The organism is Veillonella orientalis, assembly GCF_018406505.1.
Classification (GTDB): Bacteria; Bacillota; Negativicutes; order Veillonellales; family Veillonellaceae; genus Veillonella; species Veillonella nakazawae.
This window is the reverse complement of the sequence record NZ_AP022322.1, coordinates 1,214,558-1,272,228: the sequence shown is the minus strand read 5'-3', so window position 1 is coordinate 1,272,228 and position 57,671 is coordinate 1,214,558. Positions and strand designations below refer to the sequence as shown.

Annotated in this window: 47 protein-coding genes and 3 pseudogenes (1 of these 50 cut by a window edge); 46 read left to right on the top strand and 4 right to left on the bottom strand. The window is 38.2% G+C overall.

The window, feature by feature from the left end; genetic code table 11:
- The first annotated feature begins 21 nt into the window (after nt 1-21).
- The 4 genes from VEIS1202513_RS05760 to VEIS1202513_RS05745 all read left to right on the top strand — a co-directional run bounded on the left by VEIS1202513_RS05760 (nt 22) and on the right by VEIS1202513_RS05745 (nt 5,096).
- A complete protein-coding gene (locus VEIS1202513_RS05760; RefSeq protein WP_213466965.1) occupies nt 22-825 on the top strand; it encodes a tyrosine-protein phosphatase in 804 nt (267 codons plus the stop codon).
- A gap of 244 nt (nt 826-1,069) precedes the next feature.
- Nucleotides 1,070-3,220, top strand: a complete 2,151-nt coding sequence (nrdD, locus tag VEIS1202513_RS05755; protein WP_119209257.1) for an anaerobic ribonucleoside-triphosphate reductase — start codon at nt 1,070-1,072, stop codon at nt 3,218-3,220.
- Nucleotides 3,221-3,357: 137 nt separating this feature from the next.
- The gene (nrdG, locus tag VEIS1202513_RS05750) at nt 3,358-3,855 is read left to right on the top strand and encodes an anaerobic ribonucleoside-triphosphate reductase activating protein (RefSeq protein ID WP_178885189.1); all 498 of its coding nucleotides are present in this window, start codon (nt 3,358-3,360) and stop codon (nt 3,853-3,855) included.
- Nucleotides 3,856-3,857: 2 nt separating this feature from the next.
- Nucleotides 3,858-5,096 carry a chloride channel protein gene (locus VEIS1202513_RS05745; RefSeq protein WP_213466963.1) on the top strand — a complete coding sequence of 413 codons (1,239 nt, stop codon included), beginning with the start codon at nt 3,858-3,860 and terminating at the stop codon, nt 5,094-5,096.
- Here the strand turns inward: VEIS1202513_RS05745 and VEIS1202513_RS05740 are convergent.
- Nucleotides 5,069-5,215: pseudogene (locus VEIS1202513_RS05740) on the bottom strand (IS3 family transposase); the annotation flags it as partial. The gene VEIS1202513_RS05745 and the pseudogene VEIS1202513_RS05740 sit on opposite strands and share 28 nt — an antisense overlap.
- Nucleotides 5,216-5,488: 273 nt before the next feature.
- Between VEIS1202513_RS05740 and VEIS1202513_RS05735 the strand changes: the two are divergent.
- Together VEIS1202513_RS05735 and VEIS1202513_RS05730 are read left to right on the top strand one after the other, a co-directional pair.
- Entirely contained in the window at nt 5,489-10,144 is a 4,656-nt protein-coding gene (locus tag VEIS1202513_RS05735; protein ID WP_213466962.1) for an ESPR-type extended signal peptide-containing protein, read from the top strand.
- Between the two features lie 87 nt (nt 10,145-10,231).
- A pseudogene (locus VEIS1202513_RS05730) lies at nt 10,232-10,879 on the top strand (hypothetical protein).
- A 153-nt stretch (nt 10,880-11,032) separates the two neighbouring features.
- Here the strand turns inward: VEIS1202513_RS05730 and VEIS1202513_RS05725 are convergent.
- Together VEIS1202513_RS05725 and VEIS1202513_RS05720 are read right to left on the bottom strand one after the other, a co-directional pair.
- Nucleotides 11,033-11,581 carry a gamma carbonic anhydrase family protein gene (locus VEIS1202513_RS05725; protein ID WP_156719554.1) on the bottom strand — a complete coding sequence of 183 codons (549 nt, stop codon included), beginning with the start codon at nt 11,579-11,581 and terminating at the stop codon, nt 11,033-11,035.
- A gap of 17 nt (nt 11,582-11,598) precedes the next feature.
- Complete coding sequence (locus VEIS1202513_RS05720; protein ID WP_213466960.1) at nt 11,599-12,552, bottom strand: nitronate monooxygenase; 954 nt, start codon at nt 12,550-12,552, stop codon at nt 11,599-11,601.
- A gap of 529 nt (nt 12,553-13,081) precedes the next feature.
- On the opposite strand from VEIS1202513_RS05720, the gene VEIS1202513_RS05715 reads away from it, so the two are divergent.
- From VEIS1202513_RS05715 to uvrC, 20 genes are all read left to right on the top strand, one after another.
- Nucleotides 13,082-13,216, top strand: a complete 135-nt coding sequence (locus VEIS1202513_RS05715) for a rubredoxin (protein WP_004693422.1) — start codon at nt 13,082-13,084, stop codon at nt 13,214-13,216.
- Between the two features lie 101 nt (nt 13,217-13,317).
- On the top strand, nt 13,318-13,830 hold the full coding sequence (locus VEIS1202513_RS05710; protein WP_156719552.1) for a YceD family protein: 513 nt from the start codon (nt 13,318-13,320) through the stop codon (nt 13,828-13,830).
- A gap of 25 nt (nt 13,831-13,855) precedes the next feature.
- Complete coding sequence (rpmF, locus tag VEIS1202513_RS05705) at nt 13,856-14,032, top strand: 50S ribosomal protein L32 (RefSeq protein ID WP_004693428.1); 177 nt, start codon at nt 13,856-13,858, stop codon at nt 14,030-14,032.
- A 303-nt stretch (nt 14,033-14,335) separates the two neighbouring features.
- The gene (fapR, locus tag VEIS1202513_RS05700) at nt 14,336-14,896 is read left to right on the top strand and encodes a transcription factor FapR (RefSeq protein ID WP_105085443.1); all 561 of its coding nucleotides are present in this window, start codon (nt 14,336-14,338) and stop codon (nt 14,894-14,896) included.
- Nucleotides 14,897-14,899: 3 nt separating this feature from the next.
- Entirely contained in the window at nt 14,900-15,928 is a 1,029-nt protein-coding gene (gene plsX, locus VEIS1202513_RS05695) for a phosphate acyltransferase PlsX (protein ID WP_156719551.1), read from the top strand.
- Complete coding sequence (locus VEIS1202513_RS05690; RefSeq protein WP_060924752.1) at nt 15,912-16,907, top strand: beta-ketoacyl-ACP synthase III; 996 nt, start codon at nt 15,912-15,914, stop codon at nt 16,905-16,907. The genes plsX and VEIS1202513_RS05690 overlap by 17 nt, the downstream gene beginning before the upstream one ends.
- Nucleotides 16,908-16,922: 15 nt before the next feature.
- Complete coding sequence (gene fabK / locus VEIS1202513_RS05685; protein ID WP_105094461.1) at nt 16,923-17,867, top strand: enoyl-[acyl-carrier-protein] reductase FabK; 945 nt, start codon at nt 16,923-16,925, stop codon at nt 17,865-17,867.
- Nucleotides 17,868-17,877: 10 nt separating this feature from the next.
- Nucleotides 17,878-18,819, top strand: coding sequence for an ACP S-malonyltransferase (gene fabD / locus VEIS1202513_RS05680; protein WP_039969254.1), 942 nt, complete (start codon nt 17,878-17,880; stop codon nt 18,817-18,819).
- A gap of 1 nt (nt 18,820) precedes the next feature.
- On the top strand, nt 18,821-19,564 hold the full coding sequence (fabG, locus tag VEIS1202513_RS05675) for a 3-oxoacyl-[acyl-carrier-protein] reductase (protein ID WP_105085447.1): 744 nt from the start codon (nt 18,821-18,823) through the stop codon (nt 19,562-19,564).
- A 51-nt stretch (nt 19,565-19,615) separates the two neighbouring features.
- Entirely contained in the window at nt 19,616-19,846 is a 231-nt protein-coding gene (locus VEIS1202513_RS05670) for an acyl carrier protein (RefSeq protein ID WP_004693441.1), read from the top strand.
- Between the two features lie 77 nt (nt 19,847-19,923).
- On the top strand, nt 19,924-20,880 hold the full coding sequence (locus tag VEIS1202513_RS05665; protein ID WP_005386972.1) for an NAD(P)H-dependent flavin oxidoreductase: 957 nt from the start codon (nt 19,924-19,926) through the stop codon (nt 20,878-20,880).
- Between the two features lie 36 nt (nt 20,881-20,916).
- Nucleotides 20,917-22,161: a beta-ketoacyl-ACP synthase II gene (gene fabF, locus VEIS1202513_RS05660; RefSeq protein ID WP_005386970.1), complete on the top strand. Its 1,245-nt coding sequence runs from the start codon at nt 20,917-20,919 to the stop codon at nt 22,159-22,161.
- Complete coding sequence (rnc, locus tag VEIS1202513_RS05655) at nt 22,161-22,898, top strand: ribonuclease III (protein WP_119206841.1); 738 nt, start codon at nt 22,161-22,163, stop codon at nt 22,896-22,898. The genes fabF and rnc overlap by 1 nt, the downstream gene beginning before the upstream one ends.
- Before the next feature lie 195 nt (nt 22,899-23,093).
- On the top strand, nt 23,094-24,236 hold the full coding sequence (locus VEIS1202513_RS05650) for an elongator complex protein 3 (RefSeq protein ID WP_213466958.1): 1,143 nt from the start codon (nt 23,094-23,096) through the stop codon (nt 24,234-24,236).
- A 45-nt stretch (nt 24,237-24,281) separates the two neighbouring features.
- Nucleotides 24,282-27,836, top strand: a complete 3,555-nt coding sequence (gene smc / locus VEIS1202513_RS05645; protein WP_213466957.1) for a chromosome segregation protein SMC — start codon at nt 24,282-24,284, stop codon at nt 27,834-27,836.
- A complete protein-coding gene (gene ftsY, locus VEIS1202513_RS05640) occupies nt 27,836-28,771 on the top strand; it encodes a signal recognition particle-docking protein FtsY (protein WP_213466956.1) in 936 nt (311 codons plus the stop codon). The genes smc and ftsY overlap by 1 nt, the downstream gene beginning before the upstream one ends.
- A gap of 76 nt (nt 28,772-28,847) precedes the next feature.
- On the top strand, nt 28,848-29,144 hold the full coding sequence (locus tag VEIS1202513_RS05635; protein WP_233542569.1) for a hypothetical protein: 297 nt from the start codon (nt 28,848-28,850) through the stop codon (nt 29,142-29,144).
- On the top strand, nt 29,144-31,321 hold the full coding sequence (gene uvrB, locus VEIS1202513_RS05630) for an excinuclease ABC subunit UvrB (RefSeq protein WP_213466955.1): 2,178 nt from the start codon (nt 29,144-29,146) through the stop codon (nt 31,319-31,321). The genes VEIS1202513_RS05635 and uvrB overlap by 1 nt, the downstream gene beginning before the upstream one ends.
- Before the next feature lie 185 nt (nt 31,322-31,506).
- The gene (gene uvrA, locus VEIS1202513_RS05625; protein WP_213466953.1) at nt 31,507-34,356 is read left to right on the top strand and encodes an excinuclease ABC subunit UvrA; all 2,850 of its coding nucleotides are present in this window, start codon (nt 31,507-31,509) and stop codon (nt 34,354-34,356) included.
- 133 nt (nt 34,357-34,489) lie between these two features.
- Complete coding sequence (gene uvrC / locus VEIS1202513_RS05620; RefSeq protein WP_213466952.1) at nt 34,490-36,316, top strand: excinuclease ABC subunit UvrC; 1,827 nt, start codon at nt 34,490-34,492, stop codon at nt 36,314-36,316.
- Nucleotides 36,317-36,364: 48 nt separating this feature from the next.
- On the opposite strand, the gene VEIS1202513_RS05615 is transcribed toward uvrC, so the two are convergent.
- Nucleotides 36,365-37,708: an MATE family efflux transporter gene (locus tag VEIS1202513_RS05615; RefSeq protein ID WP_213466951.1), complete on the bottom strand. Its 1,344-nt coding sequence runs from the start codon at nt 37,706-37,708 to the stop codon at nt 36,365-36,367.
- 290 nt (nt 37,709-37,998) lie between these two features.
- On the opposite strand from VEIS1202513_RS05615, the gene VEIS1202513_RS05610 reads away from it, so the two are divergent.
- From VEIS1202513_RS05610 to VEIS1202513_RS05515, 20 genes and pseudogenes are all read left to right on the top strand, one after another.
- Entirely contained in the window at nt 37,999-38,658 is a 660-nt protein-coding gene (locus tag VEIS1202513_RS05610; RefSeq protein WP_129822919.1) for a TerC family protein, read from the top strand.
- 145 nt (nt 38,659-38,803) lie between these two features.
- Nucleotides 38,804-39,472, top strand: a complete 669-nt coding sequence (locus VEIS1202513_RS05605; RefSeq protein WP_005386950.1) for a TerC family protein — start codon at nt 38,804-38,806, stop codon at nt 39,470-39,472.
- Nucleotides 39,472-40,956, top strand: a complete 1,485-nt coding sequence (gene rlmD / locus VEIS1202513_RS05600) for a 23S rRNA (uracil(1939)-C(5))-methyltransferase RlmD (protein WP_213466949.1) — start codon at nt 39,472-39,474, stop codon at nt 40,954-40,956. The genes VEIS1202513_RS05605 and rlmD (VEIS1202513_RS05600) overlap by 1 nt, the downstream gene beginning before the upstream one ends.
- A gap of 156 nt (nt 40,957-41,112) precedes the next feature.
- Nucleotides 41,113-41,886 carry a PhzF family phenazine biosynthesis protein gene (locus VEIS1202513_RS05595; RefSeq protein WP_105094471.1) on the top strand — a complete coding sequence of 258 codons (774 nt, stop codon included), beginning with the start codon at nt 41,113-41,115 and terminating at the stop codon, nt 41,884-41,886.
- Between the two features lie 99 nt (nt 41,887-41,985).
- Nucleotides 41,986-42,627: pseudogene (gene rlmD / locus VEIS1202513_RS05590) on the top strand (23S rRNA (uracil(1939)-C(5))-methyltransferase RlmD); the annotation flags it as partial.
- A 124-nt stretch (nt 42,628-42,751) separates the two neighbouring features.
- Complete coding sequence (locus VEIS1202513_RS05585) at nt 42,752-43,459, top strand: hypothetical protein (protein ID WP_213466947.1); 708 nt, start codon at nt 42,752-42,754, stop codon at nt 43,457-43,459.
- Between the two features lie 182 nt (nt 43,460-43,641).
- Entirely contained in the window at nt 43,642-44,136 is a 495-nt protein-coding gene (locus tag VEIS1202513_RS05580) for a YadA-like family protein (RefSeq protein ID WP_241567147.1), read from the top strand.
- Nucleotides 44,137-44,514: 378 nt separating this feature from the next.
- On the top strand, nt 44,515-46,806 hold the full coding sequence (locus tag VEIS1202513_RS05575) for an AAA family ATPase (RefSeq protein ID WP_105094473.1): 2,292 nt from the start codon (nt 44,515-44,517) through the stop codon (nt 46,804-46,806).
- Nucleotides 46,807-46,820: 14 nt separating this feature from the next.
- Nucleotides 46,821-48,260, top strand: a complete 1,440-nt coding sequence (locus VEIS1202513_RS05570) for an LlaJI family restriction endonuclease (RefSeq protein WP_213466945.1) — start codon at nt 46,821-46,823, stop codon at nt 48,258-48,260.
- 227 nt (nt 48,261-48,487) lie between these two features.
- The gene (locus VEIS1202513_RS05565; RefSeq protein ID WP_256439982.1) at nt 48,488-49,189 is read left to right on the top strand and encodes an ADP-ribosylglycohydrolase family protein; all 702 of its coding nucleotides are present in this window, start codon (nt 48,488-48,490) and stop codon (nt 49,187-49,189) included.
- 98 nt (nt 49,190-49,287) lie between these two features.
- A complete protein-coding gene (locus tag VEIS1202513_RS05560) occupies nt 49,288-50,349 on the top strand; it encodes an ankyrin repeat domain-containing protein (protein WP_105094475.1) in 1,062 nt (353 codons plus the stop codon).
- Nucleotides 50,350-50,377: 28 nt separating this feature from the next.
- A complete protein-coding gene (locus VEIS1202513_RS05555) occupies nt 50,378-50,797 on the top strand; it encodes a bacteriocin (RefSeq protein WP_105094476.1) in 420 nt (139 codons plus the stop codon).
- Nucleotides 50,790-51,149 (top strand): hypothetical protein, encoded by a 360-nt coding sequence (locus VEIS1202513_RS05550; RefSeq protein ID WP_105094477.1) that lies wholly within the window; start codon nt 50,790-50,792, stop codon nt 51,147-51,149. The genes VEIS1202513_RS05555 and VEIS1202513_RS05550 overlap by 8 nt, the downstream gene beginning before the upstream one ends.
- A gap of 47 nt (nt 51,150-51,196) precedes the next feature.
- The gene (locus VEIS1202513_RS05545; protein ID WP_105094478.1) at nt 51,197-51,655 is read left to right on the top strand and encodes a glycosyl transferase family 4; all 459 of its coding nucleotides are present in this window, start codon (nt 51,197-51,199) and stop codon (nt 51,653-51,655) included.
- A 42-nt stretch (nt 51,656-51,697) separates the two neighbouring features.
- Nucleotides 51,698-53,212, top strand: a complete 1,515-nt coding sequence (locus tag VEIS1202513_RS05540; RefSeq protein WP_105094479.1) for an SMI1/KNR4 family protein — start codon at nt 51,698-51,700, stop codon at nt 53,210-53,212.
- Nucleotides 53,213-53,666: 454 nt separating this feature from the next.
- A complete protein-coding gene (locus VEIS1202513_RS05535) occupies nt 53,667-54,245 on the top strand; it encodes a hypothetical protein (RefSeq protein WP_213466943.1) in 579 nt (192 codons plus the stop codon).
- Between the two features lie 124 nt (nt 54,246-54,369).
- Nucleotides 54,370-55,386 carry a DMP19 family protein gene (locus VEIS1202513_RS05530; protein ID WP_105089060.1) on the top strand — a complete coding sequence of 339 codons (1,017 nt, stop codon included), beginning with the start codon at nt 54,370-54,372 and terminating at the stop codon, nt 55,384-55,386.
- A gap of 64 nt (nt 55,387-55,450) precedes the next feature.
- A complete protein-coding gene (locus VEIS1202513_RS05525; RefSeq protein ID WP_105089061.1) occupies nt 55,451-55,936 on the top strand; it encodes a prolyl-tRNA synthetase associated domain-containing protein in 486 nt (161 codons plus the stop codon).
- Between the two features lie 129 nt (nt 55,937-56,065).
- Nucleotides 56,066-57,406 carry a B12-binding domain-containing radical SAM protein gene (locus VEIS1202513_RS05520; RefSeq protein ID WP_105089062.1) on the top strand — a complete coding sequence of 447 codons (1,341 nt, stop codon included), beginning with the start codon at nt 56,066-56,068 and terminating at the stop codon, nt 57,404-57,406.
- A 10-nt stretch (nt 57,407-57,416) separates the two neighbouring features.
- Nucleotides 57,417-57,671, top strand: the 5' end (the start) of a protein-coding gene (locus VEIS1202513_RS05515; RefSeq protein ID WP_039969244.1) for an antibiotic biosynthesis monooxygenase. Its footprint extends 513 nt past the window's final position; only the first 255 of its 768 coding nucleotides appear in the window; the start codon lies at nt 57,417-57,419; its stop codon lies off the right edge, out of view.

The window sequence follows — 57,671 nt, the reverse complement described above, 5'->3', positions numbered from 1 at the left end:
CGTAAGTAGAAGGGAAAGAATATGAATCGCGTGGTTGACTTACATGGTTGCATTTTGCCAGCTGTGTTAGGGCCTCAAGGGCCACAAACAATGGCAGAATCAGTAAAAATGATAAAATCTTTGGCTGAACAAGGAATTACAGATATTTTCAGTACTCCTGATGTGACAGTATCTATGGATATGAATACTTGGGATGAAATGGAAACAACATTGAATGATGTAAAACTTGCAGTAGGTGAGCAACAAGTAGATGTTACTATTCACAGTGGTGCTCGTGTTTTACTTTGTGATGAAATGGTTGAATATATTGCTTCTCATCGCAATCAGTATTTGTTGGGTAATAGCCATTTTATGTTAGTAGCATTACCTGCAAATAGTAAGGTTCACCATATTAATGCATGGTTGCTAAGCTTACTAGATATGGGCATTGTTCCTATCATTAGTGAAGTAGAAACGCATCGCCAATTATTTACAAAACCAGAACAGTTATTGGAATGGGTAGATAAAGGGATTTTAATTCAATGTAACATGGCTTCCTTTAATCATAGTAATGCTAATTATCATAGAGCGATCGAACTATATCGTAATGGATTAATTCACTTCTTTGGCACTGGTTATTGTAGTGAAAGTGATGTACAAGCGCATCAAGGGTATGTAGAAGCTATTTCTAAATTAGACAGTACATACAAAAAAGATTTGTTGCCAAATATTCATCTCAATGAGCGCGATCTTTTAGCTGATCGCACATTCTATCCTACTGTTCCTTCTAGTTGGGTAGGTCAAAAATCTAACTTCTTGACTCGTCTATTTGGGTTTACATTATAATTTAAATAGGTTCTTTTATTCATGCTGTATTGGCATGGCTAAAAGAGCCTATTTTTACTTTATATTGTATTTGTTCTTGAAAACAACCACCATATATAGTATACTGAGTTAGCGGTAAAAAATAGAGAGTTTAGTCATAATTCTTTACATTTTTACATATAAATTTATAAAAAGTATGGTTTTCCATACTTTTTTCTATGTCTTAACATATATTCAGCGGTAACAAAATGGGGAGGTTGCCAATATGTTGCAGGTCATTAAACGGGATGGTACAAAGGTACCATTTGATAAGAATAAGATTGCTTTGGCTATAGAAAAAGCTGAGCATAGTAGTACAGGGTTGTACGAAGAGGGGTTGGCACAGCGTATTGCTGATGAAATTGAAGAATATGCTACAAAGCTCCAAAAAGACATGACAATTTATGCTATTGAAGATCAAGTGTATTATAAGTTGATTGAGTATCATAATCCTGCAACGGCACGTGCCTATGAAGGTTACAAAGCTGTTCAAGCTTTTAAACGTCGTCAAAATACCACTGATGATGATGTAATCGGTTTATTAGATCGCAGTAATGTCAGCGTTCTCGATGAAAATTCTAATAAGGATGCTGCCATTGTATCTACACAACGTGATTTAATCGCTGGTGAAGTATCTAAGGATATCGCTCGCCGTAAATTAATTCCTACAGATATTTTAGAAGCCCATGATAGTGGTGCTATCCATTTCCATGATATGGATTACATTATCCAACCTATGTTTAACTGTTGCTTGATCAATTTGGAAGATATGCTAACAAATGGTACGGTTATCAATGGTAAGAAAATTGATACACCTAAATCCTTCCAAGTTGCATGTACAGTAACAACGCAAATTATTGCCCAAGTTGCATCTGGTCAATACGGCGGTCAAAGTATTAATGGTATCGATCGCATCTTGGCGCCATTCGTACGTAAATCTTACGAAAAAATCCTTAACAATGTTATTGAAGAACAAGTTGAGATTTACGGGATGGAACCAAATATGGAAAAGGCTCGTGAAATTGCGTGGAAACGTACGCGTAAAGAGGTTAAGGATGGCATCCAAACTATCCAATATCAAATCAATACATTGATGACTACAAATGGTCAATCTCCATTTGTTACGTTGTTCATGTATTTTAAACCTGATTATGAATACGCTAAAGAGGCTGCTCTCATTACAGAAGAGATTTTACGACAACGCATTAAGGGTGTAAAAAATGAAGCTGATGTATATATTACGCCAGCATTTCCTAAATTGATTTATGTTCTTGATGAACATAATGTAACGCCTGATAGTCCATATTACTATTTAACTGAACTTGCTGCACAATGTACGGCTAAACGCATGTATCCAGATTACATTTCCGCTAAGAAGATGAAGGAAAACTATGAAGGTAATGTATTTAGCCCAATGGGATGTCGTTCTTTCTTATCTCCTTGGAAGGATGAAAAGGGGAACTATAAGTTTGATGGTCGTTTTAATATGGGCGTTGTAAGTTTGAACTTACCTCAAATTGGTATCTTAGCTCGCGGTAGTGAAGAAAGATTCTTTGAAATTTTAGATAAACGTCTTGAATTAGCGGAAAAAGCATTACTATTACGTTACAACTTATTAAAGGATGTAGTAAGTGATGTATCGCCAATTCATTGGCAACACGGTGCTATTGCGCGCCTAAAAAAAGGAGAGAAAATCGCTCGCTTCCTTACTGGTGGTTATGCAACAATTTCTCTTGGCTACATCGGTATTTATGAAGCAACTCGATTGATTACTGGTCAGTCTAACACAGGTGAAAAAGGGCGTGTATTCGCCATGAAAATTATGGATCGTTTAAATGATGCCATCAATCTATGGCATGATAAACATAATCTTGGCTTTGGTTTATATGGTACACCTGCTGAAAGCTTAACAAATCGATTCTCTTCTCTCGATCGTGCTCGCTTTGGTGTAATTGAAGATATTACTGATAAAGGGTATTACACTAATAGTTATCACGTTAATGTTCGTGAAGAAATCAATGTATTTGATAAGTTTAATTTTGAATCTGAATTCCAAAAGAAATCGACCGGCGGTTGTATTTCCTATGCGGAAATTCCGAATATGACTAACAATATCCCAGCTGTTTTGACTATGATTCAATATATTTATGATCATATTTCTTATGCTGAGTTTAATACCAAGTCCGACTACTGTCACGAATGTGGTTTTGATGGTGAAATTAAGGTCAATGAACATAATGAATGGGAATGTCCTCGTTGCCACAACACAAACCGCGATAAATTAACTGTAATTCGTCGTACTTGTGGTTATTTAGGTGAAAACTTCTGGAACGAAGGTCGTACGAAAGAAATCAAAGATCGTGTAATGCACATTTAAAATTATTAGAATTATAGTTACTATAAATACATGGTAAAAGCTGTGCCTAGCGCACAGCTTTTACTATACATGTGAAAAATTGAAATATATCTATATAGTGTTGATCAAAGTTGATATGCACTACTATGGAGGTAATTATGAGATATGGGCAAATAAGACAATATGATATTGCCAATGGAGAAGGAATTCGTACATCTATCTTTGTGACTGGATGTACGCATTGTTGTTATAACTGCTTTAACGAAGAATACCAAGATTTTAATGCCGGTAAAGTATGGACACAAGCTGAAACAGATCTAGTTGTTTCTTATGTTAAGAATCCTAACTGCTCAGGTTTAACTTTATTGGGTGGAGAGCCTTTCCAAAATGTACAAGGTTTATTACCTGTAGTAAGAGCTGTACGAGGGGCTGCACCAGAAAAGAAAATTTGGGCCTATTCCGGGTATGAAATAGATGATATTTTAGAGGATGAGTTGCGAAGTGCTTTATTACAAGAAATTGATATCCTCGTAGATGGTCGATTTGTAGATGAACTTAAAGATCCAGCATTACGATTTAGAGGTTCATCTAATCAACGTATTATAGATGTTAAGAAAACATTAGAAACTGGTGAAGTTGTGTTAGCAATGGAGTAAGTATGGCATTTGATAAACGTTTAATAGGCCTCATAATTATCGTTGGATTTATAGCTGGATTAGTAGGGGCTTCTTATACACATTTAATGCATAGTATTCAGCATTTTGTATATCATTATTCTTCTGCAGATCATATGAGTTTTGGTGCTGCTGTAGCGCGAGTATCTCCAGTAGAACGATTGATACCACTTATTATTTGTGGTCTCATAGGTGGTGTGGGTTGGTTTCTTATTCACCGATATGGTAAAGGTGTTGTAGATATTAAAACTGCGGTTTCCGGTAAGATGGATATGAATCCTATCACTACTGTTTTACATGCAACCTTACAAATTATTACGGTAGCTATAGGTTCACCTTTAGGGCGAGAAGTAGCCCCTCGTGAAGCAAGTGCGGGGATTACAACTTTTTTAGTTAAGCACTTTGATATAAAACAAGAAGATCGCCAATTATTGATTGCTTGTGCAGCAGGTGCTGGCTTGGCAGCGGTTTATAATTCACCGTTATCGGCAGCGATTTTTACGTTGGAAACATTGCTTCTTACATGGAATATACGCGCAATGAGTGCTGCTCTTATATGCTGTGGATTAGCAACTTTTGTAACTCGACAAGCTGGTGTAGGGGATGTCATTCAATATACAATGGCTCAACCTAGCTTGGGCAGTCACTATGTAGAATTCTCTATCGCCTTGGGCGCTATTGTTGCTTTAGGTGTAGTTTTATTTAATATTACTCAAGGTAAGTTACCTTCTATTCATCGTAGCAGTCCTATTATGATCCCAATATCTATCGTTGCGTTTACAATTATTGGTGCATTAGCTATGTATTTCCCTGAAATTTTAGGGAATGGTAAGGCCGGGAACGAATTAACCTTTACCAATGATATTACATGGACTTATGCATTAGGATTATTTGGTTCTAAGTGGGCAGCAGTATTACTCGCATTAGCAGCAGGTGCGTATGGTGGTCGTATTACTCCATCTATGATGTTGGGCAGTACGTTAGCCATAGTATTTGGTACTTTTTGGTCTATTGCCGTGGCTCCTATATCATTGGGGATGGCTGCCTTTATCGGTGCCGTAGCATTTTTAGGACTTGCACAAAAAATGCCTATGACCTCATGTGTATTTATGCTTGAGCTTTCAAGATTTTCTGTAGAAATGTTGTTCCCTATAGCGTTAACTATGGGTACAGCGCTTATGGTAGAGCAGATTATTCAGTCAAAACTAAAGAGTGATAAATAGTAATCTAAACACATGGATGCTTCCCTGTATTTTACAGGGGGCATCCATTTTGTTTTTTTGATCCTTTTGTTGTTGTAATAGTTAATATATTCTTCTATCGCTACTACAAAAGTATTAAATGATGAATATTCTTTTCAATAGAATAATTTAATAGTATATATAAGAATATCGAGGACTGTTCGAGTGACGGTGCCTCGATATTTTTTGTATATCGAAAAATTGATAATTTGAACGCATAATTATGTGAAAATAAAATGAAAAAAATTTTACTTATACAGTAAAATGTGGTATTTTAGTTATATAATTTTGAGAAAATCGATATAGTCTCAGTTTGGTTATTGTAATTTTTATGTAAGTGGATATAGTTAGTTTAATTTATAGGAGTAAGATTGATGAATCGAGTTTTTAAAGTAATTTGGAATCGTACAAAGGGGTGTTACGTAGTCGTAGCGGAAACGGCAAAGAACATGACGAAACGTTCTTCTTTGTCGGTTGTATTTTCTAAAATGGTAGGTGCTACTGCGCTTGCCGTTATGTTGACGGGCGTTATGATGCCTACGGATGCTTTGGGGGCACCGATTATAAATGGTATCGGAGCGCAGGCCTCAAATAATGGTGGTATCGCTATTGGTGATATAACTAATGCACTTGGTGATTATAGTGTAGCCATCGGTAACGGTGCAAAAGCAGTCGGTGAAAGTACTGTAGGCACGAATATCCCGACAAGTACAGTAGCTATAGGTCAAGGGGCACAAGCTTTGGAAAACGGGGATATCGTTATCGGTCGTTCCGCAAAGAGTATTGTTTCTACGCATCATGGTAATCCTGGATCCGGCGCTGTTGTTATGGGGGCGGATGCTGCTTCCTACGGTGCTCGTGGTGATGTGGCTATCGGTGCATCTGCGGAAACAAATGTAAAAATTAAGAATGATGGCGGTACTGTTAACCCTAAATATGCGCAAGGTGTAGCTATCGGCAGCACTGCAAAAACTTATGGTACACAGTCTCTTGCTCTCGGTGCAGATACAAGAGCTATTGGTAATTCATCTGTTGCCATCGGCGGTGATGATATCGATATGGCTCGTACTGAATTGGAAACAGCTGTGCCTCAATTGGCTGCAGGAAACGGTATTAAAAAGAGCTTTAACAAGGAAATTGAAGATAAATTCGCCGGCACTCTTGGTTCGGCATCTATTAATGTAAAAGGTAAATATGCAAATACGGCGGCTATCGGTGATGCAACTACGGCTATCGGTACATTGAGCGAAGCCTATGGTACAGGCTCTACAGCAATCGGTATCAACTCTTTGACTAAAGGTGTAGCCAGCACCGGCATCGGTATCATGACACGTAGTTGGGGAACAAATTCTCTTGCTCTTGGTACGCAGGTTGGTGCTTACGGTGATCGTTCATCCTCTATCGGTGATACGAACCAGGTCGGTTTAGATATGAAAGACGGTTCTAAATCCGGGAAAGAGTCTGCTGCTGTTGGTTCCAAGAATACGATTTACGGTAATCAGGCGTATGCTATCGGTGCAGGAAATACCATCGGTTCCGCTACTGTTATGACCACGACGGAAGCAAATGGTAGTGGTGCAGGTGCCGATCAGGATAAAATTACAACTGTTACAGACGGTACTGTTAAAGGTAATATGTCCGGTGCATTCGGCTATAAGAACAGTATTACGGCCGATAATTCTTATGTAGTGGGCAGTAACTCCAATGTTTCCGCTGATGGGGCTATGGTTCTCGGGAACAATGCTTCCGTGACGGCGAAAAATGCTGTGGCTCTCGGTAATAATACAAAGGTAGATAATGAAAGTGCTGTAGCTCTGGGGACCGGTTCTGAAACGGCAGCAGCTGTAGCGACACCTTCCGCAACCATTAACGGGGCTGTACATAACTTTGCAGGTATTAATCCGGCATCCACTGTAAGTGTCGGCAAGGCAGGCATGGAACGGACAGTTACTAATGTAGCGGCAGGTCGTATTTCCGCTACTTCTACGGATGCTATCAACGGCAGTCAATTGCATGCAGTTACTTCGGAGATGGATAAGGGCGTGGCATATGCCGGTGATGTGAAAGCTGCATCGGCTACAGCTAATCAATTTACTCGTAAATTTGGTGAACAGACGAATATTATCGGTGGTGTGACTGATCCGACAAAACTATCCGATAATAATATCGGCGTTGTATCCAACGGAACGGATACATTAAATGTAAAATTAGCGAAAACGTTAACCGGTCTAGAAAGCGTTACTGCCGGCAGTACGACTATCAACAATGACGGCTTGACTGTAGGCGGTAAGACTTATGTAACGCCGAACGGTATCAATGCGAACAATCAGAAGATTACCAACGTGGCGGATGGTAGTAATCCTAATGATGCAGTTAACTATGGCCAGTTACAAAAAGCTATCAACGGTACTGCGAAGGCATCCACTGTGAAAGCAAAGGATGCGAATGTGACCGTAACGGAAGGTACGAATGCGAATGGCGGTAAGGAATTTACTGTCGGTTTAGGCAATAAAATTAATGTTGGTGCTGCCCACCCTGTAACTGTAGATGGTGATACAGGTCATGTAACAGGTCTCACGAATACGGATTGGAATGTGGATAATCCAGTGGCTGTATCCGGTCGTGGTGCTACGGAAGATCAGTTGAAGAAGGTTAACGACAAAGTTAATACGAATAGATCCGACATCGACAAAAATAAACAGGATATTGCGGGTAACAAACAGAACATCAATAAAAATGCCGGAGATATCGCCAACAATACGCAGAACATCAATAAGAATAAACAGGATATCTCCGATATCAATAAAACTCTTGAAAAAGGCTTGAACTTTGCCGGTGATACGGGTGCCGTAAGCAACAGAAAATTAGGTGATACAGTAACTATCAAAGGCGGTGCTGATGCAGCTAAATTATCCGACAATAATATCGGTGTTGTATCCGACGGTAACGGTACATTAAATGTAAAATTGGCGAAAGAATTACAGGGGTTAACGTCTACAACTTTCACAAACGGTGGTAATAACACTGTTATCAACGGTGACGGTATGACAATCAATCCTGCCGGCGGTAATAAGGTGAGCCTCACAAAGGATGGCCTCGATAACGGAGGTAATAAGATTACGAATGTAGCCGACGGTACGGATCCTAAAGATGCGGTTAATAAATCCCAATTGGATAAGGCGACAGCGGCTGCGACTACAACGGTGACAGCCGGTAAAAATATTATCGTTACACCTGGCACCAATGCGGATGGGTCGAAAAACTATGAAGTGGGTCTTAAGGATCAGGTGACAATGGGCACAGATCTGACAAAACAAGTGGCTATAGACGGCAACGCCGGCACAATCAAAGCCGGCGATAAGGTTGAAATCAATGGTAATAAAGGTACTATTAAAGCAGGCAATGTAACGATTGACGGCGAAAACGGTACCATTAAGGCCGGCGACAAGGTAACGATCGACGGCAAAGACGGCAAGATTGCGGCAGGGAAAGTTGCTGTTGACGGTAAGGACGGCTATGTGACAGGTCTGGAAAACAAAGATTGGGACCCTGATAATATCTCAAGCGGTCGTGCTGCTACAGAAGACCAGTTGCAGAAATCTCACAAGACCTTGGATAATAAAATTACCAACTTGGGCGATGAAATCACGAAGAAAGGTATGGATTTTGCCGGTAATACAGGCGAATTCCATCGTGATTTAGGTCAAAAGGTTACCATTAAAGGTGAAGGTACAGAAAATGATGATAAATATTCCGGTGAGAATATTAAGACCGTAGCCGAAAATGGTAATGTTACGATCAAGATGGCGAAGGATCTCAAGACTGACAGTTTAACTACCGATAAGGTGAAAGTCGGTAAAAACGGCAAAGACGGCGTATCCATTACAGGACCTAACGGTGCTGACGGTACGGACGGCAAGGTAGGCATTGCCGGCAAAGACGGTAAAGATGCTGTATCCATGTCCGGTAAAGACGGTGTCGGTCACATCGGTTTAAGCGGTAAGGACGGCCGCAATGCGGATATTACCGTTGATAAAGGCGATCCTGACCTTAACGGAAACGAAATCACTCGTATTAAATACCGGGATGAAAACGGTAAGACACATCAGGTGGCAACCAAAGATGATGGTATGAAGTACGGTGGTGATACCGGTACGGTTATCAAGAAACAGCTTAACGAACAGGTGAATGTAGTCGGCGGCATTACCGATGCCAATAAGTTGACCTCAGAAGATAATTTGGGTGTCGTATCCGACGGCAACAATAACCTTAAGGTTCGTATGGCGAAGGACTTGAAAGGTCTAGAAACCGTAACGACTAAGGACGCTGACGGTAATACAACCGTTATGAACAGTGGCGGCGTGACAATCACTCCGGCCGGCGGCAATCAGGTGAGCCTCACAAAAGACGGTCTCGATAACGGCGGCAATACGATCAGTAATGTCGGTCCTGGCGTAAACGGTACCGATGCGGTTAATGTAAATCAATTGAAAAATGCAACTGGCGGCTTGTCAAATGCCATTAATGCGGTAGCGGGCGAAACGCAACGTGTGGGCGCTCATGCGGCGGCACTTTCAGCATTGAAACCTATTCAGTATGATCCGTTGGAACCGACTCAGGTGATGGCCGGCATCGGCAACTATCGCGGTGAAACGGCGGCGGCTCTAGGCATTGCACATTACACGGCGGAAGATACCATGTTCCATGTAGGGATGTCCGTAGGTAGCCACCATAACATGGTGAATGCCGGTGTAACTCGTAAATTCGGCACTTCCGATGCGAAGAAAGCTGTTCCTGAACGTTATAAGGGCGGTCCTATCAGTTCTATTTATGTGTTGCAAGATGAAGTAACAGCGTTGAAAGCTGAAAATGCACGTATGCAAGAAAGCCTCCATGAGTTGTCTTCTGTTAAGGATGATAATGCACGTATGCAAAAACGTATTGATGAATTATCCTCTGTGAAGGAAGATAATGAACAAATGAAGGCTCAAATTGCATTGTTGATGCAACAAGCAGGTCTTACAAAATAATCGAATCTGAATATTCGAGTTCTTCATGGCTCATGTAAGGATTGTGAAAGCCGCCCTTCGGGGGGCGGCTCATCATAAGGAGGATGTATGAAATTCAAAAAAATTATACCTGTATTGGCGCTTGCTTGTGTATGTGCAGTAGGTCAGGCGGATGCGGCTCGGGATACTTTGATGATGCCAGAACAACCAGCTGAACCATTAAACGTGATTGAAGCAGAAGTGGCTATTCCTGTACCTAGCGAAGAAGTTCGTGAAGTAGTGAATGCTTTCACACAATTCCAATTGGATCAAAAAGATAGATATATCATGGACGACTCTCGTATTATGAAGGGCCAAGAACGGTACCGCAATAATGCATTGTATTATATGAACGTTCGTCGTAGCTGGTACATTGTGAGTCATCGTTATAAGAAAGACAGCTATGCACGCATGGCGTTAGATCGTTTGTATAATGATTATAAAGACTTCTTTATGAATCATGTGACTGTGTCTGACGATGAAAAAAGGGACTATGCACAACAAATCATTGATATCTTGGATCGCAATACGGCCAATGTACATGATGATGAATTGCGTTTCTACATGAATGAAATGGTTATCTTTAGCTTGAAAGAAGCTATGAAAGACGGCAACAATCGCGTGAAACCTGCCGAATAAGAAGACATTTCTAAGATGATGGAAGAACATCGTAGGGTGGATCTTCGACAAGCGATTTATGCACCAACAATTCAATAAAATTTAGACCACATAAATTATGAAAGCCGAGGCAGTGATTGCCTCGGCTTTTGTTATTGTCTTTAGACTGGTTCGCGACGTAGTCGCGAATCATAAAACCACCCGTTTTACGGGTGGTTCTGATTATTTGTGCAAATTTTATTGTATATGTGATTATACGATTTTGGCGTTTTTATCGTATTCCTCGCCACCTGCATCAGGAAGCATACCGTATTCAATAGTCCATAAGTGTTTATATTTTAAAGCTTGATTGTGAATACGTTCGATTTGAGTTTCATCTGTGCGAACAATACGAGCAGGAATACCTACGACTAAAGAGTTAGGTGGGATGACAGTGTTTTCTTTTACTACCGCACCGGCTGCAATAATAGAGCCAGAGCCAATATGACAACCACTTAATACAATGGCACCCATGCCAACTAACACATTGTCTTCGATTGTACTAGCATGAACGATGGCACCGTGGCCGATTGTTACATAATCGCCAAGGACGCATGCTTTATCGTCGTCTACATGTAATACAGAGTTGTCTTGTACATTAGAGTAACGACCTACTACAATTTTGTTTACGTCACCACGAAGTGCACAGTTTTGCCAAATAGATGCATATTCTTTAAGCTCTACATCACCAGCAAGTTCAGCACCGGGCATGACGCAACTTTTAGGATCTAATTTTGGATATTTTCCATGAAATGGTAACATATAGTACTCCTGATTCATTAAACAATTTCAATAAGGCGTTGAGCCTTACGAATAGACATAATTGCTTCGTTCATTACAGTTTGAACAATTGTATGAGCTGGTTCGATAGCGACAAGACGATTCAAGGCTTGTCCAACTTGTACCGCACCGTTTACAACATCACCATCAATTGCGGCGCGTTTATTAGTGCCTTGAGACATTTTTGTACGCTCTTCAGGTGTAGTAACACCATCAGTTTCTGCTGCTAAATAGCGAGTAGTAAATTCATTTTTTAGGCTGCGAACACCGCCGTGGCCAGAGAGAAGACCGGTTACAACAGAATCAGTATCTGTAGCTTTGATGATTGCTTCTTTCATATTTTGATGTGCTTGGCATTCTTCCGCTAGCAAGAAGCGAGAGCCCATTTGTACACCTTCCGCACCCATTAGTAGTGCAGCTGCAAGACCGCGACCATCTACGATAGAACCGGCAACTACTACAGGAATAGAGATTTCTGGTAAAATATTTTCCATTAAGGACATAGTTGTTTGGCTACCGATATGACCACCAGCTTCCATACCTTCTACGATCATCGCATCAGCACCTGCTTCTTCGATACGTTTAGCCAATTTAAGGGAAGGGACTACAGGAATAACTTTGATACCAGCCTCTTGGAGTGGTTTGATATATGGTACAGGATTACCAGCACCGAGTGTTACAAATGCAGGTTTTTCTTCGATAATAATATCGACTAACTCATCTTTATTAGGTGCCATTAACATGAGGTTAACACCGAAAGGTTTATCAGTTAACTCTTTACATGCACGAATTTCATTACGTGTCCATTCAGCATCACGACCACCAAGGGCGATAACACCTGTTGCGCCAGCATTAGCAACGGCAGCAACTAATTTGTGTTCAGATACCCAAGCCATAGCACCTTGGATAATAGGGTATTCAATTTGTAAAAGTTCCGTTAAAGCTGTTCTCATAAATCCTCCTATGATAACAAAATAAATGATGATTTCTCTAATCAATAGTTCATAGTAAGATAGTAAAATTCTTATTATACGTATATCGCATAGAGAAGTAAGTGTTCATAAGTACATACTTATATAATAAGTTATTAGTTTATTTGTTTTGGAATATAATGTAACTATATTCTCTTATATATAATAGTATAATATATAAATTATGTACACCTTAGGCCAATATTTTCGTTAATACTACAAAAACTGTTGGTAGAATAAAGTCTATTATTTATATTGATAGAGGGAGAGTGATGAAAAAAATTTTGGGGGATTGAATCTAAAAGCGCCTAAATGATAATAGATTTCAAATTAATATGTAACACAAATCCGCATATTATATATGCTTTTTAAATATTGGGAAAAATGAGAAATTAAGAAAATGAGTATTGAAAAGTTTCGATATCTTTGATATACTACATTACAGATAGAGTATCTGAATTATAAAAGATAAACATTAAAGAATAATTTTCAAGTGAAGGAGGAAATACAAATGGAAAAATACGTATGCGTAGTATGTGGTTGGGTTTATGATGAAGCTGTTGAAGGCGTGAAATTCGAAGATCAACCAGCTGATTATGTTTGCCCAATTTGCGGTGTTGGTAAAGACCAATTCGAAAAAATGTAATTGACTTACCAAAAAGACTATCTTGAGTCCGCTTAAGATAGTCTTTTTTATTTGACAAAGCACTATGTCATGTTTATAATATTATGAGTCGAGGTAAGATTATGAAACTGCAAGTAGAGCAAGCAAAAGAACATATAGGAAAGAAATTTCCTTATAGCTATACGATACCATCCTCTGAGCTTGGTGACGTAACTGCTTTTCCTTGGAGCCGTCATGATATAACCATTAATGGTGAGTTTTGGTTTGATGGTCAAAATTACATCGTTCAAGGTTCGATAGAGTCTAAAGGCGATTACGAATGTTCTCGTTGTTTAACTACAACAGAGCAAGATCGTAAGGATTCCTTTGAGGAAATCTTTAGTGACTCTAGAGAGGCTACTGATGATGTGATTCCTTTCGATGGAGAGGAAATTGACTTAACCGAACTAATTAGGGATACATTAATCATCAATGAGCCCTCTCAAGTGTTATGTCAGGATGATTGCAAAGGATTGTGCGTTCATTGCGGAGCAAATTTAAATGTTTCACCTTGTTCTTGTGAATCCTTTGTGGTGGATCCTCGATTTGCAGAGTTACGTGCTTTGCTTGATGAGAAAGATGATAGATTGTCCTAATGATTGTACTAAGGAGGTGCAGATAATGGCAGTACCTAAGCGTAGATTGTCTAAATGCCGTCGCGATCGCCGTCGTGCTAATTGGAAATTGGAAGCTCCTGGTTATGTAGCATGCCCACAATGCCACGAACCTAAGATGCCTCATCGTGTTTGCCCTACATGTGGTCACTATAAAGGTGAGCAAGTAGTAGCTAATGCTTAATATGTGAGCTAAAAAAAGACGCCTACTGTAGTAGGCGTCTTTTTTGTATACTTTTAGTAATATATAACTTAATATACTTGATATGCATTAGTCAGTGCCATTATTTTATAGTAATATAAAACTGTAGGATAGTGGCATTTTTTTACTTTTATAAACAAAAAGATACTTAAATATAAAATAATAACTATATTTGGTATATATGTGCAAAATCTGTTACTATATGTATGAAAAGCCTTGCAAATAAGGGAATTATTGTATATACTTAGGATGTAATATTAATACTAGGTCATAAAAGGTGGTCCCATGAGTCGGTTAAAGAAGCAAGAGCGCCAAAAGCAGTTACAAGAAAAACTGAATATTACGCCATTTCTTACTGATGAAGAATTGGCTACACACTTTAATGTAAGTGTGCCAACGATTCGTCTGGATCGTCTAGAGTTGGGCATTCCTGAATTGCGTGAACGCATACGCGTCATGGCTACAGGTCAATCACAAGAAGCGGTAGAACATGTACCGTACGAAGTGGTTGGTGAACTGATCGATGTTACAGAAGGCCAACAAGCATTATCAATGCTACGTACTACTTCTGACATGGAAGATCGATTTGGACATGTAGAGCCACAGTATTTATATGCTCAAGCAAATTCCCTCGCAAAGGTAGTCATGGGGACTACTGTTTGTTCTGCGGAGGTTGGAAATATAAAATATAAAAACCCAGTTGGAGCTGGTACTAATTTGGTGGCAAAAGCAGAAATTGTGCGTCGCCGTGGTAATAAGTTCTTTATTTGGGTCATTATAAGAGATAAAATAAAAGAAGTATTTCGCGCAAAATTTATTATGGAATCCGTAGAGAATAGGGTGTAGATTATGAAAATTGCAATAGACGCCATGGGTGGCGACTTTGCTCCATTGGAGACTGTACTAGGATCCATTGAAGCCGTACGAGCAAATGAACACATTGAAGTGGTGCTCGTCGGCGATGAGCAGCAAATTTTTAATATATTAGAAGCTAGGAATGAAGCTAAGAATCCACGCATTTCTGTACACCATGCCAGTCAAGTTATCGGTATGGATGAGCATCCAGGACAAGCATTGCGTAAGAAAAAGGACGCATCCATTGTGGTAGCAACATCTTTAGTTCGTGATAATGCTTGCGATGCCGTGATTGCTCCTGGGAGCACAGGTGCAGCTGTAGCAGCTGCATTGTTTGGTCTCGGTCGTATTAAGGGGGTTGATCGCCCAGTTATTGCAACTCCGATGCCAACAGTTAGTGGTATTACTGTTATGTTAGATTCTGGTGCTAACTCAAATAGTAAACCAAAACATCTTGTACAAGGTGCATTGATGGGTTCTGAATATGCAAAACTTTTATTAGGTAAAGAAGAACCTACAGTAGGGTTATTAAATATTGGCGAAGAAGCCACTAAGGGGAACGATGTCGTTCTAGCCACATATCCAATTTTGGAACGTATGAAAACTATTAACTTCAAAGGTAATATTGAAGGCCGTGATATTCCAAAAGGGGTCGTAGATGTTGTTGTTTGCGATGGTTTTGTCGGTAATGTGGTACTTAAATTCGCAGAAGGCTTGGTAACAGGTCTTACACAATTAGTAAAGGATAGCATTATGGCAGGTAGTATTTTTGCCAAAATTGGTGCTATGCTTGTAAAGCCAGCTTTAAAAAAGATGGCAAAACGCTTAGATCACACAGAAAATGGTGGTGCTCCACTCTTAGGGGTTAATGGGGTGTTTATGATTGCTCATGGTAGCTCCAAAGCTAAAGAGATTAAAACTGCTATTGAAATTGCTAGTGATTTAGTGGAACGTAAAATTATTCAACACATAAGAGAAACAATGGATATTGAAGGAGCCTTGAAGTATGACTATGATGAGTAAACCGGTTGGAATCATTGGTACTGGGAGCTTCCTTCCTGACAATGTAGTAACAAACTTTGATCTAGAAAAAATGGTTGATACCAATGACCAATGGATTAGAGAACGTACTGGTATTGAGGAACGACGCATTGCACCGGAAGGTATGAATACATCCTATATGGCGACTGAGGCAGCAAAAAAAGCTATGCAAATGGCTAAGGTTAGTGCCGAAGATATAGACGTGATTATTTTTGCTACCTTAACACCGGATATGATTATTCCTTCAGCCGCTTGTGTATTACAAGCGAATTTAGGCGCTAAGAATGCAGCGGCCTATGATTTACAAGCTGCATGCTCTGGCTTTGTATATGGATTGATTACTGCAGCTAGCTATATTAGCTCCGGTTTATACAAAAAGGTGCTCGTTGTGGGCGCTGAAATTCTCTCCCGTCGAGTAAATTGGAACGATCGTAGTACAAGTATCCTCTTTGGTGATGGCGCTGGTGCCGCAGTAGTATCTGAAGTCCCTGAAGGTTATGGCATTAAAGGTGTTGATATGGGTGCCGACGGTACTGGTGGTCCATCTCTTTGTATTCCTGCAGGTGGTACAGCTGTAGTTGCCAATGACCAACGCATTGAAGAAGGTTTAACATTCATTCATATGGATGGTTCTGAAGTATATAAATTTGCTGTTAAAACGATGGGGCGTACTGTTTTAAAATCTTTAGAACGAGCTGGAATGGAACTTAATGAGTTGGATTTCTTCATTCCACATCAAGCAAATATTCGTATTATTGATTCGGCTGCAAAACGCTTACATATGCCGATGGAAAAAGTATTTGTTAATTTACATAAGTATGGTAATACATCTGCCGCGTCTGTAGCGATAGCTTTGGACGAAGCTAATCGTGAAGGGCGTTTCAAACGCGGCGATAATGTTGCGTTTGCAGGATTTGGTGCAGGCCTTACATGGGCTAGCCTTGTCTTGAAATGGTATTAAGGAGGACACATCAAGATGATTAAGACTGACATTTGTGATTTATTGCAGATTGAGTACCCAATCTTACAAGGTGGTATGGCTTGGCTCGGTACTGCAGAATTAGCGGCAGCTGTTTCCGAAGCGGGTGGCCTTGGTATCATTGGGGCTGGTCATATGCCTCCTGATATTTTCCGTAATGAAATTCACAAATTAAAAGAGCGCACAAACAAACCATTTGGTTGTAATATTATGCTCATGTCTCCATTTGTTAAAGAAGTTATGGAAGTAGTTGTGGAAGAACGCGTTCCTGTAATTACAACAGGTGCTGGTAATCCTGGTGTGTATATTCCAGCTTTAAAAGAAATCGGTACTAAAGTAATTCCTGTAGTTGCTTCCGTATTACTTGCAAAACGCTTGTTGCGCGGTGGTATTGATGCAATTATCGCAGAAGGTACAGAATCTGGTGGTCACGTAGGCGATATTACTACTATGGCATTGATTCCACAAGTAGTAGATGCTGTAGATGTTCCAGTTATTGCAGCTGGTGGTATTGCTGATGGCCGTGGTATGGCTGCAGCCTTTGCATTAGGCGCTCAAGCAGTACAAATGGGTACGCGATTCGTATTATCCGAAGAATGTATTGCTCATGAAAACTATAAAAATGCAGTATTGAAAGCAAAAGATCGTGCCACTGTTATGACTGGTTTAACAACAGGTCATCCTGTACGTATCATTGATAATGCATTAGCTCATAAATATAAATCCCTTGAATTTAGCGGTGGTTCCAAAGAAGATTTAGAAAACTTAGGTGCAGGCACACTTCGTAAAGCTGCTATTGAAGGTGATGTAAAAGAAGGCTCTGTAATGATCGGTCAAATCTCTGGCATGTTAACAGATGTTAAACCATGTGCAACTATTATCAAAGATATCATGGCTGAAACTGAAACTGTAATTAAAAAACTTCAAGGTCTTGGTAAATAAGGAGGCCCTTATGAAAACGGCATTTGTTTTTCCTGGTCAAGGTTCCCAAAAAGTAGGCATGTTACAAGATTTGTACAATGCATATCCTATTGTGAAACAACGTTTTGAAGAAGCTGACGAAGCGCTTGGTTATTCTATTTCCAAATTGTGCTTTGAAGGCCCTGATACTGAACTTGTTAAAACTGCTAATACACAACCGGCTATCTTAACTGCATCTGTAGCTTGCTATGAAGTTCTTAAAGAACAAGGCTTTACACCTGATATCGTAGGTGGTCATAGTCTTGGTGAATACAGTGCTCTTGTAGCGGCAGGTGTATTGAATTTTAAAGATGCTGTGTATGTTGTTCATAAACGCGGTGAATATATGCAAGAAGCTGTGCCATTGGGCAAAGGTGCTATGGCAGCAATTCTAGCTTTACCTCGTGAACAAGTTGTAGAAATTTGTAAAGAGGTTAACGATTCTGTTGGTTCTGTGCAAGCAGTTAACTTCAACTGCCCAGGTCAAATTGTTATTGCTGGTGAAACAGCAGCGGTAGAAACTGCAGCAGAAAAGATGAAAGAAGCCGGTGCAAAACGTGCTGTTATGCTTCCTGTAAGTGCTCCATTCCACAGCCGTTTGATGGAACCTGCAGCTCTACGTTTAAAAGAAGAGTTGGATAAAATCCAAGTGAGCGATGCTCAAATTCCTGTAGTGGCAAATGTGACAGGTAAAATTTTGACTAATGCAAACGATATTAAAGAATCCTTAGTTACACAAGCTGCAAACCCTGTATTGTGGGAAGATTGCGTAGCTGAAATGGTTAACTTTGGTGTAACTCGATTTGTTGAAGTAGGTCCTGGTAAAGTACTTACTGGCTTTACTAAAAAGATCAATAAAGATATGGAATTAGCCAATGTTGAAGACATTGCATCCTTAGAGAAAACGCTTGAATTTTTGAAAGGGGTTCGATAAAATGCATTTAGAGGGTAAAGTAGCCATTGTAACTGGCGCATCCCGTGGCATTGGTCGCGCTGTAGCTATTAATTTAGCACAATCTGGTGCTGATGTGGTAGTTAACTATAGCGGTAGCGAAGGTGCAGCTCAAGAAACTGTTGAAGCTGTACAAGCTTTAGGCCGTAAAGCCATTAAAATTAAAGCCAATGTAGCTAATGCTGATGAAGTTGCAGCTATGGTGGAAGAAGCTCATAAAGAGTTTGGTCACATTGATATTCTCGTAAATAATGCGGGTATTACGCGTGATGGTTTATTGATGCGTATGAAAGACGAAGATTTTGATGCTGTTATAGATATCAACCTTAAAGGTGTATATTTAGTAACTAAAGCAGTATCTAAAATCATGATGAAACAACGTTCTGGTCATATTATCAATATGACATCTGTTGTAGGCGTTATGGGTAATGCAGGTCAAACTAACTATGCAGCATCTAAAGCTGGTGTAATTGGTTTTACTAAATCCTGTGCTAAAGAATTAGCAAGTCGTGGCATTACTGTTAATGCTATTGCACCAGGATTTATCAATACTGATATGACTGATGTATTACCAGAAAAAGTTAAAGAAGCTATGGTTGCAGAAATTCCATTGGGTCGTATGGCTAATGCTGAAGAAGTAGCGACAGTAGCAACATTCCTTGCTAGCGATTTTGCTAACTATATTACAGGCCAAGTCATCAATGTAGATGGCGGTATGGTGATGTAGTTTCAAAATTAGACTATATATAAATACACTTTGAAAGGAGGTGAACCACCAATGAACACTTTCGATAAAGTAAAAGCAATCGTTGTGGAACAATTAGGCGTTGATGAAGCTGAAGTTACCATTGATTCTACATTCATCGACGACTTAGGCGCTGACTCCTTAGATATCGTTGAATTGATCATGGCATTCGAAGAAGAATTCAATGTTGAAATCCCTGACGATGTTGCAGAAAAAATCAAAACCGTTAAGGATACAGTAGAATATATTGATTCTGCTAAATAAGCTGTAAAGCTGACAATTCAGCCGTACGGGAGGCCGAGTGGCCTCCCAACCGGTTTTATTTACAGGAGGATTTGATAGTGAAGCTCCCTGAACTTCGCATTGGGAATCTAGTGGCCAAAGTACCTATTATTCAAGGTGGTATGGCGATTAGATTGTCTACAGCTCGCTTGGCGGCAGCCGTTGCAAATGAAGGTGGTATCGGCCTTATTGCAGCATCCGGTTTGCCGTTTGATGAATTACGATACGAAATACAATTAGCTAGAAAATTATCACCTACGGGTATTATTGGTATAAATGCGATGGTAGCCGCAACACAATTTGCGGGCTTAGTTAAAACTGCCATCGAAGAGGGCATTGATCTTGTAGTAGCAGGTGCTGGTTTTTCAAGAGATATGTTCGCAATGGGCAAAGAGTCTGGTACGCCAATCGTACCAATTGTTTCGTCCGCAAAATTAGCTCGCATTTCTGAAGGTTTAGGTGCAGCAGCAGTAATCGTAGAAGGCTGCGAAGCTGGTGGCCACTTGGGGACGGATCGTTCCGCTCGAGAAATCGTTCCAGAGGTTGTAGCTGCTGTTAAAAATATTCCAGTTATTGGTGCTGGTGGTGTTCTTGATGGTCGTGACATCGTAGAAATGTTGAAATTAGGTGCTAGTGGCGTTCAAATGGGTAGCCGTTTTGCTGCTTCTGATGAATGTAATGCATCTGACGAATTGAAAAAAATGTATGTACGGGCTACTAATCCTGAGGATATTGTATTGATTCAAAGTCCTGTAGGTTTGCCTGGACAAGCAATTAAAAATAAATTTGCTGAATCTGTATTAGACGGTACTGTAGCACCTCCAACGGTGTGTGATAACTGTTTGAAACATTGTTCCCATAAATTCTGTATTATCCGTGCCCTTTCTCGTGCACAACAAGGTGATGTGGAAACAGGTTTGGTGTTCTCTGGCAATAATATGAGAAAAGTCGACAAGATTATGCCAGTTAAAGATATCTTTGCTCAACTAAAACAGCAAGTAGCAGAGATTGATTAATTTAAAAGGGCTGTATAGCTATAAGAGGTGGAATAATTGGAAAAACGTGTAGTAATTACTGGCTTAGGGGCAGTGACTCCTGTAGGTATCGGTAAAGAGAACTTTTACAATGCGTTATTGGCAGGTCAATCTGGTATTGGGCCAATTACACGCTTTGATGCATCTGACTATGCAACGCGTATTGCTGGCGAAGTAAAAGATTTTGATGTTACAAACTATGGCGTAGACAAGAAAGAAGCTCGTCGTATGGACCGTTCTGTAGAATTGGCTATCGGTGCTGCTGTTCTTGCTTGTGAAGATGCTGATCTTGATTTAGATAAACAAGATTTAGATCGTTGTGGTACTGTGGTTGGTACTGGTATTGGCGGTATCGACTCCATCCATGAAGTATATGAAACATTATTCGAAAAAGGTCCTGGCCGTGTAAGTCCATTTGCAGTTCCTATGATGATTGCCAATATGACATCTGCACGTGTATCCATCCGTCTTGGCCTTAAAGGTCCTGTTATTACAGACGTAACAGCTTGTACTTCTGGTACAAATGCTATTGGCGATGCTTTCCGTATTATCCAACGTGGTGATGCTGATATCATGTTTGCCGGTGGTACTGAAGCGGCTGTATCTCCTGCAGCTGTAGCTGGTTTCGCAGCTATGAAAGCTATGTCTACACGCAATGACGAACCAACAAAAGCATCTCGTCCATTTGACCGCGATCGCGATGGTTTCGTAATGGGTGAAGGTTCTGGTATCGTTGTTCTTGAAGAATTAGAACACGCAAAAGCTCGTGGTGCTCATATCTACGCTGAAGTTGTAGGTTATGGTACTAATGGCGATGCTTACCACATTACTGCACCAGCTCCAGGTGGTGTACAAGCTCGTAAATGTATGGAATTAGCAATTAAAGATGCAGGTATCGATCCTAAAGACGTTAACTACATCAATGCTCATGGTACATCTACTGGCCTTAATGACAAAAATGAAACATTGGCTATTAAAGAATTATTCGGCGATCATGCTAAAGACATCGCTGTTAACTCTACAAAATCCATGACAGGTCACTTGTTAGGTGCTGCTGGTGCTATCGAAACTATCGTTATGGCGATGGCTATCGAAACTGGCAAAGTTCATCCTACAATCAACTGTGACAACCCTGATGAAGGTTTGGATCTTGACTATGTTCGCGAAGGTGCACGTGACCTTCAAGTTAAATGTGCTCTTTCCAACTCTTTCGGTTTTGGTGGTCATAACGGTACACTTTGCGTACGCCGTTATGAAGGCTAATGGTAGCTGTTGAAGCGCATAAGAGTAAGATGACACAAGCTCGTGAAGAATCTCTTCATGGGCTTGTTGCTCGTTTAGACATACCTGTGTCAGATATATCCATTTTAGATTGTGCTTTTACACATACATCTTATGCGAATGAACATAAATCAAAGCATATTAATCACAATCAGCGATTAGAGTTTTTAGGCGATGCTGTTTTGGATCTTATTATTGGGGAATACCTATTTAAGACATATCCAGACATGGCCGAAGGTAATTTGACGAAAATTAAGGCCGCTACAGTGTGTGAGGATTCTTTAGCATCTGTAAGTCGTTCTTTGCAATTGGGGCAATATTTATTGCTCGGTCATGGTGAAAGTGCTTCTGGTGGTAATAATCGTAATTCTATTTTAGCGGATACCTTTGAGTCTCTCATTGGTGCTATCTATATTTCTACAGATTACCAAACGGCAATGAACTTCGTTTTAAAACATCTCATTACTTATATCAAGCAAGCTTTAGAAGGTAAACGGGGCAAGGATTATAAAACCTTGTTACAAGAATATGTGCAACGGGATGGTGATAAACATATCGTCTATCGTTTGCTCAGTGAAAGTGGTCCCGACCATGCTAAGACCTTCCATATGGTGGTCGAAATCAATGGTGTTACTTACGAGGCCGGCTCTGGTAAAAGTAAAAAAATTGCAGAACAACATGCGGCTCAATTAACGTTAGAAAAGTTAATGGCCAAATAGAAAAGCGCCTAATGGCGCTTTTTTCTGTATAATAGTATATAGAATAGGAAAGATATTTATCTTATAATCGTTGTATCGAAAGCCTTATATCTTAATATATTAATTACATATCATAAGGATTAAATACATGGATATTAATATATTAATATAAAAGGTTTTGGCTGAGTTTATTTTATATAAGAAAGGAGAGTGACTATGAAACCATTTGGTATGATACCTTTTTTTATACCTCATGTAGGGTGTCCTTATGTATGTACATTTTGTAACCAGTCCCGTATTACAGGCCAATCTGGTATTAGTCACTTAACACCGGATTATATAAAAAAAACGATTACAGATTATGTGGGTAAAAAACGAAATGATAAGTTTTGGGAGGTCGCCTTTTATGGAGGCTCTTTTACAGCCATTCATCACGATTTGCAACATACCTTATTAGCGCCAGCTTATGAGATGTTACAACAGGACATAATCGATGGCATACGTTGCTCTACACGGCCTGATGCTGTTGGGGATGAGGCTATCTCATTGTTACAATCTTATGGCGTAAAAACAGTAGAGCTTGGCGTACAGTCTATGAATGATGGTATTTTAGTCGATGCTAAGCGCGGTCATACAGTACAAGAGGTAGTAGATGCTGTTGCGCGATTAAAGCAACGTGGAATGACTGTAGGTGTTCAGCTTTTACCAGGATTAAAAGGTGAAATTTGGGAAACCATTCTAGAAACCGCTATTGCTGTAGTTAAACTAGAACCAGATTTTGTACGAATCTATCCTGTTCTTGTTATAGAAAATACGGAACTAGCAGATCAATATAGATCTGGTGAATATGAGCCATTAAGTACTGAGCAAGCTATTAAATATTGTGCATTCTTAAAGGAATGGTTTGAACAGCATAATATTGAAGTTATACGTACAGGATTACAAAGCACGGAAGAGCTCGATTCAGGCAATAGCTTGGTAGCAGGTCCCTATGAACCTGCTATGGGTGAGCTCGTTGTAAATGAACAATATAAACAACGTATTGAAAGATGTATTGATGAACATCTTTCTTCAGAAAATTTATTAGGAAAGCAAAATGGTTACAATTTTTCTCATTTTGATTGTTACCATATCCATAAGGTAAAATGTAGATCTTATTCGGATAGTGGTGATATTTTGATGAAACATAGGATTGTAATTTCTTATCCTAGAAACAGTACATCAAAGGTGCGAGGTCTCAAAAATCGCAATATTTTATATTTTCAAGAAACGTATCCTCAATTTAGCATAGATTGGTGTGAAGATAATACGAGAAATACTGTTTGTTGCTGTATTGATGGCCTACAATATATGTTATAATAAAAGATATGATTATTCGGGGTTGTTAGTAGAAAGGAGGCAGTCATGCAATTACTTCGGTTAGAATTAAAGGGCTTTAAATCGTTTGCAGATAAAACGGTTGTAAAATTCTCGCCAGGAATGACTGCCGTTATTGGACCTAACGGAAGTGGTAAAAGTAATATTACGGATGCTATGAAATGGGTTTTAGGGGAATCCAATGTCCGTAACTTACGTGGTCAAAAAGCAGAGGATATTATTTTCTCTGGTACGGAAAAACGTAAGCCAATGAGTGCAGCTGAGGTTACTCTTGTATTCGACAATAGTGACCATCAACTAGATGTAGATATGGCTGAGGTAGCTATTACACGTCGTATTTATCGTACTGGTGAAAGTGAATTCCTCATCAATAAGCGCTCTTGTCGCTTAAAGGATATCCATCTTTTACTAGCTGACACAGGTCTTGGTAAAGACTCGATGGCCATTATCGGTCAGAACCGAATTGATGCCATCTTGAACTCTAAGCCTGAAGAACGCCGTTTGATCTTTGAAGATGTAGCAGGTATATCTCGCTTTAAAATCAATAAAGAAGATGCATTGCGTCGTATTGCTAGTACAGACCGCAACATGGAACGCGTACGCGACGTTATGGCTACTATTGAAGAACAACTTGGACCTCTGTCTGAAAAGGCGGAAAAGACTAAAAAATATATGACATTAAGTCGTACAAAGCGCGACTATGATGGAGCATTAGGCTTTCATAATTACAAGACATCAGACCGGCTCTTAACGCGTTTTGAAAACGATAATATCGCTTTTAAGGATGAAGAGATTGAGCTTCAAACGGAGTTGTCCAAATTAGAAGCTCGCCGTCATACATTGCAATCATCTTCCACTAAAGAGCAAGAACAGCTTAAATTGTGGGAAGCTCAGTATACGGAAAAGCAACGTGATGAAGAGCGTTTAGCTGGTCATTTACGTCTTTTAGAAGAGCAGTTAAAGACCGCTCACCGTGAATTAGATGAAACATCTATGCGCATTAGCGAGCTAGAAGCTACACAAAAGGGCGAAGAGCAACAATTACGCATTTTAAATCAATTGATTCAAGATGAAAGCGCCCAATTGGTAGAGAAAGAATCTAAGCTAGAAGAGCTAGAATCTAATTATAAAAAAGCTGTTGAAGATGTCGGTGCAGAACAAGCTAAGTTCCAATCCTTACAATCCAATCGAGAAGCATTTGAGCAACATCAATTAGAAATTGTGAGCGCTATTGAAACAGCAAAGGCTAGTATTCGTAGCTTAGAATCTCGTAAGGCTGAATCTGCGAAGCAATGTGAAGTTTTAAAGACTGAAATAGCTCAAGTAGATAGTGAACTACAAGCAGCTCGTACTGAATATGAAACACTTGGTCAGAAATTTACTGCTATTTCTGCACAACGACAAGCCCTCGTTGATGGTGGTAAAGAAGCAGTTATACAAGCTCGTGAGGAACGCAAAGAGCTACAAAAACTTCGTACCCAAGAACAACGTGCAAAAGGCCGTTTAGAGCTCTTAGCGCAATGGGAAGAACAGCATGAAGGTTACTTAGAAGGAACTAAGAATATTCTTAATGGTAAGGGCGCTTGGCGTGAACAGATTACGGGCGCCGTTGGTGATCTCTTTACAGTTGAGGACAAATATACGACAGCTATTGAAACGGCATTAGGTGGTAGTGTTAACCATGTTGTGACCACTACAGCTCGCGCTGCTGCAGAGGGGGTAAATTATTTAAAATCTATCCAAGGTGGTCGCGTAACCTTCTTGCCTATGGATTCTGTAAAAGGTAAACCGTATGATACGCCTGCTTTACATGAAAGTTGTGTTATAGGTACGGCTGTTGACTGTATCTCCTTTGATAATACATATGCTCATATTTTCCAATATTTGTTAGGTCGTACGTTAGTAGTGTCCTCCATGGATGATGCTATTGGATTACAGAAGAAATATAATCAACAATTGCGTATCGTTACGCTTACAGGGGAACAATTCCAACCAGGTGGTTCTTTAACGGGTGGTGCTACAAAGCGTAAGCGTGCCTCCGTATTGAGCCGTAAGGAAGAGGCTACTAGTCTTGAACAAGAGCTTGTACAAATTGAAGAACAAATTCGTTCTTTAACAGCTAGTTTAGAAAATCTAGAAAAACGGGTTGAAGAGGCTGAAAAAGAACGAGCTACCCTTGATGAAAGCTATCAACATACGAACTTACTCTATGTAGCGAGCGAAACAAAGGTACAAAATATACAAAATCAAATGGATCGTAAGAAGCGTGTTCTTTCTGAAGAAGAGCAACGTTTAGTACAAATCGATATTGATTTAGCAACTACAACAGCTAATTTAAAAGACCAAGAAACAGCACTTGCTTCCTTGCAAGAAAATCATGGTGTAGAGGGCAATCAAGGGGCCTTGATGGAGCGATTAACTGTATTGCAAAAGATTCAGCAAGAGGCGTATGAAGCTTTTACAGAAGCTCGTCTTACTTGTGATACATTACGACAAACCATTAAGGAACGTGAAACTCAACGAGAACAACGCAATCAATCTATTGCTAGCATTGTAGATCGCTTAACGCCGTTGCGTAATTTGCTAATCAGCACTACACAGCGCTGTGAAGTGGAGCTACCAAAGGCTAAAGAATTGGCAGACCTAGAATTGGCTTCTGCCACAGCGGAGGTTTCACGATTGCGTGCACTTCGCGATGAGGCTTATGATAAAACATCTACAGGACGTGAAGAGATGGAATCTATCCTCGGTGAGCAAGATCGATTGAATCAACGATATAAAGTCGTTCAAGGTCGACTCGTCGATATGGAAGGTAAAATTACCCGTCATCGCATGGATTGCGAACGCTTTGTAGAAGAGTTACAAGAGCTAGGTTTTACATTGGAAGATGCACAAGCCCTTCGTATTGAAGGTTCCGTCAGTGATTGGAAGGATGAACAAGCACGTTTGATGGCTGAAATTGCCGAGCTTGGTCCAGTCAATCCGAACGCTGTTGAAGAATATGAAGAAACTAAAGAACGCTATGATTTCTTAACTACACAATTGGCGGATTTAGATACGGCGAAGGAGCAATTGCAAGCGGTTATTGCTGAAATGGACAAGGCTATGAGTACACAGCTATACGATGTATTAGATGTAGTAGGCCGTAGATTCCAAGAGGTATTTAGCCAACTATTTGGCGGTGGTACGGCTCAAATTGTATTGACTGATCCAGATAATATCTTAACTGGTGGTATCGATTTCTACATTCAGCCGCCAGGGAAGAAACGTCAACAATTGACCTTGTTGTCCGGTGGTGAACGAGCCTTAACGGTTATTGCTTTATTATTCTCGTTCCTCGACTATCGTCCTGCGCCATTCTGTGTGCTTGACGAAGTTGACGCAGCCCTTGATGAAGCCAATGTAGAAAGATTTAGTTCTTACTTAAATCGGGTAAATAAAGAAACACAATTTATCGTAGTATCGCATCGTAAAAAGACGATGGAAGCTGCCGAAGTTTTACAAGGGGTGACCATGGTTGAACGGGGCGTATCGCGATTATTAACAGTAGCATTTGAAGATGTGAAGGAGGATCTAGCATAATGGCATTTGGATTCTTTAATAAAATTAAAGAGGGCTTAGAAAAAACTCGTAAGTCCTTTGTAAAAAATGTAGAGACAGTTATCATTGGTTATGCAGAAATTGATGATGATTTCTTAGATGATTTAGAAGCAGTTATGCTTACTAGTGATCTTGGTCCTAAAACGACAGAATACTTGATGAAAGAAATTCGTCGTGGTGTAACAGAAGGTATTATTAACAATACTGGTGATGTAATGCCATTCATGGAAGACCGCATTACAGAAATGTTAGTTGACCAAGAAGATGAAATTGCACTTCACCATCCAGAGGTTATCCTCGTTGTTGGGGTAAATGGTGTCGGTAAAACTACGACTATTGCTAAGCTAGCTAACTATTACACTAAAGAAGGCAAAAAGGTTATTATCGCTGCAGGTGATACATTCCGTGCCGCTGCGGCTGATCAATTGTCTATCTGGGCAGATCGCGTAGGTGTACCTATCGTTAAACATAAAGAAGGGGCTGACCCTGCAGCTGTTGTTTACGATGCAATGGAAGCAGCTAAAGCTCGTAATGCAGACCTCGTTATTGTAGATACTGCAGGTCGTTTACACACTAAAGTTAATCTTATGGAAGAACTTAAAAAGATGGGCCGCGTAGCGAATAACCACGTAGAAGGGGCACCACATCAAACATTGCTCGTCTTAGATGGTACTACAGGTCAAAATGCAGTAAGCCAAGCTAAATTATTTGGTCAAGCAGTACCAGTAAATGGTATTGTTGTGACTAAGCTTGATGGCACAGCAAAAGGTGGCGTAGTTATCTCTATTAAAGAGGAATTAGGCGTACCTGTTCGCTGGATCGGCGTTGGCGAAGGCATGGATGACTTGCGTCCATTTAATGCGAAAGAATTTGCTAATGCACTATTTAATAAAGGAATGATTCAAGGTGACAAATAAATATAACCGGGAATTCTTACTTGAATATGTAGAATCTGAAAATAAAAAAAATGAATGTAATGTTAGCCTAGAAAATATGGAAAAGATTGTTGGCTTAATCGAGTATTTCGGCATTGAATTATATCGTCCTATTACAAGATTGCTACTTTCAAACTGGGAAGAAATTACAGAACGTATTAATAACTATACTGAATCAGATTGGATGATGGCTGATGAAATCCAAAAGACTACGCCTACATTAGATCGCTTCTCCATTGCTATGCTCATCGAAGTATTAGAAGGTGAAGATACGTTGAACCAAGCAGAAAATGCAGGTCGCCGTCTTTCAGAGGAAGAGCTCAAAGCTATCCGTAAACATCAGGATGAACAGTAATGAAACATAATACATATAATTACGAAGGGGGCCAACCATTTAAAGTGGAGGCGCCCTTTACGCCTACAGGGGACCAACCAACTGCCATACAATCTCTAACAGAAGGTATTGAACGCGGTGAATGGGCCCAAGTTTTGCTCGGTGCCACTGGTACAGGTAAGACTTTTACTATGGCTAAGGTTATAGAGGCCGTTCAAAAGCCGACTCTGATTATTGCCCATAATAAAACCTTAGCTGCGCAGCTATGTAGTGAGTTTAAAAGTTTCTTTCCTAATAATGCGGTAGAATACTTTGTGTCTTACTACGATTTCTATCAGCCTGAAGCGTATATTCCTTCTAGTGATACGTACATCGAGAAGGATGCGTCTATCAATGATGAAATCGATAAACTGCGACATAGTGCTACGATGAGCCTCTTTGAGCGCCGCGATGTGATTATTGTTGCCTCTGTTAGTTGTATTTACGGCTTAGGTGACCCTGAGGACTACTCTGAACTCGTGTTGTCCTTGCGCTTAGGTCAGACGAAATCTCGCGATGAAATTCTATCTAAACTCGTAGATATTCAATATACGAGAAATGATATGAACTTTATCCGCGGTACCTTCCGTGTACAAGGGGATACTATCGAGATTTTCCCGGCCGCCTATAGTGAAAGAGCCATTCGGGTGGAACTCTTCGGCGACGAAATCGATCGCCTCGTTGAGGTAGATGCTTTAACAGGTGAAGTCATTGCAGAGCGTAAGCACGTTGCGGTCTATCCAGCATCTCACTATGTAACAACGAAAGATAAGATGCGTATTGCTGTAGAGCGTATTGAGGCTGAATTAGACGAACAGTTAGCTAAGTTGAAAGCTGCTGATCGCCTATTGGAGGCTCAACGTCTTGAACAGCGTACTCGTTACGATATAGAAATGATGCAAGAAATGGGCTATTGCTCAGGCATCGAAAATTATTCCCGTCATATGTCTGAACGCAAGGCTGGGGAAGCTCCATATACATTGATAGACTATTTCCCAGATGATTTCCTCATCATGGTGGACGAGTCTCATGTAACGATACCTCAAGTGCGTGCCATGTATAATGGTGACCGGGCGCGTAAAGAATCGCTCATCGAATATGGCTTCCGTCTGCCGTCTGCACTTGATAATAGACCGCTTCAATTCGATGAATTCGTGGAGCGTATCAATCAAATCGTTTATGTATCGGCAACGCCTGGTCCATACGAAATGGAAGTACAAACGAATGTGGCAGAACAAATCATTCGTCCTACAGGTTTATTAGATCCATCCATTGAGATTCGTCCTATTAAGGGACAAATGGACGACTTGCTCGGTGAAATTAATAAGCGTGCTGCCAAGAATGAACGTGTCCTCGTTACGACTTTAACGAAGAAGATGGCCGAGGATCTAACAGAATTCTTGAAGGAAATGGGCGTCCGCGTTCGATACCTCCATTCCGATATCGTTACTATCGAGCGTGCCGAAATTATTCGTGATTTACGGGCTGGTGTTTTTGACGTACTGGTTGGTATTAACCTGCTCCGTGAAGGCCTAGATATGCCAGAAGTTTCCTTGGTGGCTATCTTAGATGCGGATAAGGAGGGTTTCTTACGTTCTGATACAGCTATGATTCAAACAATCGGCCGCGCCGCTCGTAATGTGAACGGTCACGTTATCATGTACGCTGACCGCGTAACAGGTTCTATGCAACGGGCTATCGATGAAACAGATCGCCGTCGTGCTGTGCAAGAGGCTTACAATATTGAACATAATATTACGCCTAAGTCTGTCTCCAAAGATGTAAAAGAGCTTATTGAGTTGACGAAAATTGAAGAAGATATGGTTACGGATGGGAAGGACTTTTCACCGAAGAAGGGGAAAAAGAAATCCTCTACACCGGGAATGGACCATGGACACGAACCATATGTACAAGATACATCAACTCCTAAGGTGGCAGATATAACGCCAGAAGAGTTATTCAATAAAATTGAAGACCTTGATCGTCAAATGAAGGCCGCTGCAAAGCAGCTTGAATTTGAAAAGGCTGCAAAGCTTCGAGACCAATTGGGGGAACTACGTCAACAATGGTCCGATATGCATAGTGCAGGTGAAAGCAAGTTGAAAAAGCCTACATCTAGCAAGGGTAAAAAACGTACAAGTTCAAAGAGTAAATCTTAAGTAGCAGTAACATGCATTCATATATTGTAAAATATTACCTGAATGTAATAAACCGAATCTATTTAGATTGTAAGAAAACACATAGATTATATAGACTATATGTGCGATAATATACATATATTATTTCATGTTAGTAAAAATAGAGATGATGCCATTTGGTATCATCTCTTTAAATAGGGAACATAATGAAAGATCAATTGATAGTAAAAGGTGCGCGTCAGCATAACCTTAAAAATATAGATATATCCTTACCACGAGATCAATTCATCGTTTTGACTGGCCTCAGTGGTTCTGGTAAATCATCCTTAGCATTTGATACGATTTACGCAGAAGGACAACGACGCTATGTAGAGTCTTTATCTGCTTATGCACGTCAATTCTTGGGACAAATGGATAAACCCGATGTAGACTATATTGAAGGTTTATCTCCAGCTATTTCTATCGACCAAAAGACTACAAGCCGTAACCCTCGTTCTACAGTTGGTACTGTAACGGAGATTTACGATTACTTGCGTCTATTATTTGCTCGCGTAGGCCATGCTCATTGTCCTGAATGTGGTAAGCCTATTACACAGCAAACGATACAACAAATGACAGATGACGTAATGAGCTTCCCAGAAGGTACTAAGATTTTAGTATTAGCCCCTATGATTCAAGGGAAAAAAGGGGAGCATAAATCTGTCTTTGAACAACTTCGAAAAGAAGGCTTTGTTCGTGCCCGTGTAGATGGTGTTGTACGTACATTAGATGAAGATATTATATTAGAGAAAAATAAAAAACATTCCATCGATATCGTAGTAGACCGTCTCGTTGTAAAAGAAGGTATTGAATCTCGCTTAGCAGACTCTATGGAGACCGCATCAAAATGGGCAGAAGGCATTGTAGTTATCCAAGAGGTAGATGGACCTGAACACATGTATAGCCAACACTTTGCATGTCCAGATTGCCATATTTCCTTACCGAAAATTGAGCCACGTATGTTCTCCTTTAACAGTCCATTTGGTGCCTGCCCAGCTTGTTTGGGAATTGGCTCTACCATGGAAGTAGACGAAGAGCGCGTTATTCCAGATGGATCTATTACCTTTGCTGACGGTTGCGTACAAGCGTTGAGCTCTAATCCTAACGCATGGTTTATGCGCCAAGTAGAAGGTTTATTAAAAGCCAATGGATACTCCTTAGATTCTACTTATGATGAATTACCAAAAGCCTTACAAAAAAAGGTAATGTACGGTACGACGGATAAGGTTGCTTTCACGTACGAAAATATGCGCGGCGAAGTGAAGGAATTCTTTACTGAGTACGAAGGTATTTTGCCAATGGTAAAACGCCGTCATAGTGAAGCCTCTACAGATTCTATGCGTGAAGAGTTTGAAAAGTTTATGTCTATCAAGCCTTGTACTACATGTCATGGTGCTCGTCTTAAACCTGAAGTATTAGCTATTACTGTAGGGGATAAGAATATCAATGAAGTGACCCAATTGACCATAAAAGAAGCATTCGATTTCTTTGGTAATCTACAGCTAACTGAGCGGGAACAAGTGATTGGTGCTCAAATTTTGAAGGAAATCAATGCTCGTCTTGGGTTCCTCAATAATGTAGGCCTAGATTACCTTACCATGAACCGTAGTGCAGGTACGCTTTCCGGTGGTGAGGCTCAACGTATTCGTCTAGCTACACAAATTGGCTCTGGTTTGGTAGGTGTATTGTACATCCTAGACGAACCGTCCATAGGGCTACATCAACGAGATAATGATCGACTCATCGATACCTTAAAAGGCTTGCGTGATTTAGGTAATACCTTGCTCGTTGTAGAACACGATGAAGATACGATGCGTGCAGCGGACTATCTCGTTGATATCGGTCCAGGTGCTGGTGAACATGGTGGTCAAATCATTGCAGCTGGTACAGTAGACGAAGTGATGAAGGTAAAAGATTCTATTACTGGTCAGTATTTGAGTGGTCGTAAATTTATCGCACTTCCAGAAGAACGCCGTAAACCAGGTAAAAACTGCATTGAAATTCGCGGTGCTAAGGAAAACAATTTACAAAATGTGAATGTAAAATTCCCTATTGGTCTATTCAATGTTGTTACTGGTGTCAGTGGATCTGGTAAGTCCACATTAATCAATGAAATTCTCTACAAAGGTTTAGCTAATCAATTATATCGTTCTAACCACAAAGTAGGAGATCATAAAGAGATTCGTGGCCTTGAACATATCGATAAAATCATCAATATAGACCAAAGTCCTATCGGTCGTACACCGCGCTCTAATCCAGCTACCTATACAGGTGTATTCGATGCTATACGCGAGCTTTATAGTCAAACACCAGAAGCAAAGATGCGCGGTTACAAACAAGGGCGCTTTAGCTTTAACGTAAAAGGTGGCCGCTGTGAAGCTTGTCGTGGTGATGGTATCATCAAAATTGAAATGCACTTCTTACCAGATGTGTACGTACCTTGTGAGGTTTGTAAGGGAGCCCGTTATAACCGAGAAACCTTAGAGGTTAAATATAAAGGCAAATCCATTGCCGATGTATTAGATATGACGGTAGACGATGCGGTTGAATTCTTTAGTGCTATCCCTAAAATTCATCGTAAGATGGTTACTTTACAAGAGGTAGGTTTAGGCTATATCCGCTTAGGTCAAGCGGCGACAACATTATCTGGTGGTGAAGCCCAACGGGTTAAATTAGCTACTGAACTGGCTCGTCGTAGTACAGGCAAAACTCTTTACATTCTTGACGAACCAACTACAGGCCTACATGCTGAAGATATTCGCAAGCTCTTAGATGTACTACAAAAGCTTGTCGATGGTGGAGATACAGTGGTGGTTATTGAACATAACTTAGATGTTATTAAGATGGCAGACCACATCATAGACCTTGGTCCTGAAGGTGGTAATCGCGGTGGCACTATCGTAGCTACTGGTACACCTGAGGAAATCGTTAAGATGAAAGAAAGCTATACTGGTAAATTCTTGGGCCCTGTACTAGAACAGACTAAGAAATTTATGAAAGCAGCAAAAAAGAAATAAATAGTACATATATTTAAGTGTCTATAACAGAAAAATCATAAAGAGAATAGAGTACATCATTTAACTTATAAAAAATATAGCTTTAAGTCGCATGTAAGCTATTCTCTTGCAATCTACGAGGAAAGGAGGAAATATGCCATCTGAAGAATTACTAGAGAAGGTCAGTCATTTACCGACTACACCCGGTGTGTATTTATGGCGTGATCAATATAACCGCATTATCTATGTAGGTAAGGCTATTAACTTACGTAATCGCGTGCGGTCTTATGTGCGTAATGATGCCAATAGAGCACCTAAGGTTACAGCTATGATGAAGCGTGCCGTCGATGTAGAGATTATCCAAACAAAGACAGAGATGGAAGCTCTCATATTAGAGAATACGCTTATTAAGGAGCACGAGCCTAAATACAATATTAGGCTTCGTGATGATAAAACGTATCCGTACGTTAAAATCTCAGTACAAGAGGACTACCCACGTGTATATATGACGCGCCGACTAGAACGCGATGGAGCCAAGTACTTTGGTCCTTTCACAGATGTAACATCTGTACATGTAGTATTGAAATTAATACGCCAGTACTATCCACTCAGGACATGTAAGTCTATGAAGGTGGAGCGACCATGTTTGCAATATCATATGCATTACTGTGAAGCGCCCTGCTTTAACAAGATTTCCGTATCGGATTATGGAAAGTATATCGATGAAATCATAGAGCTCTTTGAAGGTAAGCCTATCCCTTTGCTGAAGGAAATTAAAGAGAAGATGGAGCTTGCTGCAGAAGACTTACGCTTTGAAGATGCAGCACGTTATCGAGATCAGCTAACTAGTATAGAAAAAATCCAAGAAAAACAGCGCATGGTTACACAGCGTGGCGACTTAGACGTGTTAGGTCTTTCAGTAGATACGTCTATGGCCTGTGTACAATTACTGTTTATTCGTGGTGGTCGATTACTAGGTCGTGAGAACTACTTTGTACAACATGATGGAGATAGTCAAGAAACTATCATGACGGACTTTATCAAGCAATACTATGGAGATACAAACTTCATTCCAAAGGAATTATTATTACCTATGGATAGCACCGATAGAGACTTGTTAAAGGCATGGTTTACACAGCTTAAAGGCCAAAATGTAGACGTATCTGTACCACAACGGGGGTATAAGATGGACATGATTAAGATGGCTCATGAGAATGCAGAAACCTTCCTAGAAGAGCGTCGTCGTCAGTGGCAACACCAAATTGATAAGACCGGTGGGGCTGTTAAAAAACTGGCTGAAGTCCTAGACTTGCCACGATTACCAGAGCGTATGGAATGTTTCGATATTTCCCATACACAAGGGGCCGAAACGGTAGCGTCTATGGTTGTCTTTGAAGGCGGTAAGCCTGCGAAGAAGGAGTATCGTCGTTTTAAATTGAAAACTACGCAAGGTAAACCTGATGACTTTAAGTCTATGGCTGAAATTATGGAACGACGCTATGGTAATGAAACAGATTGGCCTATGCCAGACCTCATTATTATCGATGGTGGTAAAGGTCAGCTTAATGCAGCATTGCCGTTGATTCGCAGTGTAGGTGTTACAGATGTGCCTGTTATCTCTTTAGCTAAGCGTATTGAAGAGGTCTTTATAGAAGGACAATCTGAAAGTATTATCTTAAGCCATCGTTCACCGGAGCTTCAATTACTTCAACAAATACGCGATGAAGCCCATCGCTTTGCTATTACGTACCATCGTAAGCTTCGTGGAAAACGTAATTTAGAATCTATTTTAGATCATATTGAAGGGATTGGCCCTAAACGCCGAAAGGCATTATGGGCTCATTTCAATAGTTTAGAAGCCATGAAAGAGGCATCTATTGATGAGCTTTCAAAGGTGGAATCTATGAACTATAAGACGGCAGAAACACTATATAATTTCTTACGCATGTCTAAGGTAGAAAAACAAGATATGTTGAAATAAAAAAGAGCATCTTATTTGAGATGCTCTTTTACTGTATAAGTATGTTATTTATTTTGGTTGACGCTGGATGTACCAAGTACGCCAAGTGAACAATACACCTGCTACTAGTACGCTAGCGAGTAACCCAATCCATACGCCAAATGGTCCGTAATTAGGATTATTAGCGAGAATATAGGCGGTTGGGAAGCATACGCCCCAATAGGATATGAGGGAGATATAAAGAACTACTTTTACATCTTTATAGGCTCTCAATATACCTTGTAAAGGGGTTCCAATGGCATCGATAGCAGAGAAGAATACACCGTATCCAAGGAAGCTATAGATAAGCTTGTATACTTCATCATCATTTGTAAAGAGATCTGCAATAGCGTCCATATTAGTAAACGTAAATGTACAAATCATGATAGCCAATACAATGGCTAAGATGCGAGAAATATAAGAGTACTGAATAGCCTCTTGTTTACGACCTGCCCCAAGTTCATAAGCAACTGCAATGGTAGAGGCCATAGCGATACTAAGAGGTAAACAGTAGAATACATTTGTAAAGGAAATAACAGATTGATGAGCAGCTACGACGGCGGATCCAAAGTGAACCATCAAGAGGCCAGCAATACTAAAAATACTAGCTTCTAAGAAGATGGAAAAGCCAATAGGAATACCTATATGTAGCTGTTCGCGAATGTAGTGAAAACTTGGTTTACTGAAGTCTTTAAAGATACGATATCCCTTTAGCTTTGGATGTAATAGAATAACCAAGCCAAAGAGGATAAAGTTAGTCCAACAAGCACCAGCTAAACCATAGCCAGCACCGACACCACCAATTTCTGGAAATCCGAAATGCCCAAAGATGAGTGAGTAGTTCAAAAATACGTTCACAATAAAGCTAGTAAATACGATAGCCATAGAATAATGTGTTAATCCATGACTGTCGACTGTATTACGCAATGTATTAACCCAAAGTAGTGGGAATAGACCTATGGCATATGCTTTCAGGTAACTAATACATACCTCAGCTGCGGCAGGTTCCAGATTTAATGCTGTCAGAAGAGGACGTAGGCCTAAGAGACCAGTTATTAAAATGATACATGCTAGGCCTGTACCGATATAAAGACCTTGATAAAAGATTGTTGAAATATTATCAGTTTTTTTAGCTCCCAATAGCTGAGAAATAATTGGTGTGATACCTAACAATGTTCCTTGTGCAAAGATATAGAAGAGGAGCCATAAATTATACCCCGTAGCAACCCCAGCTAAATCTATTGTACTATATTGTCCCGTTAAAAAGATGGCTATAAATGTACCACCTATAAGGGAAAATTGCGTTATACACATAGGAGTAAATAGCTTAATGAACAACCATAACTTTTGTAATATAGAATATGTTTGATACATACTTACCTCCCTTATTAATGATATATTATACGATATCATAAAGTAGTCTAATTTAATAGATAAATTCCTTGAGAATTGGGAATTAAATATATAGTATTGATTAGTCTATTATGAATCTATAATTAATGATTTTTTATATCCTAGAACTTCCATTTGTAGTGTTATGCTTCTCATATTAATATGAATGGAGTATGCTAAAAATGAATATATATTTTACAAATTGAATTTTACACTACTGAACTATATCGATTATAATATATATACTATAGTTATATTCTAAGGAGGATACATTGGACATCTTATCTGTACAAGGTTTATTAGCGATGCTTCAGATCATCGTTATCGACATCTTACTTGCTGGTGACAATGCCATTGTAATTGGTATGGCAGCTCGTAACTTGCCAGCACATTTACAGAAGAAAGCTATCTTCTGGGGCACAGCCGGTGCCATTATTTTACGCCTTGTTATGGCATTCCTATTTGTAGAGGCATTGAACAATATTCCTGCACTTCGTTTAATAGGTGGTATCCTCCTCTTATGGATTGGATACAAGCTCGTTGCTGATGATGAAAGCGAGCATAATATCGAAGCTAAGGATAATTTACGCGCAGCCATTACAACTATTGTTATTGCTGACGGTATCATGGGTATCGATAATGTTATCGGTGTAGTTGGTGCTGCAGGTGGTCATATGACAATGGTAGCTATTGGTATGCTCATAACTGTACCAATCATCATTTATGGCAGTACTTTATTTGTGAAAGTCATCGAACGCTTCCCAATTATCCTATACGTTGGCGGCGGTATCCTTGGCTGGGTAGGTGCTGGTATGGCAGTAGAGGATACATTGATTGCTCATAGTGTTGAACCATATGCACTATTCATCAAAATTGCTGCAGTAATCCTCGTTGTAGGGGCATCTTTGGTAGCTAAAAAACTCAAGAAATAATAGAATACATCTCTTCTCCTAATCATAGGAGGAGAGATTTTTTTATGTAAACTCATACCTCTCTTTTAGGTGAGAAAATAGCAAAATTATGGTATAGTTAAGGGATAGTTATTGAATTACTCGTTTGAATTGAGGTATGTACAGAATGGAATTTTTAGAAGTTGCCACGTGGGTGACCATTGGTAAGATTATTTTAATTGATATTTTGTTGGCTGGTGATAATGCTGTAGTAATTGGTATGGCAGCAGGTAAACTAGCTCCAGAACTACAAAAGAAAGCCGTAATTTGGGGTACAGTAGGTGCCATTGTAATGCGCCTTGTATTTGCTACCCTTTTAGTAGAGGCTCTTACTTTAATTCCTCTTATTCACTTAGGTGGTGGCCTTGTACTTGTATGGATTGCCATTCAATTATTAAAAGGTGGCGATGAAGATGCACATATCGAAGCTAAGAATTCATTAATGGGTGCCATTTGGACGATTATTGTAGCTGACGCTATGATGAGTATTGATAATGTCATTGGTGTAGTAGGGGCCGCTAGAGGTCATTTAGAGCTTGTTATTGCAGGTATGTTAATTACTGTTCCAATTATCGTATTTTGCTCTACATTATTTGCTCGAATTATTAATAAATTCCCTGCTATTCTTTGGGCTGGTGGTGCACTCCTTGGCTGGGTTGCAGGCGAAATGATTGTGGAAGATCCACTTCTTATGCCATATATTCAAGGTGAAGAATTACTCGTTAAATTCGGCACTGTATTCTTCGTTCTTATTGTGACAGGTATGATTAAAATTTGGAAGAAAAGAGACGCGTAATGAACGGTACTAATCGTACATCTCGTAAAAAACAATCTAAACAACATAGAAGAAGTAATCGCTCTAATTCACAGCAAGCTATAAACGGCCAATTATCAAAAAAACAACAGGCTATTTTAAATGCGCCTGTTAAGTTTGGTGATGAAGTATTGGTAACTATTCATGGCATTGGTAGCAGCGGTGAAGGGGTAGGTCGTGTAGATGACTTTACTGTCTTTGTGCCTTTTGCCCTACCTGGAGAAACTGTAAGAGTAGCTATTAATATGGTTAAAAAAACCTATGCTACAGGGAGCCTCTTAGAAATTGTTACGATGGCTCCCAATCGTATCGATGCAAGTTGTGATCTTTATGGATTCTGTGGAGGCTGCCAACTACAACACATTACCTATGAAGGTCAGCTTTCACTAAAAACACAAAAGGTGAAGGACGTTATCGAACGCATTGGCCATCAAAATCCAGACCTTGTAAAACCTGCATTAGGCCCTAAAGAACCATGGGCATATCGCAATAAGATGCAAATGCCTGTAGGCGGTACTAAAGGCGATATTCAAATGGGATTCTATGCGATGGGATCTCACGATATCGTACAAGGTACAAACTGTCCTATTCAAGATGAAGGGAATAATATCATTGCTCAAGCGTGTTACCAAATCGCTAAAGAATTTGATATTGAACCGTATGATGAACATACCGGCAAAGGTATACTACGCCATGTAATCGGTCGTATTGGACAATCTGGATGGATGATTATCCTTGTAACTGCTACAGATTACTTACCACACCAAGAAAAGTGGGTAGATAAATTAACAGAACGAATTCCTCAAGTAGAAACTATTGTTCATAACGTAAATGGTAAGCGAACTAATGTTATATTAGGACCTAAAAATAATATCCTCTATGGGGATGGGACGATTACAGATCATATTAAAGATTTACGGTTTACCTTATCTCCACACTCCTTCTTCCAAGTGAATCCGGAACAAACTACGGTGCTTTACGATCAAGCATTAGCTTATGCGGACCTAAAAGGGGATGAAACCGTTATTGATGCGTACTGTGGTACAGGTACCATCTCATTATTTCTAGCTCATAAAGCTAAACATGTTATCGGCATTGAAATTGTAGAGCCAGCCATTATCAATGCTCGTGAAAATGCGCGCCGCAATGGCTATGATAATACAGAATTCATCGTCGCTGATGCGGCCGTAGAAATGCCAAAACTCTACAAAGCAGGCGTACGACCAGACGTTATCGTATTTGATCCAATCCGTGCAGGCTGTAAAGAAGAAGTGCTAACCTCTGCAGCGGGCATGGAACCAAAACGCATTGTCTACGTATCCTGTAACCCAGCCACCATGGCAAGGGACATTGAAATCCTTACACACTACGGCTACGAACTAAAAGAAGTACAACCCGTAGACATGTTCCCTATGACAGCACATGTCGAAGCGGTAGCTTTGCTTACTAGAAGTGAAGCGATGTAGTAAGCATTAACACTGGTCAGGAATGTCCAAGAGTTCGAACGAAGTGAAGAATGATTGGAAACAATCAAGGATATTTTGCTGGATGGTTGAGTTGTCAGTTTGCTTATTTTCGAGGCAGGATTGACATTGTGATTTGGATATTGGAGGAATAAGTGTATGAAGCAATATATCGTTGATGCATTTACAGATAAAATATTTTGTGGTAATCAGGCGGCTGTTTGCGTACTGGATCAGTGGCTTTCGGAAGAGCTTATGATGAATATTACCAGAGAAAATAATTTTTCTGAAACTGCGTTTACCGTCAAAACAAAGGATGGTTATGATCTACGCTGGTTTACTCCGGGGGGAGAAATCAATCTATGTGGACACGCGACTCTCGCTACGTCCTATGTGCTGTTTCGTTTTTATGAGCCTGACCTAGAACAGATTATATACCATACCATGAGCGGTGACCTTTTTGTGAGCAGAAAAGATGACTATATCATGATGGATTTCCCTATTTACGAATGTAAAGAAGTCCCTGTCACAGAACAGATGGTAGCGGTTATGGGAGCTGCACCGGAAAAAACGTTTCTTGACCGAGATCTACTACTCGTATATGACGATGAAAGGGTAATACGTGGATTACAGCCGGATTTTGAAGCAATGAGACTGCTCGATGGTAGCGGTGTTGGCGTTACTGCACCGGGAATAGAATATGATTGTGTGTCACGGTTCTTTGCTCCGAAGCTCAAGGTAAATGAAGATCCTGTGACAGGATCGGTACACTGTATGATCGTGCCGTATTGGGCAGAACGTCTTGGCAAGCATAATATACGAGCGTATCAGGCATCCGAAAGGGGCGGCGAACTTTTCTGTGAATTAAACCGAGATAGGGTGATTATCGCAGGCAAGGCAGCACTGTATGCTGTTAGCGAACTAAATCTATAACAAGAATGTAGGCATCTATAGTATTAATCGGTACGTATCCTATACATTGGAAAGAATACTCCAAAGTTGATGATACTAATAGTGGTACTTTTATGTATCGTTATCTTAGGGCCTAAAAATAATATCCTCTATGGGGATGGAACGATTACTGATCACATCAAGGATTTACAGTTTACCTTATCCCCACATTCCTTCTTCTAAGTAAATCCAGAACAAACAACAGTACTGTATGAGCAAGCATTAGCTTATGCGGATTTAAAAGGGGATGAAACAGTTATTGATGCGTACTGTAGTACAGGCACTATTTCACTATTCTTAACACATAAGACAAAACATGTTATCGGTATTGAAATCGTAGAACCAGCCATTATTAATGCTCGTGAAAACGCCCAACAAAATGGCTATGATAATACAGAATTTATCGTCGCTGATGCAGCCGTAGAAATGCCAAAACTCTATAAGGCTGGTGTACGACCAGATGTAATCGTATTCGATCCAATCCGTGTAGGCTGTAAAGAAGAAGTACTAACCTCTGCTGCGTGGATGGAACCAAAACGAATTGTTTACGTATCCTGTAACCTAGCAACTATGGCGAGAGACATTGAAATCCTTACACACTACGGCTATGAACTCAAAGAAGTACAACCCGTAGATATGTTCCCCATGATCGCACACGTTGAGGCAGTGGCTTTGCTTACTAGGAGTGAAGTGACGCAGAGAGTGATAGCACTGCCCATGTGATAGGCGTCCAAGAACACGAGACGAAGACTAAGTGTGATTGGAAACGCCGAACCACTGATCAGATTATAGATGTCTAAATTTTTTTTAGCTGATTTTTAAAAGTATATGTTTTGTAGGTGAGACTATGAATTTTAAGAAACAAATTATTTTATTTTCAATTTTAGCTATGTCTGTTATGGCAGTATCTGCAGAAGATATTAGTACTTATAATCCTCAAGTTATTGAGAAACACCAAATAACAAATGAAGATATTGCATCAGCAACATCTTATGGACAGTCTTTAGTAGAAAAGAAAAATATTAAAATGATATCTACTGCTAAGAAAAAGTTTATTAAAAGGCGTTATGGTGGAATTTTCCCAAGAAATGAATTGCAAGGTATCGTATATGTTCAAACTCCATTTGCAATTTATGCCAATACGGCATTGGAGGATGCTAGAGGTGTAGCAAGTAATTATTCAACAAGAAATGCTAATAATATATTACAGGTTAGATCTTTCCTTTATATGCCGGAAAGTAAGATTTATAATGATACTAATAATGTGGTTATATCTATAGTACAAAATGGAAATACATATTATCCAACAGAGACCGTACGTGGCGATGATCAATTTGAAGGTCCTGGTATGTGGGTAACAGTAGGTTATCAATCATTATTTGATTTATCTAATATCGATACTAATAGCTCTTTTGAAGTTCATATTAAGTCTGATGGAGTTAAAGTTGGAGATGCGGTAATTCAGTTTCCAGCATTAAATGCGTCTGATAAGTATGTTTTAGATGATTCATATTCACTTTATAGAGGTGATGCAGTTTTTATTGATAAGAAATAATATTTATTTAAGTGCATTGTTCAAGAACTGAATAAATCTAATTTTTTATTTATACCCAATATAAAAGCGTAGCTACAGAAGAAGGCACAATTGCATTTGGTCATGATGCTGGTGATGTTTCTGGCTATACAGTTAAATATCCAGATAAAGAAATCACCACACACTTAGGTTATAAAAAAACTGTGCCAGATTATGATAAAGCGCCTACAGTAACGCCTACTACATACTCAGATGCTAAATATAATCGTTTGGTGAAAGTAGCTGATGGCGTTGATGCACATGATGCAGCAACAGTGGGTCAATTGGAAAATGCTATTAGCCAAGTGCAATCTGTTGGTACAAATATAGAAACTACAGTTAATAAAGCAACTGCATCTAGCTATGCATTAGCTGCATTACAACCAAATTTCTCAGAAGGTGAAACTGGATTGGGTGTAGCCGTTGGCTTTGGTCATTATCATGGCAAAACAGCAACTGCTTTAGGTGCATACTACCGCCCAAACCACAATATACAATTTAGTGTAGGTACTGTAGTAGGCAATGGTAACCAAGGCTTTAATGGTGGTCATAGCTTTAAAGTAGGCCCTGAATCTAAAACAGTTCCATCCTCTACAGATGCTAGAATTGCTCAATTGGAAAAATGTATTCAAGAACTAGAGCAAGCTAAAAATAATTAGAAAAAAATAGATAAGATAAAAGCATCTATATACGTTTTTATCAAGTGGTAGGCAAAAATTCTTAATCTATATAGCACTAACTATGAAAATGGTTAGTGCTATTTTATTTGCTTATACAGAGGTAGCGTTTTATTGTTTTAAACTAGTATATTTTGGAAAATACTGGTCATCATCTATGGTTTAGTATGGTTATTTAATATACACTCTATCTTATAAATGTAATATAATTAAATTAATAAATATCATATTGAATTAATATGTTATGGGAAACTAACTAGGGTTAATTTACAAATATATTGATAACACGTGGGGAAAATGTTGTTGTTTACGTTAGCTTTAAAATGTATTTAATAAAATAATGGGAGTGAAAAGTAGATTATGAATGAATATCAAAGAGCAGTTGAGATTCTTAAAGATTATGTTGAATTTGAAGGTATTGAATTATTTTCTCAAGATATTTTAATAAGCGAATTAGATGCATTTAAAGGTATCTTTTCTCCAGAAAAGTTAGAAGAGTTAGATGATACAAATCTTTTATCCACTATGTTCTATTCATTAGGTGATAATAAGAATACCTTATGCTATTGGCTTGAAATGAATAGTGATTGCAGAGAGAATTTTGGCAGTATCGCAGGTGGATCCGCTTATAAATTTGGCCTATTTCAAAGTCAAAAATCTGGTACTTGGTCAACAGGATATTCACAAAAACCAGTAGAGTTAACAGTAGAAAATGCATTAAACCTTGGTAAAGAAATTCGTAATGTATTGGTAATTGGGGCTAATATAATACGTAACGCAAAATTAGAAACTGTTAAAGATTATGAAGACTTAGATGATAGACTAAAAACTGAAATTGGGGAAAAATATTATGAATTAGGATGGGTACATAAATATTTCTCTATGATTTGTAATGATAAATTAAGCGGATTTCATTCTTCCGATTGGCAAAAGCATGTACTTAGAGCTTTAAAAATTAAACCAAGTGAAAAAGCATATGGTCGAAGTGGTCAGATTTCAATAATACAAAATTTGGCTGGATGGTATTATAAGCAATTTTTAGATATATTCAGAAAGCGTTTTGGTGAGGTACGTCAATTTATCCGTTTGGGGTGTTCTGATTCAGCAAAGAATTATATAAGTGAATGGTATAAACAAGGTGTTGTTGGATTTGGATATCCTAATATAGGTGATTTGACACAGACAAAAATTAAAAAAGATATAGATAAAGCTTTTATTCAACGAGAGCTTGAAAGGCATTATAATTTGTCAGAAAAAAGATTTGCATCTAGAATAGCTGGGGAGCTATTTAGATTTTATAAAAGTGATAATAATACAGTATTTGTTATCATGGAAGGCGAGAAGTTAATTGCATGTGTTGATGGAATAGGAGAATATTCATTTAATTCATCGTCAGAGATGCCACATCAGAAGAAAGCAAATTGGAAATTGTTTTTTGATGCTGGGGAGAAACTGCCAGAAAAGACTGAAGGGTTGCGCACAATCTGTTATCCTTTCCATAAATCTGATAATCTATTATTTTTATATAATCGATATTATTATGGTAAAGAAAATAGTGAAATCGTAAAAGATAAGGATAAAAGGAATATACACCACGAAAAGGTTATTAATTTTTATACTAAAATTCAATCCTCTTTTGAACGCAATCGTATAATATTTGGAGCACCAGGTACAGGAAAGAGTTTTAATTTAAATAAGGATGCTGAGGAATTACTGCAAGATGATTATGATGATAATTTAGAGCGAATAACTTTCCACCCAGATTACTCATATGCAAATTTTGTAGGAACCTATAAGCCAGTTCCTATTAAAAGCGATGAGAAGGATGCAATTACGTATGCATATGTTCCAGGACCTTTTATGCGTATTTATGTGGAGGCTTTAAAGAATAGTCGTACAGATAGAGTTAAACCGTTCTTATTATTAATAGAAGAGATTAATCGTGCGAATGTAGCAGCTGTTTTCGGGGATATTTTTCAGCTGTTAGATAGAGATTCTAATAATGTAAGTGAGTACCCTATTCATGCCTCTGAAGATATAAAGAATTATTTAGCATATGAACTTGGAGGAAAGCCTGAAGATTATAGTAAGTTGAGGCTTCCAGATAATATGTTTATATGGGCGTCTATGAATAGTGCCGATCAAGGTGTATTCCCAATGGATACGGCATTTAAAAGACGTTGGAGCTTTCAGTATTTAGGTATAGATGATGGGGATAAGGACGTAAGTGGAAAGTATGTATATCTTGGGGGTAAAGAAAAGCAAAAGATAGAGTGGAATCAACTCCGTAAAGCAATAAATGAGTTTCTTGCAAATGAAAATATTAATGAGGATAAACAGCTGGGCCCTTATTTCATTTCTAAACATAGCTTACTATCAGATAATAATAAAATTGATAGTGATAAATTTTGTGAAGTTTTTAAACATAAAGTACTTATGTATTTATTTGAAGATGCTGCGAGACAAAAACGATCAAAGCTATTTGCAAATAGTAAATATGGACACACTAGATACTCAAAAATATGTGAAGCTTTTGATGAACAAGGTATAGAAATTTTTCATAAAGATATTCAAGCTAATATTAATATTGAAAGAATTAAGCCGGTATCTTCTGAATTAGATAATAGTGATTTATTACAAGCGGATAATTAGGAGCGAGACTAATTATGATTTCTGTATTTTTAAGAGAGCAGAAACGATATTCACAAAAAGAGCTTCTCGAGATATTTGATTGTTCCGAAGAGCAGTTAGATTTAATTATTAGTAAGTTAAAAGAATTTGGAATATTGAAGATAGTAAGGAAATCGAGTCCTCAACTTAATATGTCTGATCTTGTTGATGAGTGTGTAGAAATTATTCCTGTAGAAGCTATTGGTAAAGATTATTATTATGTATTTGTTTTTGTTGGTATTTTAATAGTTGCTAGCCGAATTATCAAATGTTATCCTAAGTATTTATGTAATGTTGATAATCCGATAAAGGAATTACAAGTTGTTTGTAAAGTTATAGAAAAGTATAGTTCAAAAGAACAAATCATATATATGTTAAATGATTATACGAGAAATAGCTCCTTTAATTTATTAGCACTCCTATTGTTCCTTATGCATGATTACTTTGAGAATGGTATCTATAATAATTCAAAAAATATATTTGAAATTAATGGTTCAGGAGAAGTTTTTTGGGATAAAACAATAAATGAAACCTTCTCAATACTTTCAAATAATAGACCATATTATATTGAAATACAGACAAAAAAAAGAGTTAATAATGATTTTGATTATTTTAAACGTCTTCATGAATGTATTTTGACACTAATATCAAAAGAGTTGATGGAGGCAGATCTCCTATCTTTATTTGAACTTACTCCAATTGAGTTAACTGATGAGTGTTTAACTGAGTTTGGCGATAGGGAATATATATTATATAGACTCGAAAATGAATTAAATATACAGTTTAATACTAGGAAGCAATTAGTATTAAAGGGGATTTACTCATATATTAAGCATGGCGGACAGTTAGACTACAGAGACGGATTTTCATTTTTCGGAACTAATTCTTTTAATCTAGTATGGGAATGTGTTTGTAGTGAAATTTTGAATAATCAATTAGATATTCCCTTAGGACAATTAAGATTGCCCGTTACGTTAAATAAAGAGTATAATTCACAAACTAAATTGATTAATTTAATAGAGAAACCATTTTGGTCAATAATTGATAAAGAAGCTAAAGATACGCTTAATCCTGATTTGATTACAATATTTAAGAATCAATTTTATATTTTTGATGCAAAATACTATACTCCAAATTTGAAACATGGAGAATCACCTAAAGGACAACCCGGTATTGAATCAATTTCTAAACAATACCTTTATCAATTAGCGTATAAAAAATTTATAGATGCTCATGGTTTTGAAGGGGTTAAGAATTGCTTTTTACTTCCAACAGAAGAGGATACTATCATAGATTTAGGAGAAGTATCTATGAAAATGTTTTCAAATCTAGGATTAGAAAACATAAGAGTTAGATGTATTCCTGCAAGCCTTGCATATGATTTTTATCTTTTAGGCAAAAAACTAGATATAAATATGCTTAAATTAAATAATTGATAATTCTTGAGCGATTTTAAATTTTAAACAACGGTACATATAATATTAATATTAAAGATTAAATTATATTAGAGAGAGTTTTTAGATATTAACTTTATAGATATCATGAAGTAAAAATCAAGGGAGGGATTAACATGTTAGGAGCAATCATTGGTGATATAGTCGGTTCACGATTTGAATTTAATAATTATAGACACAAGGACTTGGATTTTTTTACAGATTAATGCGTGTTAACTGATGATAGTATCATGACACTTGCCATAGCAAAGGCAATTCTTATGAGTCAACCAGATTACAGTGATCTTTCTAAGAATGCAGTGGAATGTATGCAAACGATTGGAAGATGCTATCCCGGCTATGGATATGGTAATCAGTTCTATAGATGGATCTTCGCAGAGGATCCTAAGCCATATAATAGCTATGGTAATGGTTCTGCCATGCGAGTTAGTGCTGCTGGATTTGTGGCACATAGTTTGGATGAAGCAAAGCTTCTATCTAAATTAGTTACTGAGGTCACTCATAACCATCCTGAAGGTATGAAGGGGGCGGAGGCGACTGCAGTTGCCATATATCTAGCTAAAACCGGAAAGGATCTACTCGAAATCAGAGATTATATTAACAAGTATTATTACACGATGGATTTCACACTGGATGAAATCAGAGACACCTATAGATTCGATGAAAGTTGCCAAGGCACAGTTCCACAAGCACTGCAAGCCTTCTTTGAATTCACTGATTTTGAAGATGCTATTCGTAATGCCATCTCAATAGGTGGTGACAGTGATACTGTTGCTGCTATTTGTGGTGGTGTAGCACAGGCCTATTATGGTATTCCAACGGATATTAGAAAACAGGCTATGTCGTTTTTAGACACTAAGCTACTAGGCATATTGACGTCTTTTGAAGAAAAGTATCTGTCTGCTATATAATTTATGTTTCAATAATGATGACTCATATAGATGTATAATAAAGATACATATGTCGAAATAGCGTTATATTTAATTGAAAATTTGTTGAAAGGTTTCATATGATACATCTTAAGGACTTAGGCAGTTTTGAATCTGTGCCAAAGTTAGTGACAGATATTATAAATGGAAATATAACAGCACTTGAAAGCGCATTAAATAGTGGTTGGGATATTCATAAACCTATACAATTGGGTAAGTACAGTGAGTATTCCCCTCTAGAATTGGCATTAGTAATGAACTGTTTACCAAGTGTTCGATGGTTAGTTGAACATGGAGCAGATCTAAATGATGAAGAAAATCCAAGCTTCTTATTAGCTGTACGGTATGCTGATCAAAAGGTAATAGATTATATTGTGGATAATGGTGCTAATATTCACGCATTGAACTCTGTGGAGGTAGATGCTTTTCAAGCTGCCTTATATGGCAAGAAATATGAGAACCTACAACTGATTCATGACTTAGGCCATACAGTACATAAGTATGGCGGTAAAGCTTTTAGAAATGCTATTACAGATGAAAATTATGAGGTTCTAGATTTCTTTATTCATAATGGTGTAGATATTAATTACAACAAGCCTGATTCTGTATATCCCTTTAAACCGACACCATTGTGCGTAGCAGCGCGGTATGTTGATTTACAGATGTGTAAATATTTGGTAGAACATGGTGCAGATGTGACTATTGCGGAAAAGGATGGTATGCGTCCTTATAGCATTGCCATTGAAAAGGGCGATATGGAAATGGCGGGGTATTTTAAAACATTAGAGCCTGCTGAGTACCATGATAAACAAAATAAAATGGATCAATTAAAACCATTTAAATTACCAAAGGGGTTAGTAACGTTTTTAGAGGGAGATACACTCTATTTTGAATTGCCAGACTCTGATTTTATATCGGTTGAGTTTTTACCTTTACTTGATACTGTTCCATTTAAAGTGGGACGTCGTAAATTATTACGACTATCTAAAGAGCTAGGCGAGTATAATGATTATCAAATTGTATGGGATCCTAGGTCTAAAAAAATCGGTTGTTATGATATAGAGCATCAAGAGTTACGAGAGCTTTGTAAGTTTGATGAGTTTATAGCAGATATGTCAAGTCAATTAGAGACCTTATTCTAATGTATATTGTAAAGTTGAGGAGATACATATGGCAGATGCAGTTGAGAAGACTTATACAGACTGGTCAATTGATGTAGGTAACTATAAGTATGAAGGAATTACATTGAATGAGGTTGAGCAAAATCTCTACGCTATTGAGAATCAAGAGCAGGATTTTGTAGTTATCTCTCCAGCAAAGGCAATTTCCATAGATAATAAAATGTATAACTTTGTACAAGTTTGTAGTGATCAAGATACCGATTTATTACATATAGAGCTTAGTGTAACTAATGATGGTGAGCAGGGTGCGATAATATACGGTAAAAATGAGCTAGGCCCTCAAGAGGCATTACAGATTATAGAAGAATTTATTGCACATCATAAGGCTCCATCATTAGATGATTGGGAAGTCGTACTAGATTTAAGACCGAAGATGGAAAGCTATGTAAAGGGTACAAACGATGATTAATCCTGTAATTTATGATGAACAGTTAAGGCAATATACCATATTCTATGAAGGAATACAGTTTTGCTGGGATGAGAAACCAACAGATACTAATTTAGATACGGCAAAGCTATTAGCTGTTAATTACCATAAAAATATAGATGCAATTGTAACTTTCATTTATAACGAAATACGAGATTGGTATGGTGATATAACTATTGATGACATGAAATCACGCATTGGTATGCCTATTATTGAACCAGAACGTGATGCTGTAACCTATTGCGAGCAAACCTTTGATGATACCCATATCTTTTCTTTTACATTTTGGGATGATGAATTCAAAGATTTACATTATTTTGCCATAGATGGATGATATATTTTCCATGATTTTGCTAGCATGACTTATATGTGGAGTCTATTATGTTATATACACCGAATAACATTTTGTATAAGTATATTCGCTATCGATTTAGACGGATTCAGATTCAGTGCAATATGTTATATGATATAGCACCAGAGGAAGAAGATGAGATTTGTCGTAATCTATTAAAAAAGCGAGCGAAGATATTAATTCCCGTTGGCATAGTATATTTTTTGCTTTTTGGGGTTATCTTCGCTTGGCTAGTAGGAACATGTGAGGACTTAAATCCATTAATGCAATGGGAATTAAGAGTGATAGACTATGTGATACCCATTTTAAATACCATAGATATTAAGTGGTATGCATATCCTCTAGATCTATTATGGGTGGCAATTATATTAGCGCCTATAGCGATTATAAATGCATCTCCTTATATCATTGTTTCCTATATTGTAGATACTATTTTGATACGACGTGAGGTAAAAGCTTTAATCAAAACTTATTTTATGAATGAGTAATTAAAATTTAGATTATATTGGTTTAAACTAGGAGAGAGTATTATGAGTAATCTAAAAGACTTTGATTGGACCGGATTTTGGAACGATGTTGATTATGCCTTTGAATCCTATATTGGTAAACCTGTTACCGATGAGGATATTAAGGATACTGAAGCTGAGCTTGGCTATACATTGCCTGCAGCCTATATTGAGCTACTTAAAAACCATAATGGTGGTGTAGTAAAGAAAAATTGTTTTATTAACGATAATGACGATTGTGTTTATGTAACAGGTATATATGGTATCGATAGAGATAAAAAATACTCTCTTTTAGGTGAGATGGGAAATGAGTTTTGGATTTCAAAAGTAAAATATCCCCCTATCGGTGTCGTTGTAGCCGATACGATTTCTGGTGGGCATGATATGATTTTCCTTGATTATCGTGAGTGCGGTCCAACCGGTGAACCTAAGGTTGTACGGGTTGATCAAGAATGTGATTACTCCATGACTCCCTTAGCAGATAACTTTGGTGAATTTATTAAGAACTTATATTTCAATATAGAAGAAATTACGGATGAAGAGTTTCAAGTATTAAGTGATACGGAAAAGGTTAAGCTCCTTAATGAACAAGAGGGCATCGATATTAAGCGTGCGATGGAGCTATTGACGAACATAGGCATTGATAATTTGTCGCCTATACTATTAAGTACCTTAGGACGTATGTATAACAATAATGGCCGTGCGTCAGAGGCTATCGAGTTGTTTGAACGAATCGATGAGGCACATCGTGATTGGTCTTGGTACTATCGTTGTGGTTATGCTCATGGGATGTTAGCTATTGGTGAAAGCTACGAATCTGAACATGTGCAGAAAGCATTACAGTTAATAGAGACGGGCATAAAAGTGACGAAAGAAGCTCACTTAGATAAACAGCTTGTTTGGTGCTGTGAAGTAGTAAAATATCACCTATCTAAAATTAAGCCAAAAGAGTACAAGGTGGATTATCCTTTGGTATATGAAACTATTAAGACTGTGTTTGATAAGAAAAATAGCAAAGATGCTACAGAAGGTAAAGATATTAAAGACGTTACTGAATGCGATGAAGATAACTATCCTACATATGATGTAGTACATTGGGTATTTAATAAGCAAACATATAGCAGAGAAGAGTTTTCCAAAGAATACAATGAAAATGTAAAGAACTATGTAGATGATGATCAAGAAGATGACGACGATAGATTAGAAGAACCAGAAATTCTAGTAACCTATGAGGCTTGGATTGAAAGTAAAGACCAACTCTTTGACAATGAACGTGTAACCGATGAGGAGTTACGCGAAGAAGATAAAGAAGATGGCATGTGGCAGGTAGAAATTATGGCTCATCTTGTGGCGGATAATGGTACATATTTTACAAGAGAAGAATTGCTCTTTAAATTGCACAATTTGATGGCCAATAAAGAATTAGGAGATCACGTATTCTTTGAAGGCATTGAATACGAAGGCCATGAATGTGAAGGTTACGGACTTATAGATAATAAAGATGGCATACCTGTATTCTATATTGTGTGTGGTAGCTAGTTAGTATACAACATTATAAAAATTAATAGATTAGCCCTTCGCTTATGCGAAGGGCTTTTACTATACACGCAAACTTATAACAGTAATAAAATAGATTGAATTATTATAATTTTGTGCTTTGGGCTACGTTATTTTATATGAGATTAGTTTACAATATTGAGGAATATATTATGAATAATACAATCAAAGCATGTTGAAGAGAGAGAGTTGATGCCCATGATAGAAAATGAACTCATATATGATGAGAAATATTGTGAATATAGACTTCTTTATGAAGGATTAAAATTCTGTTGGGATGAGAAAACTTCTAAACTACTTTGCTATTGATGGCTAATATATTGCCATAAAAACGGTAAAAAAGCTACTTTAGATAACTAGATTAGGTTGGTGTTGTGAAGTAGTCGAGTATTTATTAAGTTCTATTAGTTTAAAGAATTATAAGGAGGATTATTTTATGATTTTTGATGTGATTAAGAACCTGTTTAAGAAGGATGAGAATACTAAGCAGATTGAATATCTCGGTGTTGATAAAGATGGTAATAAAATATATGAAGGTTATTATCATGAGTTTAAGGGAATTCCTTGGGTGTTCAATAAAACTACTTATACTAGAGAAGAGTTTCTTAAGGAGTTTTATGAATGCTTAGAAGAGCATAACGTTAATCGTGATAATTTACCGCCATTAGTAGAGCCTGAAATTTTAGTGAGTTATGAAGCTTGGATTGAAAGTAAAAGTCAGCTTCACCCTAATGAATACTTATATGAGGATGATGAATTAGAAGAATACGATAAAGAAGACGGTATGTGGCAAGTTGAAATCTATGCTCGCCTTAAAGCAGATAATGGACAGTACTTTACTACTGAAGAGCTTCTTTTCAAGCTACATAATTTAATGGCCAATAAAGAGCTCGGTGATCATGTGTTCTTTGAAAATCTAGCCTATGATGACCACGAATTCGATGGTGACGATATCGATGAAATCGACGATGATGATGAAGGTACTCCTGTATTTGTCGTATGGCTTGGTAGCTAGTTAAATAGCTGTTTGTCATAAACTATTATTTTAAAATCTGTAACCCATAGTGTTGTGTTGTTTGTTATAATTATCTTAAGATGAGTTCATATACATATTGATGCTATGAGGGGAAGTGTATTGTATGTCTTTAAGTGTTGAACAGTTTTTATCTTTGTCTGATGCTGAACAGTTACAAACTATCAAAGACCTTAATGATAGTGGAAACGTAAAAACTATTATTGATGTGTTAACTAGTGTGGGCATAGAAAATTTATCTATACCTCTGTTAGGTGAGCTTGGTAGAGCTTATAACAATAATGGCAATGAAAAAGAGGCAATTAAGGTATTAGAGGCTATTGATGAAGAGCATCGTGATGCGGTGTGGTATTATCGCTGTGCCTATGCGTATGGATCTATTGTTTTAGATAATAATGAAGCGTACACATCTGATACTATGCAACAGATGCTAAGGTTAGTGGATCAGGGTGTACGGTTAGCTATGGAATCGGAACTAGATGATATAAAATCGTATTGTTTTGAAGTCATGGATATGTGCTATATGCAAATGGACTTTGAAAAATGTGAAGCTGATTATCCTGATTTATGTGCTGCTTATAATGAGTATGTAGCAGCGAAAAAGAAGAAACGGAAAGGTGTGCCTCGTCATCGCACTATCACTGTTGAAGAGATACAAGCTACAGACGATATGTGGACCATTAATGAGCCTATGTACTGGACTATCAATATATATGGCTCATACGATGATTATTTAGAATCTGCCAAATCTTTTACTGTAGAGCAACGATATCTCAATGCTATATCTTGGTACTTCGCAGAGGTTAATAATGGTGGACATCATCAGTTCTTTTATAACTCTACAGGCATTGTATGGGAAGATGCTCTTGCGGGGTTACGCCTCTTCAAGATGGATATACTAGCAGATAATTTACAATCCGTAATCGATTACTTTGGCGGTTCTGTTCCATTTGATAGAGAAGAACGATGGACCATTTTAAAAGATTGGGACGATGAAATATTTGATTTCCTCGATAAAAAAGATGATGTAGTCTATGAATATGAAGGCATCTTTGAAGATGTATTTGTACATGAACATCCAGAGTTATTTGTATTTGATGGGACCTATAAGGTTCCAGAATAAGCGTAGCAATGTAGTGTATAAGGGCTACTTTCACTAAGAATATACTATGTATTAGAGGTATTACATGTTAGATAAACAAGGCGTATATGATTGCCTACGTGACCATCATATCGATTTTGAAATTACGGATCACGCACCGCTATTTAGTATGGATGATAAGCCCAATGTAGAGTTGCCATATCCTGAGTGGGATGCGAAGAATCTATTCATCCGAGACCATAAGCGGGAGCACTACTATCTGATTACTGTGCGCGGCTCAAAGCGTGTGGATTTAAAACAGTTTCGTAAGGACCACAATCTTAAAAAGATTTCCTTTGGCTCAGAGGAGGAGCTATGGGATATATTAAAGATTAAACCAGGTCACGTATCTCCATTCTGTTTACTTCACGATGAAGCACGGAAAGTTCATTACTATATTGATGCGGATTATAAAGATAATCTAATCGGTATACATCCTAATCAAAATGATGCTACAGTATGGCTACAGGGAAAAGACTTAGTTAACTTAATTGAAGAACATGGTACAACTATTGAATATATAACAATATAAGCTCAACATCCTATTTGTGGGAAATAATATTAATTAATATTGTTTCCACAGATAGGATGTTTTTATATGCAAAAAGAATAATAATCTTTTATAATAATATAAGAGTATTTGTTATATAAGAGGTTGTACATGAAAGTTAAATTAATTCAGCCGCGTATGTTGAAGCGTCCTATGGATACAGATTTAAAAATACGTATGTCACCACATTTAGGTTTGTTAACGGTGGCTAATATTATTCGTTATGAGTGTGAGGTCACAATTGAAAATGAAAATATTAGAGCTATTGATTTTGATGATGTGCCTGACTTGGTAGGGATAGCAGTTACAGTAGATGTTTTACCTAGAGCTATTGAAATTGCATCTATATATAAAGAAAAAGGTGTTAAGGTGATTGCTGGTGGTATACATATTACGACAGCATCCAATACCATACCTAAGGAGGCATTTGATAGTCTTTGTATAGGTTTTGCAGAAAATACATGGCCTCAAATTATAGAAGATGCTAAACATGGTCGATTACAATCTCAATACGTATCTGCTCCTTTAGAGTCTGGAGACGATATTGCATCACCTGCATATGACTTAATAGATAAGACCGATTACTTATGGTACAATGTTGTTTCTACTAGTCGAAGTTGCCCTCATAGATGTGATTTTTGCTATAATAGTTCTGGAACACACCAATATATTAATCGCAATATAGAAGATGTGTTGGAAGATATCAAAAAATTAGGTACAAAACATATTATGTTTATAGATGATAACTTTATTGGCAATATTTCTTGGACTAAACAGTTTTTAGAACGTATTAAACCTTTGAAGTTAAACTGGAATGCAGCAGTTACTATGAAAATAGGGCAACACCCTGAATTAATGGATTTAATGAAAGAAACTGGTTGCCAGAGTTTATTTATTGGTTTTGAAAGTATTAGTTCTCAATCTTTATCTAGTGTTCATAAAATGCAAAATAATCGTGAAGAGTTTGAACGACTTATTAACGAATTACATAAGCGTGGTATTATGGTTAATGCTAGCTTTGTATTTGGATTAGATGGAGATACACCAGAGACTTTTAAAAATACGTTAAATTGGATTATTAGCCAGAAAATTGATACGATTACATCACATATTGTCACACCATATCCAGGTACTGAATTCTACAAGAGAATGGAAGAGCAAAATAGAATTTTTGATTATGATTTATCAAAATATAATACGTCTCATGTAGTTGTATCACCGTTAGGTATGTCTAAAGAAGAATTAGAAAAAGGGTATCTTTGGATCTATAAAGAGCTATATTCCATAAAAAATATATTTCGTCGCATGCCTAAAACTATGGGCACAATACCAGCATATTTAACATTTAATTTCTTTTATCGTAGATTTGGACACTTTACAGCAAAAGTATGTAATCTGTTAACTTATAAGCGTATTGGCTTGTTTGCTGAAAAGCTATCAAGATATATGTAAAGGAGTATTTATGACTAAAAAATTATTTAAACGTATTTTAGTAACCTCTACGATTGCTGTATTAGGTGTTAGTACATCCTTTGCGGCTCTTGTTATGGAACGAGATCAATCTGTAGATACAGCACCTAGTGTCAATATGTATCGATTCGAAGTACCAGCAGAGTTACAGGGCACATATAACAGTGCAGGTGTTGCCAATCTAACAGCATCTATGGAGAAAGAACCTAATACATTATCTATGAATGTAGCGCATGTAAAAGGAAAT

Excerpts from the sequence above, each read along its gene's own strand:
- VEIS1202513_RS05635 (WP_233542569.1), top strand. The coding sequence starts at position 28,848 with ATGGAAAAGATTGTTGGCTTAATCGAGTATTTCGGCATTGAATTATAT.
- VEIS1202513_RS05585 (WP_213466947.1), top strand. The coding sequence starts at position 42,752 with ATGAATTTTAAGAAACAAATTATTTTATTTTCAATTTTAGCTATGTCT.
- rpmF (WP_004693428.1), top strand. The coding sequence starts at position 13,856 with ATGGCAGTACCTAAGCGTAGATTGTCTAAATGCCGTCGCGATCGCCGT.
- VEIS1202513_RS05560 (WP_105094475.1), top strand. The coding sequence starts at position 49,288 with ATGATACATCTTAAGGACTTAGGCAGTTTTGAATCTGTGCCAAAGTTA.
- VEIS1202513_RS05525 (WP_105089061.1), top strand. The coding sequence starts at position 55,451 with ATGTTAGATAAACAAGGCGTATATGATTGCCTACGTGACCATCATATC.
- VEIS1202513_RS05745 (WP_213466963.1), top strand. The coding sequence starts at position 3,858 with ATGGCATTTGATAAACGTTTAATAGGCCTCATAATTATCGTTGGATTT.
- ftsY (WP_213466956.1), top strand. The coding sequence starts at position 27,836 with ATGGCATTTGGATTCTTTAATAAAATTAAAGAGGGCTTAGAAAAAACT.
- VEIS1202513_RS05690 (WP_060924752.1), top strand. The coding sequence starts at position 15,912 with ATGACTATGATGAGTAAACCGGTTGGAATCATTGGTACTGGGAGCTTC.
- nrdD (WP_119209257.1), top strand. The coding sequence starts at position 1,070 with ATGTTGCAGGTCATTAAACGGGATGGTACAAAGGTACCATTTGATAAG.
- VEIS1202513_RS05535 (WP_213466943.1), top strand. The coding sequence starts at position 53,667 with ATGATTTTTGATGTGATTAAGAACCTGTTTAAGAAGGATGAGAATACT.
- VEIS1202513_RS05595 (WP_105094471.1), top strand. The coding sequence starts at position 41,113 with ATGAAGCAATATATCGTTGATGCATTTACAGATAAAATATTTTGTGGT.
- VEIS1202513_RS05615 (WP_213466951.1), bottom strand. The coding sequence starts at position 37,708 with ATGTATCAAACATATTCTATATTACAAAAGTTATGGTTGTTCATTAAG.
- VEIS1202513_RS05715 (WP_004693422.1), top strand. The coding sequence starts at position 13,082 with ATGGAAAAATACGTATGCGTAGTATGTGGTTGGGTTTATGATGAAGCT.
- VEIS1202513_RS05650 (WP_213466958.1), top strand. The coding sequence starts at position 23,094 with ATGAAACCATTTGGTATGATACCTTTTTTTATACCTCATGTAGGGTGT.
- VEIS1202513_RS05720 (WP_213466960.1), bottom strand. The coding sequence starts at position 12,552 with ATGAGAACAGCTTTAACGGAACTTTTACAAATTGAATACCCTATTATC.
- VEIS1202513_RS05530 (WP_105089060.1), top strand. The coding sequence starts at position 54,370 with ATGTCTTTAAGTGTTGAACAGTTTTTATCTTTGTCTGATGCTGAACAG.
- nrdG (WP_178885189.1), top strand. The coding sequence starts at position 3,358 with ATGAGATATGGGCAAATAAGACAATATGATATTGCCAATGGAGAAGGA.
- VEIS1202513_RS05605 (WP_005386950.1), top strand. The coding sequence starts at position 38,804 with ATGGAATTTTTAGAAGTTGCCACGTGGGTGACCATTGGTAAGATTATT.
- fabG (WP_105085447.1), top strand. The coding sequence starts at position 18,821 with ATGCATTTAGAGGGTAAAGTAGCCATTGTAACTGGCGCATCCCGTGGC.
- uvrA (WP_213466953.1), top strand. The coding sequence starts at position 31,507 with ATGAAAGATCAATTGATAGTAAAAGGTGCGCGTCAGCATAACCTTAAA.
- VEIS1202513_RS05735 (WP_213466962.1), top strand. The coding sequence starts at position 5,489 with ATGAATCGAGTTTTTAAAGTAATTTGGAATCGTACAAAGGGGTGTTAC.
- VEIS1202513_RS05550 (WP_105094477.1), top strand. The coding sequence starts at position 50,790 with ATGATTAATCCTGTAATTTATGATGAACAGTTAAGGCAATATACCATA.
- VEIS1202513_RS05570 (WP_213466945.1), top strand. The coding sequence starts at position 46,821 with ATGATTTCTGTATTTTTAAGAGAGCAGAAACGATATTCACAAAAAGAG.
- fabD (WP_039969254.1), top strand. The coding sequence starts at position 17,878 with ATGAAAACGGCATTTGTTTTTCCTGGTCAAGGTTCCCAAAAAGTAGGC.
- smc (WP_213466957.1), top strand. The coding sequence starts at position 24,282 with ATGCAATTACTTCGGTTAGAATTAAAGGGCTTTAAATCGTTTGCAGAT.
- uvrB (WP_213466955.1), top strand. The coding sequence starts at position 29,144 with ATGAAACATAATACATATAATTACGAAGGGGGCCAACCATTTAAAGTG.
- VEIS1202513_RS05540 (WP_105094479.1), top strand. The coding sequence starts at position 51,698 with ATGAGTAATCTAAAAGACTTTGATTGGACCGGATTTTGGAACGATGTT.
- VEIS1202513_RS05555 (WP_105094476.1), top strand. The coding sequence starts at position 50,378 with ATGGCAGATGCAGTTGAGAAGACTTATACAGACTGGTCAATTGATGTA.
- VEIS1202513_RS05760 (WP_213466965.1), top strand. The coding sequence starts at position 22 with ATGAATCGCGTGGTTGACTTACATGGTTGCATTTTGCCAGCTGTGTTA.
- VEIS1202513_RS05520 (WP_105089062.1), top strand. The coding sequence starts at position 56,066 with ATGAAAGTTAAATTAATTCAGCCGCGTATGTTGAAGCGTCCTATGGAT.
- VEIS1202513_RS05575 (WP_105094473.1), top strand. The coding sequence starts at position 44,515 with ATGAATGAATATCAAAGAGCAGTTGAGATTCTTAAAGATTATGTTGAA.
- VEIS1202513_RS05670 (WP_004693441.1), top strand. The coding sequence starts at position 19,616 with ATGAACACTTTCGATAAAGTAAAAGCAATCGTTGTGGAACAATTAGGC.
- uvrC (WP_213466952.1), top strand. The coding sequence starts at position 34,490 with ATGCCATCTGAAGAATTACTAGAGAAGGTCAGTCATTTACCGACTACA.
- fapR (WP_105085443.1), top strand. The coding sequence starts at position 14,336 with ATGAGTCGGTTAAAGAAGCAAGAGCGCCAAAAGCAGTTACAAGAAAAA.
- plsX (WP_156719551.1), top strand. The coding sequence starts at position 14,900 with ATGAAAATTGCAATAGACGCCATGGGTGGCGACTTTGCTCCATTGGAG.
- VEIS1202513_RS05725 (WP_156719554.1), bottom strand. The coding sequence starts at position 11,581 with ATGTTACCATTTCATGGAAAATATCCAAAATTAGATCCTAAAAGTTGC.
- VEIS1202513_RS05710 (WP_156719552.1), top strand. The coding sequence starts at position 13,318 with ATGAAACTGCAAGTAGAGCAAGCAAAAGAACATATAGGAAAGAAATTT.
- rlmD (WP_213466949.1), top strand. The coding sequence starts at position 39,472 with ATGAACGGTACTAATCGTACATCTCGTAAAAAACAATCTAAACAACAT.
- VEIS1202513_RS05545 (WP_105094478.1), top strand. The coding sequence starts at position 51,197 with ATGTTATATACACCGAATAACATTTTGTATAAGTATATTCGCTATCGA.
- fabK (WP_105094461.1), top strand. The coding sequence starts at position 16,923 with ATGATTAAGACTGACATTTGTGATTTATTGCAGATTGAGTACCCAATC.
- rnc (WP_119206841.1), top strand. The coding sequence starts at position 22,161 with ATGGTAGCTGTTGAAGCGCATAAGAGTAAGATGACACAAGCTCGTGAA.